The organism is Streptomyces sp. NPDC127197, from assembly GCF_042672405.1.
GTDB lineage: Bacteria > Actinomycetota > Actinomycetes > Streptomycetales > Streptomycetaceae > Streptomyces > Streptomyces flavusporus.
Map to the genome: position 1 here is coordinate 1 of NZ_JBHXVG010000035.1, position 57333 is coordinate 57333.

Genomic DNA, 57333 nt, shown 5'->3' on the forward strand with positions numbered 1-57333 from the left:
TCTTCGACGAGCAACGTGCCTTCAACTCGCCTCTCGCTTCATCAACGGCAGCTGCGGCTTGACTTCTTCAGGTCCCGAGATGTCTATCGGGACACACCCCGCCAGCCCGGCACCGACAACGCACCATCCCCGGCCAACGGCCGACACTGTGACACCAGGACACCTCGGTCAGAGAAATCATAAGTCAGACCCCACGACCCGGGACAGCACCCGCCTATCCTCCCGCCCCTCACAACACATCGGCCCCTGTGTTCAAACCCGATCGTCAGTGGGGACTATTCGACAACCGACGCCCGGCGCCGACAGCACGTTCGCGAAACAAGGAGATCTCCCGGTAGGTCGAGGTTTCCGTGGCTCGCTCATGGCCGCGTACTGCGGTGGCAGCGCCCGCTGTTCGAGCGGGACGGACGTCACGAATGGCAGGCCGAGCTGGACTTCGCCTTCGACATGGTCGACCGTCAGTCCACTGGCAGCCTCGCTGCGTTCATCGCCGAGCCGATCCTCAGCACCGGCGGCATCATCGAGCCGCCCCCGGGCTACCTGGCCGCGCTCCAGAGCAAATGCCGGGAGCGAGGAACGCTGCTGATCCTCGACGAGGCCCAGTCCGGGCTGTGCCGGATCGGCGACTGGCACGCCTTCCAGCACGACGACGTCACCCCGTCCTCGCCCTCTCCACCCTGGGGGCAGGGCTTCCGGTGGCGGCCCTCGTCACCAGCGAAGAGATCGAGGATCGCTGCCGCGAGCTGGGCTACTACTTCGCCACCACCCACGTCTCCGACCCGCTCGCCGCGGCCGTCGGGCTCAGCGTGCTGCGCTTCTTGTCCGACCATGCCATGGACGAGACCGCCCGGCGCGCAGGGCCCGGCTGCGCGCCGGGCTTCTCGACCTCCAGAAGCGGCACGAGGCTTACGGCGATGTGCGCGGCCGGGGCCTGTTCCAGGGAGTGGAGCTCGTCACCGACCGCACCACCAAGGCGCCCGCCGCCGCGTACAGAGAGGCCGTCACCGCCGCCTGCTTCGAACGCGGCCTGCACCTCAACATCGTCCAGTTCCCCGGAAGCGGCAGCATCCTTCACCTGGCCCCGCCGCTTACCGCTACCGACCCGGAGCTCGACAGCGCTCTCAGCATCCTCGATCACGCGCTCACCATCCGCCGGGCAGAACAGGCGGGACGCATGACAGCAGGCGTTCCACGGCCGGAGCAGCGGGCGCACCTCGCCCGCTGCTCCGACGCCACAGGGGCAGGAGGCGCCCCGGCCGCCGCCCCACCTGAGTGACCAGCAGGCTGGCGCCGGCAGACCAAGGTCGATTGTGAGCCGGGTGCCGGTCGCCGCCACAACCTGCGCCACCGTGCTTTCCGGGGCGGGTTCGCGCAGGACGAGTCCGTGCTCGCGACGTCGAACACTCCGAGGTCGGTGATGATCCAGTCGACTACGGAGCAGCCCGTCAGCGGGAAGGTGCACCGCTCGCCGAGCGCATGCGGGTGTTGACACCGCGTAGCGGATCGGCTGCCCGGCGCTGTGTGCTCGATGGCGGCGTGGAAGGCGCGGGTGCGCTGTTCGCTGACGCAGGTGTCGACGAGGACGACGTGGTCATCGGTGACGACGAACCCGGAGTTGTTGATCTACCAGGAACCGTCGGCCCAGGCGTGGACGACGGGAGCGAAGTTCAGTTCTGGACGGTGCCGGGTGCGTCGGATGCGGAGGTGTGCGGTGTGGTCATCGGCGGCTCGTCCGGGGTGCTTGGTCGGGGTGCGAGGCGGCCCGCAGGTCGCCAGTGGGGCGGACAGCAGCCTTCGCCACACGGACGGTCTGACTGCCCAGGTGTTCGGCGGTCAGGGTGACGGTGTCGCCGGGGGCGAGCGGCGGATGGGGCGTCGAGCCCTTCGCGGCCCCACAGTTCAGCGAGGCAGCCACCGCCTCAGGTGCCCGAACCGAGGATGCCGGTGCGCACTTCGGTGCCGCGCGAGACGTGGGCGATCATCTGGGCGTAGCTGAAGTAGGCGTTGCCCGCGCGGTAGGGCTCCAGTTCGTCGGGGGTGACGAAGACGGGGGCCGAGGGTTCAATGGTCGTCACCATCGCCGGTTTCGGTAACCGGCGATCAGGGTCTATATTCCGCTCGCCACTGCCGAGATCCGGCCTCACCAGCCCCAATGCGACCACGATCGGGAGCCCAACCCGACGGGTCGAAGGACGGGGGTCGAACCATCAGTGGCTCAATGGCGGTCACAAATCGCACAACTAACTCAGCTGAGCAGCCCGCGAAAGCGCAACCCGAATGAAACTCCCTCCGGCGCAACTGCCATCGACCAGGGCGCCGCGCTCATCACTGCGCACTCCGACAAGGCCGGTTCGGCTGCGCGATGCCATTGCCTTTTCATCAGCGACCTCGATGGCGCCTGCATGGGGGCGCGGTGAGTACCCGCCGTCCAGGCAACCACCCACGGTCCCCCCGTGCGCCGCCGTACGGGCCCGCTCTTCGGGGGGTCTGCCAGTACCCCTTTCAGGGCTCCGGCGGGCGAAACGCCGTCCTACGGTGGTCCCATGGACCGCAGCAGCGAGATCCGGGAGTTCCTGCGCACCCGCCGGGCCCGGATCACCCCCGAACAGGCCGGCCTCGCCCCACACCCGGGGCCCCGCCGCGTACCGGGGCTGCGCCGCGAGGAAGTCGCCCAGCTCGCCGGGGTCAGCGTCGACTACTACGTCCGCCTGGAGCGAGGACGCACCCAGGGCGTCTCCGAAACCGTCCTGGAGGCCATCGCCCGCGCCCTACACCTCGACGAGATCGAACGCGCCCACCTCTTCAACCTCACCCAGCCCACCCCCGCCCGGACCCGCCGCAAACGGCCGCTCGCCCCCCAAAGGGTCCACCCGGTCCTGTACCGGACCCTGGACTCACTCAGCGTCCCTGCGGTGATCGAGGGGCGACGTCTAGACGTCCTGGCCGCCAACAAGCTCGCCTGCGTCCTCTACACGGACTTCGAAGCCCGGCCCCGCCGCGAGCGCAACTTCGCCCGCTACGTCTTCCTCGACGAGGCCGCCTTCACGCTGTACACCGACTGGGACCAGGTCGCCGAGACCTGCGTGGCCAGGCTCCGCCTGTATGCCGGCCGTCACCCCGACGACCCGCAGCTCACCGAGCTGATCGGCGAGCTGTCGCTGCACAGCGACACCTTCCGCAGCATGTGGGCCGACCACGACGTCCGCGCCCACACCTCCGGCATCAAACGCCTGCACCACCCGCTCGTCGGCGACCTCACCCTCGAATACGTCGTCCTCGCCGTCGAAGGCGACCCCGAACAATCCCTCGTTATCTACACTCCCGAACCCGCCTCCCCCACCGCCGAAGCCCTGGGCATCCTCGCCAGCTGGACCACCACGCCCACCACGAACCCCCACACCACCGGACAGCCACACAACCCAGCCGGCTGACACCCGCGACGCAAGCGCCGGGTCGCATCCGGAGCACAGCGGCACCGACGGTCCGCGCCTGATGGGTGCAGCGGACCTGCCGACGCAGGCCCTCATGCGCCGACGCAGCCTCCGTCATCGCAGGTGACGGGGCAGGCCAGCCGGTTACCACGCCTTGGAGACGACGCCAGTTCTCCTGCAAGTGCGCCGATGAGCAAGGCCGTTGACCTTCCACCGAGTCGAAAGCGTACGCATGTCTACTGAAGTCACTGATTCAGCTGTTCCTCCGCCGGCCACGCCCCCGTCGGAACCGTCCCGGCGCACGTTTGTCGCCACGACCGCCGCTGTCGGTGGTGCTGTGGTGGCGGGCGGCCTGGTCGTGGGACCGTTTGGCCTCGGCGCCGAGGAGGCGGCCGCCGCTGACGCGCCGCCCAGCGGCCGTGTCTCCCTGACCGTCAACGGCAAGCGGCACACCGTCACCGTCGACAACCGGACCTCGCTGCTGGATCTGCTGCGCGAGCGTCTGGAGCTGACCGGCAGCAAGAAGGGCTGCAACGCCGGTGCTTGCGGGGCCTGTACGGTCCTGGTCGACGGACGGCGGGTCAACTCCTGCCTGACGCTGGCGGTCCGGCTGGAGGGCGCCGAGGTCACCACCATCGAGGGCCTGGCCGACGGCGACGAACTGCACCCGCTGCAGCAGGCGTTCATCGAACAGGACGCCTTCCAATGCGGCTACTGCACCCCCGGTCAGATCATGTCCGGTGTCGGCTGCATCCAGGAGGGTCACACCGGCTCCAAGGAGGAGATCCGGGAGTGGATGAGCGGCAACATCTGCCGCTGCGGCTGCTACGTCAAGATCGTGCGGGCGGTCGAGCAGACCGCGCACGGGAAGTGAGTGCCATGTACCCCTTCTCGTACACCACGGCGGACACCACCCGCGAGGCCCTGGACGCGGGCCGGCGCGGCGGGCGGTACATCGCCGGCGGCACAACCCTGGTCGACCTGATGCGCGAGACCGTCGAACGCCCCAGAACCCTGGTCGACATCAGCGCACTGCCGCTGCGCGAGATCACGGTCACCCGGAGCGGGGGCCTGCGCATCGGGGCACTGGTCCGGATGGCCGAGGCCGCCGCCCACTCCGGGGTGCGCGCCTTGTATCCGGTGGTTTCACAGGCACTGGAGCTGAGCGCTTCCGCCCAGCTGCGCAACATGGCCACCATCGGCGGGAACATCATGCAGCGCACCCGGTGCACGTACTTCCGTGACGTCACCGCGAACTGCAACAAGCGCGAACCCGGCTCGGGCTGCGCGGCGCTGGAGGGCTTCAACCGCACCCACGCGATCCTAGGCACCTCCGAGGACTGCGTGGCCACCCACCCCTCCGACGTGGCCGTCGCCTTCGCCGCGCTGGAGGCGACCGTCCACCTGCTCGGTCCGGGCGGGGAACGCAGCGTCCCCTTCGACGACTTCTTGCTGCGGCCGGGCAGTACTCCCCACCGCGAACAGGCCCTTCGACAGGGCGAGTTGATCACCGCCGTGGAGATCCCGGCCCACCCCCGCCCCCTGAAGTCCGGCTATCTGAAGGTCCGCGACCGCCAGTCGTACGAGTTCGCCCTGACGTCCGCGGCTGTCGCCCTGCACGTACGCGGCGGGCGGATCCAGGAGGCGAAGGTCGCCGCCGGAGGCGTCGGCACCGTGCCGTGGAAGCTGCCCGCCGTCGAGCGTCACCTCATCGGCGAACGGCCGTCCGCAAGCCTGTGGGCCGCGGCGGCCGAACGCGCGGCCGACGGGGCCCGCCCCCTGGAGCACAACCGCTTCAAGGTCGAGTTGCTGAAGCGGACCGTCGAACGCCAGCTGCGCGTCGTAGGAGGTACCAAGTGAGCCCCCAGCCGCAGGCAGCCGTCGGAGCGCCGCTGTCCCGCGTGGACGGCCGGCTGAAGGTGACCGGGAAGGCGACGTACGCCGCCGAGCACGACATCAAGGGCGTGGTTCACGCGGTCGTCGTCGACAGCACCGTCGCCCGCGGCCGGATCACCGGCATCGACACTCGCGCCGCCCTCGCCCAGCCCGGCGTCCTGAAGGTGATCAGCCACCTCAACGCGCCGAAGCTGGCCTACCGCGACAACCCCGCCTCGATCGACCCGCTGGAGGGCGATCGACTGCACGTCTTCCAGGACGACCAGGTCCTCTTCCACGGGCAGCCGGTCGCCGTCGTCGTCGCCACCGCGCTGGAGACGGCGCAGCACGCGGCGAGCCTGGTGAAGGTCTCCTACGACGCCCGGCAGCCGTCGGCCGACATGGCCGACCCGGCCGACCGCCCGGACTGGAAGCCCATCACCTATGCGCGCGGTGACGCGGACAGGGCGCTCGGCTCCGCCGCGGTACGGCTGGACGTGACGTACCGGCTGGGCCGTAACCACCACAACCCGATGGAGCCGCACGCCACCATCGCCCGCTGGGACGGGGACAAGCTGACCCTGTGGGACAAGACCCAGTGGGTGCCCGGCACGCAGGTCGAGCTGGCCGCCGTGTTCGGTATCCCGCCGGAGTCGATCCGGGTCATCTCGCCGTTCGTCGGCGGCGGGTTCGGCGGCGCGATCCGCTCCTGGCCGCACGTCACGATCGCGGCCGTCGCCGCCCGTGAGACGGGCCGCCCGGTCAAGCTCGTGCTTTCGCGCAAGCAGCTCTACTTCGGGGTCGGTTACCGGCCCACGTACGAGTTCCGGCTGGGCCTGGGCAGTGACCGGCGCGGACGCCTGACCGCCATGGTCAACGACGTCACGGCCGAGACCTCGACGTACGAGAACTTCGTGGAAGAGGGCATCCTGGCCCCGGGCAACATGTTCTACAGCACGCCCCACGTCCGCCAGGAATACCGGACGGTGTCGCTCGACGTGAACACGCCGTGCTGGATGCGCGGGCCCGGCTACGCCACCGGTTCCTTCGCCGTCGAGTCGGCGATGGACGAACTCGCCCACGAACTGGGCATCGACCCGATCGAGCTGCGCCGGCGCAACGAGCCGGCCGAGGATGAGTCGAACGGACTGCCGTTCTCCACCCGGCGGCTGCGCGAGTGCTACACCACCGGCGCCCGCGAGTTCGGCTGGAACCGCCGCAACCCCAAGCCCCGCTCGATGCGCGACGGCGACTGGCTGATCGGCACCGGCATGGCCGCCTGCGTCTACCACCACCTCTACTGGGCAGCCCAGGCGTCGGTCCGGCTCAACGCCGACGGCACGGCCCTGGTCGAGGCCGCGACCAGCGACATGGGCCCCGGCACCTACACCTCCCAGAACCAGCTCGCCGCCGACGCCCTCGGCCTGACGATGCGCAACGTGACCTTCCGGCTCGGCGACTCCCGCATGCCGCTGACCCCGCCGCACGGCGGCTCCATGACCATGGCCATGGTCGGCTCCGCCGTCCAGGACGGCTGCGACAAGCTGCGCAAACAGGCCATCGAACTCGCCGTCGAGGATGAGGACTCGCCGCTGTACGGCGCCGACGCCGACACCATCGTCGTACGCGGCGGCCGACTGTACGTGAAGGACAACCCCGCGCGCGGGGAGACCTACCAGCGGCTGCTGTCCCGCAACAACCGCACCCACCTCGAGGTGCTCGGCACCTACACTCCCGAAGCGTCCCACCGGGCCTCGGTGCACTCCTACGGCGCGGTGTTCGCCGAGGTCGCCGTCGACGCCCGCCTCGGTCTCGTCCGGGTGCGGCGGATGCTCGGCGTGTACGACGTGGGCCGCATCATCAGCCCCAAGCTCGCCGACAGCCAGGCCCTCGGAGGCATGGTCGGCGGCATCGGGCAGGCCCTGCTGGAGCACACGGTCATGGACCAGCGCGACGGCCGGATCGTCAACGCCGACCTCGCCAACTACCTCGTCCCCGTCAACGCCGACATCCCCGACCTCAAGGCCATCTACCTCGACGGCGAGGACCACGAGGCCGACCCCATCGGCGTCAAGGGCATCGGCGAAGTCGTCCAGCTCGGAGTGGCCGCCGCCCTCGCCAACGCGGTCTTCCACGCCACCGGCCGCCGCATCCGCGAACTGCCCATCACGGCCGAAGCCCTGCTCTGAACAACCGGGCTCGCCACGACCGCCCTGCGGGCACCCCCCCCGGCCACGCAGGGCACACCCAGGGCCGCCGCCGCGAACTCCGTTCCCCCGCGGCGCGGCGGCGGCCCGTTCACCACATCCCTTGAGGAAGACCCGTCCATGCTGAACATCGCGGAAACGCTGTACGCCTGGTGCCGGGAAGGCCGTCCCTTCGCCCTCGCCACCGTCGTCGACGTCAGCGGCAGCGCGCCCCTGCCGCCCGGCACCGCGCTCGCCGTGAGCGCGGACGGCGACGTGATCGGCAGCGTCTCCGGCGGTTGCGTGGAGGGAGCGGTCTACGAACTGTGCCGGGAGACGCTCGAATCCGGCGGTGCTCCGGTACTGACGCGCTTCGGCTACTCGGATTCCGACGCCTTCGCCGTGGGCCTGACCTGCGGTGGCGAGATCGAGATCCTGGTACAGCGGGTGGATCCCGCGGTGCAGCCCCATCTCACCGCAGCCCTCGCCGAGATGGTCGCGAGCCGGCCCGCCGCGCTGGCCCAGGTCGTGGACGGCCCGGAAGAACTCCTCGGCGGCACCCTTTACGTTCCTGCCGAGGGCCCGTACGACGGAATCCTGGGCGGACAACGCGAGGACGAGGCCGTGGCGGCGCGGGCACGTGCGCTGCTGCGGGCAGGCCGCACCGGCCGGATCGAGGTCGGCGGGGACGCCGACACCTGCCCCGAGCGGTTGTCCGTCCTCGTCCACACCAGTGCCCAACCTCCCCGGATGCTGATCTTCGGCGCCGTCGACTTCGCCGACGCGCTGAGCGAGGCGGGGCGCTTTCTGGGCTACCGGGTCACGGTGTGCGACGCCCGCCCCGTCTTCGCCACCCGCGCACGCTTCCCGCACGCGGACGAGCTCGTGACCGACTGGCCGCACCGGTACCTGGCCGCCACCGAAGTGGACGCCCGCACCGCCATCTGCGTCCTCACCCACGACGCCAAATTCGACATCCCCCTCCTGCGCCTCGCGCTGAGCCTTCCGGTCGGCTACATCGGGGCCATGGGCTCGCGGCGCACCCACGAACAGCGCCTGGAACTGTTGCGGGAGGCCGGCGTACCGGAGGCGGACCTCGCGCGCCTCCACTCCCCCATCGGACTCGACCTGGGTGCCCACACACCCCAGGAAACGGCCGTCTCCATCACCGCCGAGATCATCGCCCACACCCACGACGGCACGGGCCTGCCCCTGTCCCGCCGTACCGGCCCGATCCATGCCCCGAGGTCGGCGTCATGGAGGGGGCACTGGCGGACCCCCCGAAAAGCAGTACCCCATACGCGGGCCCAACGCTGCCCGACGGATGGTTGCCTGGATGAGGAAACCGAAGAACGGAGTTATCTGATGCAGCACGTCTCACTCGGTGGGCTGAACGTCTCCCGGATCGGCCTGGGCGCCATGGGGATGTCCGCCTTCTACTCCGGCGCGAGCACCGACGACGCCGAGTCGATCCGCGCCATCCACCGGGCACTGGACCTGGGCGTCACCCATCTCGACACGGCCGAGATCTACGGGCCGTTCATCAATGAGGAACTGGTCGGCCAGGCTCTCCGAGGCCGCCGCGACCAGGTCGTGCTGGCGACGAAGTTCGGCATGTTCTCGCACTCCGACGGCGAACCCTACGTCCTCGACAGCAGCCCGGCGAACATCCGCACCGCCGTCGAAGGCTCCCTGAAGCGGCTCGGCACCGACCACATCGACCTGTACTACCAGCACCGGCTCGACCCCAACACCCCGATCGAGGAGACCGTCGGCGCCCTGGCCGAGCTGGTCGCCGAGGGCAAGGTCCGCCACATCGGCCTGTCCGAGGCCGGGGTCGAGACGATCCGCCGCGCCCACGCCGTCCACCCGGTGGCCGCGCTGCAGACCGAGTACTCCCTGTGGACGCGCGACGTGGAGGCCGAACTGCTGCCGCTGCTGCGCGAACTCGGCATCGGCCTGGTGCCCTACTCGCCGCTCGGCCACGGCTTCCTCACCGGCACGTTCCGCTCCACCGACGACATCGCCGACGACGACTGGCGCAAGACCAACCCGCGCTTCACCGGCGAGAACCTCCAGCTCAACCTGCGCATCGTCGACGAGGTCCAGGCCATCGCCACCGAGGCCGGCGCCACAACGGCCCAGATCGCCCTGGCCTGGCTCCTCGCTCAGGGCGACGACATCGCCCCGATCCCAGGCACCAAGCGAGCCGCCCGCGTCGAGGAGAACACCGCCGCCGACCGCATCCAGCTCAGCACCGGGCAGCTCGAACGGCTGAACAACCTCACCCCGCCCGCCGGTGAGCGCCACGACGAGAGCAACATGGCCTCCATCGAGCGCTGACCGCCGTCCAGCTCTGTGCTCTGCCCTGAGAGCCGGTCTGTCACCGGCCGCGGACCCGGCGACCGCTCGGGCCAGGGCGGCAGCAGCGGCTCGATCAGCGCCCACGAGTCGTCATCCACGATCCACGGCCGAGTACTCACAGCAGCACGAACGGCCGAATCGCCAGACCAGTCACGCCCGACCAGGGCAACCGAACAAGATCGTGTTACGAGCTCCAAGGGGGTACTGACAGACCCCTGGACGAAGGAGACCCCCTTCAGCCGGCCGACACCGGGCCTGCGGATGCTTAACTGAATTCGAGCAGGGGGACGGCTTGGCGAGGAGAAAGCATAGCCTCGCGAAATCAGTTCCATTGCATGGTCACCAATCGTCTGACTGTGACTTGAAAGCGGCCAAGCCAACCAATACGGCGATTCAGGAATTACACAATCGCCTCAGCCGAGCAGAAGGTCGCCGCCCCTGCAGGCTCAGTTCCACACCTACCGCGACCTGCCGGCATCTCTCGCGCTCAACGATCAGCCGCCTTCAGCAAACCCAAGTTGAAGTTAAAGAACGAAGGGGAGAAGAACCGTCGTGAACCGCCGTAAATTCGTGGCCGCCGGCCTTGGAGTAGGCGCAGCATCTTTCCTGCCTCTTTCAGCGGCGCAGGCAAAAACACCAAAACCTTCCGCGCCGAGTTCACGCCCGTCGAGCCCGCAACGCCGCATGCTCGGCTCGCTGGAAGTCTCTGCCCTGGGGATGGGCTGCCAGAACTTCGCCGGGATGTATGGCCCACCGATTGACATGGAGGAGTCGATCCGGGTAATCCGGGCGGCCTATGACCGGGGCGTTACGTTTTTCGATACCGCCGAAGTCTACGGGCCGTTCCTTGGCGAGGAGATAGTCGGCAAGGCACTGAAGCCGATACGCGACCGGGTGGTTATCGCCACCAAGTTCGGGTTCGACATCACGCGGAAGGGCGAGGTTCGGGGACTCAACAGCCGTCCCGACCACATCAAGCGGGTGACCGAAGAGTCGCTCCGGCGCCTGAAGACTGATTACATCGATCTTATGTATCAACATCGCGTTGATCCCAAGGTGCCCATCGAGGAGGTGGCCGGGACGGTCCAGGAGTTGATCTCCGAGGGCAAAATCCGCCACTTCGGCCTGTCTGCTGCGGGCGGAGCGACCATTCGCCGCGCGCACAAAGTGCAGCCGGTCACGGCGGTGCAGAACGAATACTCCATCTGGACACGTGATCCGGAGATAGAAGTTCTCCGGGCCTGCGAAGAGCTGGGCATCGGATTCGTACCGTGGAGTCCGCTCGGAATGGGTTATCTGACCGGCACCGTCACCCCGATGATGGTGCATGGCCCCGCGGATTTGAGGGCTACACTACCCCGCTTCACCCCGGAGGCGCGCCGCGCAAACTGGCCCGTCGTCGAACTGCTGCAGCGCGTGGGGGCACGCAAACAAGCGACGCCTGGCCAAATAGCACTCGCCTGGCTGCTCGCTCGCAAGCCGTGGATCGTGCCCATTCCGGGGCCGACCACACAGGGGCACATGGAAGAAAACATGGACGCACTTCAGGTCCAGCTGACCGCCGCCGACATCGAAGAAATTGAGAACGGCTTCGCTCAAATCCAGGTGCAGGGCGCGCGATTGAGCGAACCGATGCTTGCGATCATCGACGTCGGGGCCAAGCTGGGGACGAGCTCAGACGGTGGGCACGGCAATTCGCCCCTGCCGTAGAAGCCTTCCGCTGACCGTTCGACAGTCTGGATCAGTCGAACACGGTTCCTGTTTGGGTGATCTCTCGGCAGCCGTGGCATAACGGCAGGGCCTCCTGGTGGCTCGGGGTTGCGATCCCGACCGAGCAGCACCAGGAGGCCCTGTTCCGCAGTCTTTCGTGCTCGCCGTCCGCAGGGTCCAACGCGACGTCACCGGAGTGTGACCGCCTCGCGCACAGGTTCGGCAACGCGGCGGACGGGTCCGGGCCGCGTGCGGTGTTACGGCTCCGGCCTGACGGAGGCGGAGTGGCACGTCGTCAGGCCGTTGCTGCCGATTCCCGCATGGCTTCAGGACAGGAGCGGGCGGCCGGAGGGCTATTGCCACCGCGTGATGCTGGAGGCGGTCCGCTATGTCGTCGACAACGGCGTCAAGTGGGTCAACCTGCCCCGTGACTTCCCGCCGTACCGGCGTGTGCACGCGTTCACCCGCCGCTGACGGGCGACGGGTCTACTCGCCGAACTCCACGACCGGCGCGCGACAAGGTCCGTCAGCAGGAGGCCGCCCACCGGACCCGACGACTGCCATCGTGGACTCGCAGTCGGTGCGGGCGGCGGCGGACATCCCGCGCTCAACGTCCTGCGGGGACGGCGGGAAGAAGGTGGCAGGCCGCAAGCGGCACCTGGTCGTGGACTGTCTCGGCCTGGTGCTGGCGGTGGTGGTGACCGCGGCGAGCGTGCAGGACCGCGACGCGGGAATGCCGCTGCTTGAGCGATTGCGCACCTTGTATTTCTCCATCCACCTGGTCTGGGCGGACGGCGGCTATGCGGGCCGGCTGGTGGACTGGGCGGCCGAGAAGTGCGGGCTCACCCTTCAGATCGTCAAATCCTCCTAGGACACGGCGGGGTTCGTGGTGCTGCGCGCAGGTGGGTGGTAGAGAGAACGCTGAGCTGGTTGATGCGTCCGTGTCTCTGGTGCGTGACTACGAGACGCTTCCCTCCATGCACGAGACCATGGCGCTGTGGCCCATGATCATGCTCATGACGCGTTCGTCGTCGCCGACCTGGCGGTCGCGCAGACCCGGGACGACCCTGCCGGACGCCGCGACGAACGCGTGGCAGGCGGTGACCAGGTCCAGGAACTCCACCGACCGGTCGATCGCGCGGATCGCCGGGGCGCCGGGGCTGTTGCGCTCGAAGTCCTCGCGGGCCTGCTGGCCGCGTTCGACCTGGGCGGTTGACCTGGTGGCGGGCGGTGTCGTCGCCCATCGCCTTGAACGCGACTTCCGGCCGACGCAGCAGACCCGTGGTCACCTCGGTAGCGACGCTCTCGTCCCTGGTCAGTTCCTCGACGACCTTCACCTTGTCGGCCGGGGTGACCTTCGCGACGACCGTGGGACGGCGCAGGATGTCCTGGGGCGAGCGCGGCGGCGACGTCGTCCTCGCGGGACAGCTCCGCCGCTGCCCTCACCTTGTCCTCGGGCTTGACCTGGGCGACCACGGCCGACCGCCGCAGCAGGTCACCGTCGCGGCGACCTCCTCGTCCTTGGCGAGGGTGTGGATGGCGCTGCGAGGGTGTGGATGGCGCTGATCTTCTCCAGCGGCGTGACCGGCTTGGCGACCTGACGGCCCGTGCGGCGTTTGGCCTCGTCCAGCGTCCACCGGGACCTGCCCGGCGGCGGCGTGAGGATCGTCGCGAATCGTTCCTCCTCGTCGGCGATCGACGCGAGGACGTTGTGGACGGCGAAGGACACCTCCGCAACCTGGCGGGCTACGCCACCATGGGCGGCCTCGGCCTGGCTCCCCCGCTCGTCCTCACCGCCGTACATGCCACACGGACCGACATGCCCCGGGGACGCCGCAGTGAGCCGCCTCCGCTCCGGTGGCCCCAAGCCCCTACTGGCCGGTTCGGAGCGGGCCTGCCCGGCCACGTCGGGTGCCCGTTCCGGCTGGCTCAGCAGTGCGGCGGCCTGCAGTCGCGACAGAGCCGGTTGCGACCGGGCGTGCGGCGGTGACACGGACGGCGCGGGGTGTGCACACCGGTCATGAAGCCGGCACCGACCACGGCGACTCGCAGAGCACTCATGAATTCCTCGCTCCGGCAGCGGTGGTGACCGGACGGCTGCGGTAGCGGTGGACGAGCTCCCGGGCCGCCACCTGCATGCGCACCGGCGGCAGTCCCGCCCGTATCTGCAGGAGGTCGTCGAGGACCATCTCCCCGATCTTCTCGAAAGCCGCGGGGATGCCGCCGGCCCGGTGCGCGGACAGGACGAGCCCCTCCACCGCACGGGCGGGGTGATCGGCCGGCACCGGCTCCTCGGGCCACACATCCAGTGCCGCGACGAAGCGGCCCTCGCTCACGAGCTCGACCAGGGCAGTGAAGTCAGCGACTGCGGCCCGGCTGACCAGAACCAGGCGAGTGCCGGGGCGCAGTCGGCGCAGGCGTGCCTTGCTGAGAAGCTGCTCGCTCTCCTCGGTGATCGTGGCCAGGACGAACAGGACCTGGCTGGTCTCCAGTACCTCGTCGAGCGAGGCCGGGATCACTCCGTGCTCCTCCAGGTAGCTGTCCGGCAGCCACGGGTCATAGACCCGGACAACGGCCCTGAACGGCACCAGCAGTTCGTGCAGCGCGCGGCCGAGGTTGCCGAAGCCGATGAAGCCGATCTCGGCGCCGCGCAGCAGGATGGAGTCGGCGTTGGACGCGAAGGTGTAACCCTCGGTGCCGGCCCGGAAGGCGCGGTCCTCCCGCGTGATGCCCCGCGCCAGGTCGAGCGCCAGACCGAGGGAGTACTCGGCCACGGCCTGTGCGTAGGCGGGTCCGCAGCCGAGCACGCGGACGCCGCGGTCCGCGCAGGCCGCGTAGTCGACATTGGGGAAGAAGTTGCCCTCGATGTTGCACAGGGCGCGCAGGCGCACGGCACGCTCGACGCGTTCGGCGGGCAGGTCGGGCTGGCCGACCACGGCGAAGGCCCGGGGAAGCGCGAGGTCCAGCTGCCGTTCGGCGTCGGAGTGGCCATCGAGGTCGAGGACCTCGAACTCCTCATGCAGCCGGCGCAGGGTCTCCTGGCTGAAGATCTGCTCGGTGGACTGGGGCGCCGGGTGCAGGACGACGAGTTCCTGGTGATCGGTCATCAGACGGCTTTCTGTGGGCGGAGAAAAGGCGGGCCGGAGGCGGTATGGCGTTCAGGAAGTGACACCGCAGGTGAGCGCGGGCGCGGCGAAGCCTTCGCTCGGAGGTGAAGCCGAGCATGCGGCGGCGAGGGAGTCCAACTCTGCGCGTCACCACCGGGCTTCGGGCTCCCTCGCCTGCGCGCAGCCGAGGCAATGGGAACTGCTCACGGAACACCTCAACGGAACACCAGCGACCACGACCGGAATCGTCTCGCCAGTGTTCCGTTGTTTGAGGTCAGTTCGCGGAGTGCTTGAGCTGCTTTCCGAAGAACTCAACCAGCTTGGGCACCGCCCTGTTCACGTCCTTGTCGTACATGCTCATGTGAGTACCACCCGGGACGACGAAAAGTTCCTTTTCGCTCGTCGCCTCCTTGTACGCCCGATCGCTGTGCCACTTGGAGCCCGCCTCGCTACCAGCGATCAAGAGCAGCGGCTGCGTCAGCAAGGTGTCGATACCGTCGAAGGCGTCGAACGCGTAGATCTTGTCCATGCTGCTCTTCAGGAAACGGTTCGGCGAGTTTTCATGCTTCCACCGGTCCGCCTGCCGGTAGTACTCGCTGGCTTCCACCATATCGGGCTCGGTGACACCCTCAACCGAGTCGGGTACGTACGGAAGCATCGTGGGCTGAGCGCCGTTGGCCACTGCTGTGCGCTCCTGAGCGACATCCTCAAGACCGGCGCGCAGCTCCTCGGCAGTTCCCGTTCCCCTCCAGCCCTGACGGACACCGTCACCGTAATTGAACGAGGCCACGCCGGCGACCGCCTTGATGCGGTGGTCAGTCATCGTGGCGTTGATCGCGTATCCGCCGCCGGCGCAAATGCCGAGAGCCGCAATCCGCTCACGATCAACGGTGCGAAGCGTAGTGAGGTAGTCGACCGCGCTGCGTACGTCTTCCACCCGCTGCGCAGGGTCTTCGATCAGACGCGGCTGCCCCTCGCTCTCCCCCTGATGGGACGCGTCATAGGCCAGCGCGATGTAGCCCTGCTGCGCCATGCGGTAGGCGTAAAGGCTTGCGGTCTGCTCCTTGATACCGCCGGCCGGATGCACGACGACGATCGCCGGGTACTTCTTGCCCGGCTTCATCTTGGCCGGCGCGAACTGCACGCCGGCCATGTCGAGTTCCCCGTTCTTGAACGTGACCTGCTTGCGCGTGACAGTGCGGTCTCCGCGGACCGTCTTTTCGAAGTCCGCCAAGCTGGTGATCGTAGCCTGGTTTGTAGTAGCGCCCGCATTGGCAACCGTAGCGCCCGAATTGGAACTCTTGCTGCTGGCGAATGCAATGGGGGTTGCAAGGCTCATCAGGGCGACGCCAAGGACCAAGACCCTCCTGGCCGCCAACGTCCGTGTGGTGCGGGTCAGCCTGTTTGTCATCGTGTAACTCCTGGATCGCTGGTTTGGTTGTCTGGCCACTTCCAGGTCGCAGGCCGACGCTGGATGACCATGTAAGGGGACTGCTTTCGCGGGGCTGTGTTCTTCTCCTCGCAGGCCGTGGCCGGCGTGGACGCCACGCTCAGGCGTCGGTGTCGTCGTGGCCGAGGTTGCCGCCCAGCTCACGGGAGGCTTCGGCCTGGGCGAGGAGTTCCCTGGCCTTGGCCGAGACGCCCTCGATGGCGTCGGCGCCGGCGACGAAGCGCAGCGGCGGCTGGGCCTGGCCGGCGAGGGTCAGCAGGGCGTGGGCGAGCTTGGCGGGGTCGCCGGGCTGCTGTCCGTTGATGCTCTTCCAGGCTTCGACCGTGGCGGTGGTGCGCTCGGCGTAGTCGTCGATGGTCGGCTCGGGCCAGGTGGTGGAGGCGTCCACGAGCAACTCGGTACGGAAGTAGCCGGGCTCCACGATCGTGGTACGGATGCCGTACGGCTTGATGTCGTGGTGCAGGGCTTCCATCCAGCCCTCGACGGCGAACTTGGAGGCCGCGTAGGCGGAGGTGAACTCCGTGCCGACCTGACCGGCGAGCGAGGAAATCGTGATGACGTGGCCGTCGCGCTGCCTGCGCATGACGGGCAGGACGGCACGCGTGACGTTCATCGGGCCGAAGAGGTTGGTCTCGATCTGCTGGCGCATGTGCTCCGGGGAGATCTCCTCGAAGTAGCCGGCGAAGAAATTCCCGGCATTGTTGATTAGGACGTCGATGCGGCCGAACCGGTCGACCGCGGCCTGCGCGGCCGCCTGCGCGTCCTCCAGGCTGGTCACATCCAGCTTGGTGACCAGGAGGTTGTCCTGCGGTCCGCCCAGGGTCTTCTCGACCTCCTCGGGGCGGCGGCCGGTGGCGACGACCTGGTGACCGGCCGCGAGTGCCTCGCGGACGATGTCCGTGCCGAGACCGCGTCCGGCACCGGTGACGAAGATGACCTTGCTCATGAGAGTTCCTTGCTTCGGGCTGCGCATACGGCGCCCGATGTTGGGGGGTGGGGTGGTTGACGGGTTGCGTCGGCGGGGGCCGGGCTGTGGCGGCCAGGCGCTGGAGGGGATCAGCCCTGTTCGGTGGGCATGATCCACAGCTCGCCGATGGCGGTGTGCCGGGGGCGGGTGACCATGTAAGCGACGCCGTCGGCGATGTCCTCGGCGGCGAGGATCTCGATCGACTCGATGACGGGGTCGACCAGCTCGCTGCGGACCTCGGGCGTGTTGTGGCCGACCAGCTCGGTTTCCACGGCACCCGGCTCCAGGACACCGACGCGCACGTGGCGCTGGGCGAGTTCCTGGCGCAGGGACTCGGTGAATCCGTTCACGCCGAACTTGGTGAGGTTGTAGACGCCATAGCCCTTGCTGGCCACGCGGCCCGCCTGCGAGCTGATGTTGACGATGTCGGCGACCTGGCGCGGGCCCTGTTCGGCGGCCCGCAGCAGATGCGGCAGCGCGGCACGGGTCGTGTAGAGCAGGCCCTGCAGGTTGACGGCGATCATGCGGTCCCACTCCTCGGCGTCCGCGCCGACAACGGGGCCCAGGAGCATCAGTCCGGCGTTGTTGACCAGCGTGTCCAGCCGTCCGAACCGCTCGACGACCTGCTCCACGGCCCCTTCGGCCTGGTTACGGTCAGCGATGTCCGCTTCCACCACCAGCGCGGTGCCGCCCGCCTTCTCGATCTCGGCGGCGAGGTCTTCCAGGCGGTCCTTGCGGCGGGCCACGAGCGCGACGGATGCACCGTGCTCGGCGAGCCCGCGGGCGGTAGCGGCGCCGATCCCGCTGCTCGCGCCGGTGACGAGAGCGACGGTGCCGGTCAGTTTCGATGCCACGAGGCTTGTCCTCTTCTCCAGACGTATGGGCGCGGGGGCAGGCAGAGGGCATTACCGAGTCCCTATGCGCTCCGTCTCGCACGCACTGCGCACATCGGCATCGTCGTGCGGATGCCGTGGGCAGTGTCGTGAGCCCGCTATCCAGGCAACCACCCGCGAACGCCCCGTGGGCCGCCGTAAAGGGCACCGCTCTTCCGGGGGTCTGCCAGTACCCCCTTCCAGGGCGCCGGCCTGCCAGTCCCCGCCGTACGGTGGTCCCATGGACCGCAGCAGCGAGATCCGTGAGTTCCTGCGCACCCGCCGGGCCCGGATCACCCCCGACCAGGCCGGCCTCGTCCCGCACGGCGGCGCCCGCCGCGTACCGGGGCTGCGCCGTGAGGAGGTCGCGCAGCTCGCCGGGGTCAGCGTCGACTACTACGTCCGCCTGGAGCGAGGACGCACCCAGGGCGTCTCCGAAACTGTCCTGGAGGCCATCGCCCGCGCCCTACAGCTGGACGACACCGAACGCGCCCACCTCTTCGACCTCACCCAGCCCAAGCCCACCGCCCGGACCCGCCGCAAGCGGCCGCTCGCCCCCCAGCGAGTCCACCCGGTCCTGTACCGGACCCTGGACTCCCTCAGCGTCCCCGCGGTGATCGAGGGGCGACGTCTAGACGTCCTGGCCGCCAACAAGCTCGCCTGCGTCCTCTACACGGACTTCGAAGCCCGGCCCCGCCGCGAGCGCAACTTCGCCCGCTACGTCTTCCTCGACGAGGCCGCCTTCACGCTGTACGCCGACTGGGAGCAGGTCGCCGGCGACTGCCTGGCCATGCTGCGCCTGTATGCCGGACGCCACCCCGACGACCCGCAGCTCACCGAGCTGATCGGCGAGCTGTCCCTGCACAGCGACACCTTCCGCAGCATGTGGGCCGATCACAACGTCATCGCCCACAACAGCGGCACCAAACGCCTCCACCACCCGCTCGTCGGCGACCTCACCCTCGACTACGTGGTTCTGGCAGTAGAAGGCGACCCCGAACAGACCCTGGTCATCTACACCCCGGAGCCCGCGTCCCCCTCTGCCGAAGCCCTCAACATCCTCGCCAGCTGGACCAGCACGTCCACCACCCGCCCCCACACCTCCGGACAGACGCACAACCCAGCCGGCTGACACCCACGGACATGCTCAGGGCGGCCCCGGTCTGTGTGCCCCGGCTCAGTGAGCCGGGGCCTGCGGTGGCTGACGCCGCCGCGCGCTGCCCGCCTCGGTGGTCACCAGGCGACCGACAGTTCGCGGACGCCCCCGCCGTGCAACTGCATGGCCACCATGTCCAGGATCTCCTCGCTTGAAGTCCGCGAGGAGCAGGGGAGCGCCTGGGCCGATACGGCGGGCGACAGCTTGGCTCCTACATCCCATGCCGGTGATTACTGCCACGTTCCGCGACATGTTCACTTCCTTTCTCACACGCAGCCGCTGGCCGCGACCGGTACCTGACGGTGACGAGATCTCGCACCGCTCCGGCCGAGTCGGGCACGGCACGCGCCGGGCCAACAGCAACTCGGCGCTTTCCCGAAGAGCGCGCTGTGGCCGCGGCACATCGCAGACCGCATAGCGAGCTGCCGCCGCGCCCAGACTAGGCAGACTCATTCGATCTTGCCAAGATGGAAAACTTGCCAAGATGGAAAAGATCCTGGATGGTTGTCGGCATGACAAGAGAACCGAGTCTGCGTGAACGGAAGAAGCTGGCGACACGCGCGGCGTTGAGCCGTGCAGCCTGGTCCCTGATGGTCAAGCGGGGGCTGGAGGCGGCGACACCGGAAGCGATCGCCGCGGCGGCGGATGTATCACCGCGCACGTTTCGCAACTACTTCGCAAGCCGTGAGGAGGCGATCCTCGACAGCTTGGTACGGAGCGGCCCATCCCTGCTCGACGCCATGCGGGCCAGGCCCATGGAGGAGCCGCCGTGGGACTCCCTGACACAGGTGCTTCCGTCCTTCGCCGCGCAATTCGTCGGTCAACGGGACAACATCGCGGTGCTGATGCGCGTGATCGGCGAGCAACCGTCGATGCAGGCGCAGCACCTTGTCACGTACAAGCAGGCCGATCAGCAGCTCGCGGAACTCATCGCCGAACGCACCGGCACCGACGCCGAGCGGGACATGACTGCCCGCCTGTTGGCCGCCGCGGCAGCTGCCGTGCTGCGGACGTCCATGGAGATGTGGGCAAAGGGCGACACCGACGTCGCACTACCCGATCTTGTCCGAGAGGGCCTCCTGCGGGTGCGCGCGGGCCTTCCCACCGGTGCGCCGGTGGCGGCCTCCCAGCCGTCGCCGGCTGTGTAGCTGTGCACGCGCCAGTGAGTCGCGTGGTCTCGCACGACCTCGATGAGGAGGAGCGCCTCATGGCCCCGTTCCCGTGCAGGCTGAACCGATCCGCGTTCCCTCGGCAATGCCCTGCCGCCGCACCGGCCGGGCGCCACCGCGCCATCTCACACCGGTCGGCCGGTGCAGCACCAGGGAGCCCGAGAAACCAATGAGTGCCTTCCACCCCGATCTCACGCTCGCACGCTTCCTCCCCAAGATGTCCTACGGACCCTTGATCTCGCGCATCATGCGGAGTCTGAAGCCGCGCCCGGCCGCCCCTGGGACCGACCTCACCGTTCAGGAAATAGTCGTGCCCGGGCCGAAGGGCGCACCGTCCGTCTCGCTCCGCGTCTTCCAGCCGACCGGATTGGAGGCGGCTGCTCCGGTTCTGCTCTGGATACACGGCGGCGGCCTCGTCTTCGGAGACCCGGAGCAGGACGACCGGACCAGCATCGCCTTCGCCCGCGAACTCGGCATCACCGTCGCCGCGGTCCGCTATCGACTGGCGTCGAACAGTCCCGCGCCCGCCGCCGTCGAGGACGCCTACGCCGCGCTGCGCGGCCTGACAGCGCGGGCGAGCGAACTCCACATCGACGTCGACCGCATCGCGATCGGGGGGGCCAGCGCGGGCGGTGGAATCGCCGCAGCCCTCGCGCTGCTCGCCCATGACCGCGCCGAGATCCGGCCTGTGTTCCAACTGCTGGTCTACCCGATGCTCGACGACCGCACGACGACGAGAACGGACCTGGACGCGCGGAACATTCGTCTTTGGACTCCCAAGAGCAACCAGCACGGCTGGTCGTCCTACCTCGGCGACGCCGTAGCGGGCCCGGACGTCTCCCCCTAGGCGGCCGCAGCCCGCCGCGAGGACCTCACCGGGCTCCCCCCTGCCTGGATCGGCGTCGGCACCCTCGATCTCTTCCATGACGAAGACGTCGAGTACGCGCGCCGCCTGGGCGACAGCAAAGTCCCCTGCGAACTCCACATCGTCCCCGGCGCGTTCCACGGGTTCGACGCAGTATTCCCCAAAGCCGACGTCTCACAGCAGTTCTGGCGCCGACAGGCGCGGGCGCTGGATGCCGCACTGTCCGGCTGACACACACCGGAGCGCCACTCCGCGCCATGAGCGGGACTAGCCCCTCGCCCCGCACCCGCATCGCCATCGAAGTCCTTCAGACCCCCTACGGCTGCATCGGCGCAAGAGCGCTGCCAGTTCGGGCTGAACGCCACACCCATCCCCAGCGCGGAGAAGGCGCCTGCGCCTTGCGCCCCAGCACATCCACCAGGAGCACATCATGGAAACACCGACCCCCGTCCGCGAGGCGAGCGGGCGCGAGCCGGGCTCGCCCGAGGCGGGTACATCCGACGCGGACCGGAAGATGAAGATCGTCAAGTACGTCTTCGTCTTCCTCGTGCCCTTCCTCATGGTCACGATGATGTACGCGACGTACATGGGCACCATGCACTCGCCGAAGACCCGGGACATGCCGGTCGCCGTCGTCGGCTCGGGGGCCGTGGCCCAGTCCGTCGTCGACGAGCTGGCCTCCGCCAAGGACGGAGCCGCCGAGCCCCGGCTGGTCGCCGACCGCACGGATGCACTCGACCTGCTCAAGGACCGTGACATCGCCGGCGTCCTGCAGATCCCCGCGGACGGCGCCACCGAGGCGACCCTCTACACGGCCCAGGGAGCCGGCGCCGCGCAGGCGGGAACGGTCCAGCAGCTCCTGGCCCCGGTGGCGGCGGGCCACAACTGGACGACCAAGACCGAGGACATCGCGCCGCTGCCCGCCGGTGACAGCGCGGGCATCGCGTTGCTGCTCGCCGCGATCGGCATGATGATGGTCGGGTACTCCCCGCTGAGCGGGATGACGGCGGCGGTGCCTCATCTGCTCGCCGTGCGCAGGTTCCTGCCGCTGCTGGCCAGCTGGGCGGTGGCTACCAGCTCGCTGATCTGGCTGATCCTGGGGCCGATCGTGGGCGCCATCGACGGCCATTATCTGGAGTTCGTCGGAGTCGGCCTGCTCGCGACGGGCGCGGTGGCCCTCAGCCAGCTGCTGTTCGTGAAACTCATGGGCGGACTGGCGGTGCTGCCCGGCATGCTGCTGTGGATGGTCTTCGGGGTGACCTCGTCCAACCTCGCCATACCGATCCACTCGATGCCCGGCTTCTTCGGCTTCCTGCACAACGTGCTGCCGCTGCCGGCCGCGGGTGAGGCGCTGCGCTCCATCGTCTACTTCGACGGCCGCGGCGTCGGCACCCACCTGCTCACCCTCGCCGTCTGGCTCGTCGCCGCCCTCGCGCTCGCCCTGCTGGTGGAGCGCCGCAAGGGGCTCGCCATTCCGACCACCGAGGCGGCCGAGGACCCCCACTTCCCCCGGCCCGCGATGTCCGGTGGCCCGGTGCGCTCCAAGCGGCTCCGGTACTTCGCGGTGGCCGCCTTCCCGCTGGGCATCCTCACCGTCGTCGTCGGCCTGATGAGCGCCTCCCTGCACCAGCCGCAGGTCCGCGACATGCCCGTCGTGGTCGTCGGCGCCTCCCAGGAGCAGGCCACGCAGGCGGCCCGCAGTCTTCAGGACGGCATGGGCGACCTGCTCTCCCTGACCACGAGCACCTCCCTCGACGCGGCGACGGACCAGATCCGCGAGGGCAAGACCGTCGGCGTGTACGTCCTGCCCACCTCAAGGGGCGGCGAGGCAACGCTGTACACCTCCTCGGCCGCGGGCGCCAGCCAGCACAACGCGCTGCAGGCGATGTTCCAGCAGATCTCGGCGAGCCAGAAAGCCCCGCTGGAACTGACCGACGTCCAGCCGCTGAACGCCTCCGACTCCAACGGCAGCAACAGCATGTACGCGGCCATGGCCTGGATCATGGCCGGCTTCCTGATCATGGCGGTGCTGCGAGGCGGCGCGCCCGAGATCAACCGGCTGCGACAGCTGCTGCCGATGCTGGCCGGATGGGCGGTCGGCATGGCCGTATGGCTGTGGTTCCTCTTCGACGTCCTGATCGGCGCGATCAACGGCCACGCCTGGGCGATGATCGGCTTCGGAGCACTGACCATCTTCTGCATCTCGATGTTCACCGGAGTCTTCACCCGCACCCTCGGCATCGCCGGCGTCATCCCCGTGGTGGTGATCGCTATGTTGGTCGGGGTCCCCGCCTCCGGCGGAGGGATCTCGCTCTACATGGTCCCCGAACTCTTCCGCGACCTGAACGACGTCCTGCCCCTGCCCGCTGCGGTCGACATCGTCCGCGCCACGGTCTACTTCGACCGCACCGGCGTCGCCGGCCACCTCGCGACCATCGCCGCCTGGGGCGCCGTGTGCCTGCTGATCCACATCGGCATCGACTGGGCCATCGCCCGCCGCGACCGCAACCGCGGCACCGACGGGTCGGACGGGGCAGACAGGTCGGACTGGTCGGACGGCGGCCCCGGCATCCGCGCACTCGGTCGGGAAGACGAGCAGCCCGTACCGGCCGTGGCGACAGAACCGGCGCCTGAGGGAGCACCGCGAGCTGTCGCCCTGAGCAGCAGGCGGCGGACCCTGCGCCGACGTTCCTGATCCGTGGGGTCTCCGTCCGACCGGACGGGGACCCCACACGACGCACCCATACGGCAGAGGCGGCCCCGACGCGGATGCTCCGGGCCCCAGGAGGTCGAGGCGGTGGTCACGGCCGCGCCGCGGCCACCGCGCGCTGCCGACCCGACGCAAGCCCTGCCCCATCCCGGCCGGTCCGGCCCGAGAGCCCATAGCCACAGTCGAGTACCCGTCACGGCCGGCAGCCCGCGAGTGAGAAGCGAGACGAAACAAGATGAGCAGCAGCCGTACGGAAGACCCTCCAAGAGGACCTCATGGCGGGGCAGCCCGGCCCTCGGGAAGAGCCGACACACCGAACGCGTCCGGCGATACGCAGCACCGGCATACCGACGGGAAGGCCGGTGCGGGACGACCGCACCCGGGCTGCGTCCGTCAGAGCCCGCTGCCGGAACCCGCTCGGCGCCTCGCCGCCGGGAGCGCCCTGGTGCTCCTCCTGAGCGGCGTAATCTCTCTCATAGTCTGGATCTGCGTCACGTTCCAGGCCGTCGTCACACCGGTTCTGCTGGCGCTGCTCGGCGCGGCCCTGCTCGGCCCCCTCTACCGGCGGCTGGTCGCGATGAAGGTCAACAAATCCCTTGCCGCTGGGCTTACTTGCGCCGCCGTACTCCTGGTCATGGGCGGGGCCGCGTACATCGTGGTGACCGCCCTGATCGACACCGGCGACCAGATCATCTCCTCGCTCCGGGACGCGGCACATTCGCTCAGCGACAGGTTCGAAGCGGCCGGGACCTCACTGGACGAGATCGCCACCAACGCGAAGGACCTGGCGTCCCAGTTCGGCGGCACCGCGGTCGCCGGCGTGGTGAGCGGCGTCAGCCTGCTCACGGAGATGATCGCGACGGCGGTGCTCGCGATACTGATGCTGTTCTTCTTCCTGCGCGACTCCGACAAGGCCGTCGTCTCACTGCATTCGCTCGCGCCCCGCGGCTCCGGGGACACCGCCGTTGCCATGGCCCGCCGCGCCTTTCAGGCGATCGAGGGCTTCATGCGCGGCACCACGGTCATCGCCTTCATCGACGCCGTCTGCATGACCGTCGTTCTGCTGATCCTCCAGGTGCCGAACGCCGTCGGACTCGGGGCACTTGTGTTCATCGGTGCCTACATCCCCTACCTCGGTGCGCTCCTGTCGGGTGCGGTCGCGGTCCTCGTCGCGTTCGCGGACGGCGGTCTCACGAAGGCGCTGTGGGTACTCGGTTTGCTTCTCGCCGTCCAGGCGATCGAGGGGAACGTGCTCCAGCCGATGATCCACAGCCGCACGGTGCAGATGCACCCGGCGGTGGTCCTGGTGGCACTCACAGCCGGTGCCTCGGTCGCCGGGATCCTCGGCATGCTCCTCTCTGTACCGCTGACCGCAGCAGCGTTCGGAGTGATTGCAGAGCTCCGGGGGCGACACGCGGAAGCGGCGAGCGGGAGCCGGCAGGGGTCCACATCAGTCACAGCGGTCACAGACGCCCCTGTAATGAGGGGGCACTGGACACCATCCTAACCAGGTTAAACACTTCTCGGGCGGCATATCGCTTGAGGCATCGGATGATCTCACGTCGGGTCTTGCCCTCCTGGGTGCGGTGTTCGTAGTACGCCTGGGTGCGGGGATCGAAGCGCAGCCGGGTGAACACAATGCGGTGCAGAGCGGCGTTCGCCAACACCATGCACACCGCCCTCCCCGGTCCCGAACTGACCCACCTCGGCCAGCAGCAAGCCGCTGCTCTTCTCACCGCCCTCGCCGACGAGAAGATCGACGCCCTCTATGCCTGCGCCCACCAGCGCACCGCACTCACCGCGGCCCCGCTCGCAGCAGACCGCGGGCGGCGGGTATTCGTCCGTGACGGGATCCGGGAAGTCTCCGCCGGCCGCTGGGAAGGTGCGAGCGACCACGCCTCCCACACCGCATTCCTGGAGCTCGCCTTTGGCTGGCCCGTCGATCCCACGACGCGCGTGCCCGACGGCGAGAGTGGCCTGGAGGTGCTGGAACGGTTCGACGGCGTCGTCGACGAGGCTGTACGAGGCGGCGTTGAGACAGTGGCGATGGTCAGCCACGGCGTGGCGATCCGGGTTGGCTCGCCGCCCGCGCAGTCGACCTCACCGTCCAGCACGTGAAGGAACGCGAGTGGGACACCACCGGCGTCGTGATAGCCGTGCGCGATGCCGAAGACATCTGGCGAGTCCTGCTCTGGGCCGGCCTGCCGGTCGGGCCTGCTGGGATCGAGCCGTTGGACAGCGGCCCGGCAGGCCAACCGCTGTAGTAGGGCCAGCCCCCCGGTTCGGCCAGTCTGAAGCTGCCAGTGGGGCCGAGAAGTCTTCCAGCCTACTGAGAGGCGCCGCCATCAAACATCACCGCACCAGCTTCATGCCGTGCATCCCGCGAAACCCAGTCTCAAGCGGCGGCAGCCGCTGCACAATCAGGTTCATAGGGTTGCGCCGTTCGGACATCGTCCAGATCGAAGCACCCGGAGAGCGGCTCCCGCGCGGAAGGTGTAGATGACGAGTGGCCCACAACGACGCCTACCACTGGCCGCCTGAGCTTTTGGACCTGCTGATTGAACTGGTGCCCCGGCTCAACCGGAGCAAAGAAGGGGTCCTTGGATTCTTGCGGGGCGCCGGCGTCAGTGAAGACCTGCTCGCGCCCCATCGACACCAGCTCGCCGCGGACAAGTCAGCAGTCAGCAAGTACAAGATCGTTCGTGCCGTGCTCAGCCATATCAATGAACAGGGCGACGCAGGCTTGGGTGTTCGCAGGGAAATCATCAAACGAACGATCGAATTCGAGGACTTCTCCACACTATGGCCGGACGACCGTCTCCCGGCCCAGGGGCTGCAGGCAAACGTGCGACAACTCGTGAACGTCAAGGACTCATTCACGCGGATGAGCCAGGCACATGATGAAGAGCGGGCCGCTCGTATCAAAGCACGCACAAGCGAGCTTGAGCGCCTTGCTCGACGGAAGGCAAGGTTTCAAGCACTCCGAGACCGACTCAGCGACCTGTTCGACGAAGACGACCCGAGAAAGCGAGGCACCGCCCTGGAAGGCGTGCTCAACGACCTGTTCGCGACCGAAGGCATCTTGATCAGGGAATCCTTTACGCTGCGTAGCGAGGAGGGGCATCCCGTTGAACAGATCGACGGCGCCCTAGAAGTCGACGGATCCACGTACCTCGTGGAGATCAAGTGGTGGGGTGAGCCTGTCGAGATCAACGCGATGAGCCGCCACCTGGTGCGGGTGTACGGGCGCTCGGAAGTCCGCGCCCTATTCATCTCTGCATCTGGCTTCACCGGGCCGGCCATCGAAGAAAGCGAACGCGCACTGAACCAGCGAGTGATCGTCCTGGGCGAACTCCGGGAACTCGTTCTCCTGCTCGAACGGCAAGGTGATGTTGCGGCCTGGCTGTGCGAAAAGGTCCGTTTCGCGCAGCTCGAACGTCGTCCTCTCGCCCTGCTGGGCTCCGACTTCTGAGCACCCTACGCACCATCAGGTTGCCCAAGCGCAGCGTCCAGCCGGTCGGTCATTCGCCCAGATACCGATGGCGCAGCGCTCCCCCAAAACCGCCGCCGCACGCAGGTGCTCCGCTGCGCATCTTCTGTCACGTCCGTGTCACGAGCCCCGTAGACGCTCGCACGTCACAGGGCTCCGACCTGGACTTACGCGCCCGCCCTGGACCAGCTGGACGCCCAGAGACGGTTTCTACGACATGTGCCATGTAGTACCGCAGGAAGCTCCTCCGCCGCCCAGTGCCGCGGACTCAATGCCTCCCGAGCCCGCCGGGCGCTGGCTGACACGCGCGCCCGGAGAGGTCGACGTACGTTTCGACAGCCGCACCACACAACAACGCCTACGAACCAGACTCCGGGGCCCGTGAGTTCCTTCGCAGTCGTGCCGATGCCTCGCAGCAAGCGGACTCAGACGTGTAGCAGGCGCCGCCAAGCTCAATGCCCGTAGCGTCCTGACGCGCCATGTGGCGGAGTGGTCCGCATGTACGGAGAACCGGTCGAGTTTGACGACGAGGCGCGTCCGGGTACCGCACCCAACGGCTCAGCGAACGACGCTTGTCCTTTGAACACCGAAGGCGCGATGATTGGCACTTAGTGACCCTATGCCACGGTTCGACTGACCCTGTTCGCCCTTCCACGAGTTGGCGAAGGAGAAACCGATGAGCGCGGCCGGAGAAACCTCTCTCGGGGATGTGAGCGAGCCTGTGACGCCGACCACACAATCCCCGCTTCTCACCACACGTGTCCTGGACTGCACCGCTACACCTCTGGAAGACCTGGCCGCATACGACTTCCCGGTGCTGAATCGCCTGCTGCCGTCCCGGCAGACCCTTGCCCCGACCTTCAACTCCGGCCTCTGAACGGGTCGCACCCCATCCGCCGATGACAGTTCGGTCGAGGGCCTTTCGCCAGTTCGTTCTCAAGATGCACAGCAGGTGCGACCTCGCGTGCGACCACTGCTACGTCTACCAGCACGCCGACCAGAGCTGGCGGCGGCGTCCTCCGGTCATGCCGGATGACGTGGCGGCGGCGACGGTGTCACGGATCGCCGAGCACGCCCGAGGTCACCCCGAACTTCACCGCGTGCACGTCGTTCTGCACGGCGGTGAGCCCCTGCTCGCGGGCCGGGAACGGCTGGCTCGGATCGTCTCCGGACTGCGCCGCGCACTGGACGGGGTGTGCGATCTCGACGTGCGCATGCAGACCAACGGGCTGCGCCTGGACGGCGATTTCTGCGACATGCTGGCCCGGGAGGGGATCCACACCGGAATCTCTCTGGACGGGGACCGTGCCTCCCACGACCGGCATCGCAGACGGGCCGACGGAACGGGGTCGTACGACGCGGTGGTTCATGCCGTGCGGCTCATCGGGTCGCCTGCGTACCGCCGGATGTTCGCGGGCCTGCTATGCACGGTTGACGTGGAGAACGATCCGGTGGACGTGTACCGGGCTCTCGAGACGCTCGATCCGCCACAGGTGGACTTCCTCCTGCCGCATGCGACCTGGGATCGCCCTCCCCCGCGGCCGAACGGACGCGCCCATGCGTACGCCCGGTGGCTGACTGCCGTGTACGACCTGTGGACCGCCGAGGGACGTCCCTTCGCTGTTCGCCTGTTCGACTCGATTGAAGCTGTCCGGGACGGAAGGTACTCCCTGACAGAGGCGCTCGGACTCGGCAGCCCCGACCTCGTGGTCGTCGAGACGGACGGCGAGATCGAGCAGGCCGACTGGCTCAAGACAGCAGGGCAGGACGCGCCACGGACAGGATTTCACGTGCTGCGGCATTCGTTCGACGAGGCGGCGGGCCACCCCGGCTTCCTCGTCCGGCAGACCGGCGTCGCGGGTCTGTCCCGGACGTGTCGGGAATGCCGGGTGGTGCGGATCTGCGGGGGCGGGCTGTACGCCCACCGGTACCGCTCGGACAACGGCTTCGACAACCCATCGGTGTACTGCGGCGATCTCATCCGACTCATCGACCACTGCCTGCGAGGCGCCCGCCCGCGGCCGCTCCGCCACGCGCACACGCTCACGTCCCACGGCTTCGACTCGCTCGCAGCGGGGGACGGCGACGCCGACGTGCTGCGCGATCTCGTCAGAGCGGAGTCCAGTATCCGCAGGGTGCTCCTCGCCACGCTTTGCGCGCGCTACCGGGGTCCGGAGGCGGACGCGGTGACCCGCATGGACCGGCAATGGCCCGGTGAAACGGCAGAGGTTCTTCGGCACCCGTACCTCCGCCACTGGTCGGTGCGCGCCCTCGAGGGGCACCTGGCCCGTGACGCGGTCCGGCAGCGGCTCGCGGAGATCGCTGTGGCGGTAGCACTGCGGACCGGTGCCGATCTCACGGTCGGACTACCTGGGACCGTACAGGACGTCCATGTCCCGGGCCACGGCCGACTTGTCCTGCCGCCCCGCCCTGCAAAGGGCGAGTTGGTCGTCCGCCGCGGCACCCTCCTGCGGTGCGTCCACGATCGTTCGCTGCCGATTCCGGTGACCGAGACCTCGCACGACGGACCGTGTTGGGAACCGGTGCGCAGCATTGTCACGGACGGGTTCCGCATCCTCGTGGAGGACGGCGATCCGCACCGGGACGCTTTCGGGGTCACTCCGGCACCACGGTTGAACGACGAGGAGTACGGCAGGTGGCAGCGGCTGTTCGCAGAATCCGCGGTCCATCTCCGAGGCCGACACGGTGACCGCGCGGCGGGCGTCCGCGCCTTGCTCACCGTCTGCACGCCCTTGAACCGGGCGGAAGAACAAGGCGTGGTGACCACCGGCGCGGATGCCTTCGGTGCCTTGGGACTGTCCCTGCCAGGCACTGCCGACATGCTGGCCGCGCTGCTCGTGGATGGAGTGCAGCAGATGAAGTTCAACGCCTTGTCGGACCTGTTCGACCTGGCCGAGAACCACGAGGCGAAGGACAGGCTGCGATTGGCCTATCTGGGCCGGACACCGCCGGGGGCACTACCGACCGAGGACCTGACCAACTACGGGCGCCGTATGGCTGCCAGGCTGCGGAGGTGATCGCCGATGTTCGGTGAGGCCTCCCTCAAAGCCGACCTGCGGAGTCTGGAGTGCGGGCGGACGTCGACACTCCTCGTACACGCGTCGCTGCGGTCCGTCGGGCCAGTGCGGGGCGGTGCCAGCGCCGTGGTGCGCGCCTTACGAAGCACGCTTGACAGTGACGGCACGCTGGTCGTCCCCCCTTCACACCGGGCAACTCACGGACGTCCCGCACATACCTCGCCCGAACCCAAGGGATGCCGGAATGCCAACTAGCCGATTTCCACGACGACATGGAACCCTTCGAGGCGGCGTCCACGCCTTCGGAGGGAATGGGTGCGATCGCCGAGCACGTACGTACCGCCGAGGGCGCCGCACGCAGCGTCCACCCCCAGACGTCCTTCGCCGCCCTCGGCCCAGGGGCCACGCGGATCACCGCGCACCATGCACGGGACTGCCTGCTGGGTGAGCGTTCACCTCTGGGCCGCCTGTACGACTGTGGTGCGGACATCCTGCTGCTAGGTGTCGGTTTCGGGGTCTGTTCCGCCTTCCATTTGGCGGAGTACCGCCTGCCCGCCCCGACCCGCCGGTACGACTGCAAGGTCATGGACCAAGGTGCCCCGTGCTGGAGGAGCTTCGTCGACGTGGATCTCGATGACACAGACTTCGGCGAGCTGGGCCGGTGGCTGGAGACGCCGGCATGTCACGGCTCCAGTCCCATCAGGCGCGGCCGTGTCGGGGCCGCCGACAGCCGCCTGATCCCTCTGCGTTGGGCCGTCGACGCCGCCGTCACGTGGATGGCCTCCGGTCGCAATGGGCCCGGCATCGCAGCAAGGAAGGCTGACCATGCCTAACGCCCGCGACCACCCTCGACCGCCCGGCGGCACCAACAGCCCTACGCGTTCCTCAGCCACGGCGGCACGCCCCATGGGCCGGGCGGCCACCACCCAACGGACAGCTGGCTCCTGCGCTTCCACCAGAAGGTTGGCGAGGACGTGATCGCGCTGACCGACCTGGACGCCATGATCCCCGCGGTCTACCTCGGCCTGGGGACCTTGGGCACCAGATGGCAGGACGAGCTCAAGGACCACCTCGCGCGGTGCCAGGTCCTCGTGCCGCTCCTCTCGCCGCGGTTCTTCGCCAGCCACCAGTGCCTCGTGGAGTGGCGGTGCTTCGAACGGCGGCAGCAACTGCAGCGCGAGACGGGTACGTTCGCCCGTAGCGCTGTCGTACCCGTCGTGTGGACCCCGCTCGGGCGCGACGTCCTCCCGGCACCCTACGCGGACCTACGCAACGCCTGTTACGACCTGGAGAGCCACTACGCGGACGCCGGCCTCATGGGTCTTCTCCTCCACGGACGCCCAAGGGTCTTCGACCGAGTCGTCTACCAACTCGCCCGGAAAATTGTCGAGGTGGTGTTCACCGCGCGTCTCATGCCGTGTGATCCGGCCCTCTTCGACGATCTCCTCGACTCTCTGAACGGCGCCCGGGCGGAGGAACACTGATGCACGACAGCCGCTTCGCAGGAGACGATCACCAAGAGGCCCCGTACTTCTTCCTCAGCTACGCGCCCGTAAAGGCCTGCGGCGACTCAGGAGGACACAACCGGGCGCGGACCGACAAGCACGTGACCGAGTTCCTCACCGACCTCAATAAGGAGGTTGCGCGTGCGGCCGGACACCCCGTGTCCACGGCCGTCGTACACCACACCCCCGACGGGGAGCGGACGGCACGCGCCCTGCACCGCTGTCACAGCTTCGTGCCGCTGATCTCACGCCGCTACTTCACCGACGCGTACTGCGGGAGGCAGTGGTACGCCTTCACCCACCGCGCCCGGCGCGGTGTCCTGGTACCAGTTGTGTGGACGCCCGTCGCGGTCCCTGCCCCTCCGGTCGCCGTCAACCTGGATCTGCCCCTGCCGGAGGGAACCGTGACCCCACTGCCCGTCGATGCGATGGCCCGGGATCGCTACGCCAGGGACGGCCTGTACGGCCTGCTGCAGGACCTCGATAACCGGGAGTCGTACGGCCAGTGCGCGCGCCGGATCGCCCAGTGCGTCGTTCAGGCCGCGCGGACAACCCCCGATCCGGGCCCGGACGACACTACGTGCCCAGATCTGGCCGACCTCCCCGACTCGTTCGCCACCTCGTCCCGGCACTCACTGGGTATCACCGTGCTCGCCCCCGACATTCACCATCTGCCGCCCGGCTGCCGGGACACCCACTACGGCCCCGAGCCTCGCGACTGGCAGCCCTTCGACGAGCGCCTCGGTACTCCGCTGGCCGAGCACGCGGCCATGCTGGCCCACGCCCTCGGATACGCCCCCGAGATCCGTACCTTCGACCAGGCCGAGCCCGTCTTCCTCGGACGGCAGGAGGCCGCGAACGCGTGGGTACTGCTCCTCGACCCGTGGGTGCTCCATGACCGCAGAGCCGTCGAGCGCCTGAAGGCCTTCGACGCGCTCGACCTCCCCTGGGTGACCGTCCTGATCCCAGTGAGTGACGACCCGCAAACCGCCCGGGCGCGGTCCGAACTGAACGGCCTGCTGCGCACGTCGCTGCCGCGTCGGCTCATCAGCGGACGGGCCATGCGGCATGCCGCCGTCGCCGGCGTCGAGAGGCTCGAGGCGTTCGACTCCCGCTTTGTGGAGCTCGTCGACAGCGCCGCCCAGCAGTACCTGAACCGAGTACCGTCACCGTCCGCGACCGGGTGTTCTTCCGGACCCCAGCCGGCCGATTCCGCGGGAGACCAGGAGGCCCGACCGTGACCGGCGCACTCGCCCGCCCCGAAGCCGGCAAGATCGTCACGTTCTACAGCTACAAGGGCGGCACGGGTCGCACCATGGCACTTGCCAACACCGCCTGGATCATGGCCTCGCAGGGTCGGCGAGTCCTGGTGGTCGACTGGGACCTGGAGGCGCCGGGACTGGACCGCTTCCTGCGCCCGTTCCTGGAACCGAACGCACTGCGCGACCGCCCCGGAGTGCTGGACCTCATCAACGACTACATGCTGCGGGTCGACTCCCTGCGCGGCGGCCGGCGCCCCAGGGCCGAGGAGGCCACCCAGCTCGGCACGTGGATCACCGGCCAGGCCGACATCACCAAGGCGGTCTCCCCGCTGCAGTGGGCCTTCCCGGCCGGCGGCCGGATGGACTACATCTCGGCGGGCCTACAGGACCGCAACTACTCCTCCATCTTCTCCCAGTTCAACTGGAACCGCTTCTACGAGGAGCAGTACGGCGGCCAGTTCCTGGACGCCCTGTGCGCCCAGTTCCGGCGCGGGTACGACTACGTCCTCGTCGACAGCCGCACCGGCCTCAGCGACATCTCCGACATCTGCACCATCCACTTCCCCGACGTGCTGGTGAACTGCTTCACCCACAACGACCAAAGCATCGAGGGCGCGGCGGCCGTCGCCCGCCGGGTGGAGGACACCTACGGGGACCGCCGCATCCGGATCCTGCCGGTGCCCATGCGGGTGGAGGACTCCGAGGCGGACCGGCTGGAGGCGGCGCGGGCCAAGGTCCGCCTCGCCTTCGACCAGTTACTGGTGCGCACCCCGCACGTCGACCCGCGCCGCTACTGGGGCAACGTGGAGGTGCCGTACAAACCCACGTACGCCTACGAGGAAATCCTCGCGACCTTCCGCGACGAGCCGGGCACCCCCGCCTCCCTGCTGGCGGCCTGCGAACGGCTCACGGCGGTCATCACCGAGGGCGACGTGAGCTGCCTGGCCCCGATGACCGACGAGCAGCGTCAGAGCTACCTCAAGGCCGTCGTGCGGCGCCGGCCGCCGGACCCCACCCACGTGTTCCTGAGCTATGTGCCCGAGGACCAGATGTGGGCCGACTGGATCAGACGGGTCCTCAGCGACGCCGGGTTCACCGTGGGCGACGCCCGTTCCGAGGACGGCAGCGGCGCCGGCGTCCCGCTGCGCGACGACACCCACAGCCCTCAGCGAACTCCAGCCGGGCAGCGACGGCACGGCACTGGTGTCCCGGGCCATCCAGCAGCTGCACCGCTACGCCCTGGCCAAGGCCGACCGCAAGAGCCGCAGCATCCAGGTGCACCGGCTGGTCCAGGCGGCGGTGCGCTCCTCGATGTCCGAGGAGGAGCAGGAGGACGCCCTGCGCGTCGTGCGAAACGTGCTCATCGGCGCGCGCCCCTCCGAGGGCAATGTGGAACGCCCCGAGAACTGGTCGCGCTACAACACCATCTGGCCCCACCTCGAGACACCGTGGACCAAGTACTCGCTCGACGACCGGATCCGCCGGCTGATGACCGAGTGGCTGCGCCACCTGCGGGCGCGCGGCGAGTACGCCGACGCCCTGTCGCTCGGTGAGGAGCTGCTGACCATTTGGCAGAAAGAGGCGGGGGCGAGCGACCGCTGGACCCTGCACCTGCGGTTCGAGATCGCCAACGTGCTGCGGGCGCAGGGCTGGTACAACCGGGCGCTGGAGATCGACCAGGACGTCTACGAGCGGCAGCGCGAGGTCCTGGGCGACGACGACGCGCACACCCTGGTGACGGCGGGCGGCCTCACGGCGGACCTGCGGGCCATCGGCCGGGTGCGCAGGGCGCTGGAGATCGACCGCGAGACCTACGAGCGGTCCGTGGACCTCCTCGGCGAGGACCACCCTCGGTCCCTGTTTGCGGCGAGCAATCTCGCCATGTCGATGCGCATGGCCGGGGACTGCTTCGAGGCGCAGACCGTCGACAAGGAGAACTACGACCACCGCGCGCTGACGCTGGGCAGCAAGCACCCCTACACCCTGTTCTCGATGATCAACCTCGGCCGTGACCTGCGCTCCTGCGGGGAGTATGAGGCGTCGGCCGAGAGGCTGCGCAGCGTCCACGAGACGGCCGTGGAACTCGGTGCGGAGTCACCGCCCGCCCTGGAAGCGGCGAAGGCGCTCGCCATCACGCTGCGCCGGCTCGACAAACTGCCGGAGGCGATCGAACTCAGCCAGGGCGTGCTGGACATCTGCCGGCGGCGCCTGGGCGAGGCCTCGCCCGAGACGCTCGTGGTGCGCCTCGGCCTCGCGGGCCATCTCGCGGCGGCGGAGCGTCACGAGGAGGCATGTGCGGAGACCGCCGACCTGCTCGACCGGTTCCGCGCCGCCCTCGGGGAGGCCCACCCCAATACGCTGGCGTGCGCGGTCAACCACGGCATCAACCTGCTGGCAACCGGCCGGCTCGCCCAGGCCCAGGCGGTGTGCGAACAGGCCCGCGCCGCGTTGAAGAACACACTCGGGGCGGAGCACCCGTTCAGCATGAACTGCCAGGTGAACCTGGCGAACAGCGAGGCGGCGCTCGGGGAGACCGCCAAGGCCGAACGCAATTACCACCAGGCCTACCGGCAGCTGTGCGACCGCCTCGGCGCGGACCACCCCGCAGCGCTCGTCTGCCTGGGCAACCTCTCGGTCCTGCTCGGCGAGGCCGGCCGCACGGCCGAAGCCGGGCGAGTGGCCGGCGAGAGTCTCGACGTCCTGAGCGCCAGGCTCGGGAGCAAGCATTCGAAGGTGGTCCGGATGCGCAGCGGCCAACGGGTGGGCCTGGAACTCGACCCCCACCCGGTCTGAGTCCACCGGGTGTCAGGCCGTCGTGGTCGCGGCGGCGTCGTCCTGTGCCTGTTCCCGGAGCCAGACGAGCACCCTCGGCAGCACCGGAACGGCGGCGAAATGAGCCGCTGCCGGCTGCAGGACGGCGGTGGCCCCGGAAACCCGGCGGGCCAGCCATCTGAAGTGGTCCACGGGGGAGAACACATCCTGCTCACCGTGCCACAGCAGTGTGGGTACGGTGATGGCGGCCGGGTCGAAGCCCCACGGCGTGCAGAACGACAGGACATCGTCGATCCAACCGAACGAGCTGTACTGAACCGCTGTCAGGAAGTTGTGTCCCAGCATGTGGCGTATACCGGCGTCCGCGACCACCTGCCGATCCGCGTACGGCATCTCGTCGTCGAGACCGGAAAACAGCGCGAGCGGATCGACACGCATCTCATCCGCGTTGTCGACCAGCGTCGCATGCAACTTCAACCGGTTCTCCAGGGCATTGTGGTAGTCGTGGACGTTGCTCTCGGTCATGCCGGAGAACCAGTCCAACTCCTCCGCGTCCGGAGGCACGAGGCTCACCAGTGCGGCGGCGCTGCGCACCCGCCCGGGACAGAGAGCCGCGCAGGCGAGTGCGTGCGGTCCGCCTCCCGACCGGCCGACGACCGAGAACTCCCGTAGCCCGAGGTGGTCGGCGATGTGCATGACGTCGTGCGCGGCATGAGCGACACGCCGGTCCGGCAGGCGCGTGGAACCGCCGTAGCCCGGGCGGTCGTACGAGATGAGGTGGATGCCGAGCTGATAGAGGACCAGCGACCGCGGGCGGGGGCCGTTTCGGCTGCCGGGAGTGCCGTGCAGCAGAAACACCGGGTGCCCGTCGGGGTCACCCCAGGTCTCGAAGACGATCTCACGACCGTCTTCGCAGGGCGTTGTGCGCTCCACCACGCGCCTCCGGTCGGTCTTGTCACCCTCCGTCGAGCAGGCTACGCACCTGATCGGCCTGTGGCTCACCAAGCGCGGTGTAGAGGTCCTGGGCCCTTTCAAGGTACTGCCTCGCTGCCGCCTGTTGTCCCCGGGCCAACTTGAGTCTGCCCAGCTCCAGGTGGGCACGGGCTTCGCCCGAGGGGTCACCGATCTCCACATAGATCGTTCGCGCTTCCTCGAGCCGTCTTTCCGCGGCAGGGAAGTCGCCCTCTGCGACATCGAGTGCGCCCAGCTCGGCCTTGGTCCACGCGCTGCCTCGGCTGTTACCCATGCGCTCGTACCTCTGGCGCGCGCTGTCACCGTACTGACGTGCTGTGCCGAGTTCCCCCAACGCGCGGTGCAAGGAGCAGAGTTCGACTTCCGCGTCCGCGATGTTGCGCTCACTGTCCAGGGCGGTGAACTCGTCCCACGCCTCATGCAGCAGGGTGCGTGCCTCGTCGTAGAGACCGAGGATCCTCTTCAGGATGCCTATTTCCCGTTGGGCCCAGGCACAGCCGCTGCGGTCCTTCACCCTGGTGTTGATGGTCAGCGCGGCGGTGAACCGCTCTCCAGCGCTGTGCAGTTCTCCGGTCAGCCGGTCGATGGTGCCGAGTTCGATGAGAATCCACGCCTCGTTACGGGCGTTCCCTATCCCCCGGTAAATGTCCAGCGCCTCTGTGAGGTGTCCCCGTGCTTCTTGGTAGTCGCCCGTCGCCCTGCTGATCATGCCAAGAACTCCGAGCGCGTTGGCCTTCCCGCGCTGTTGGCCCTCGATCTCGTGGAGTTCGCGGGCATGATCCATCGTGCGGCGTGCGCAGGTGTAGTCGGCCAAGTGGTAGCGGTTCACTCCTACTTCGCTGGCGGCATACGCCTCGTTGCGTCGATCACCCAGCTGACGGAAGGTGTTCGTCGCTGCCCCGGCCATGTCGAGAGCTTCCCGGTACCGGCCCGAGACACGATGCAGGGCCCCCAACTGCGCCTGGCAGTGCGCCCTGCCGGCATCATCCGACGCCTGTGCGATCCCCAACGCGGCTTCGTTGAGCGCTATCGCCTGAGCGATATTCCTCTTCCGCACGCGCATGAAGTAGGCAAGCCCCGCCGTGACTTTCCAACTCTCCAGCCATCGGTGGGCGTTCGCCAGGCGCGCCACCGACCGCAGGTCCTCGAAGTGGTGATGCAACCACTCCAATACCTGTTCTTCGGTCATGGCCGCCTCGGGTTCGCCGGTGTCGAGGTCGGGCAGCTCGAGGAAGAGCGGAGCGTGGATAGCCGTGTTGGCCCATGCCAGCCGCCGTGCCGCCCACTTGAACAGCCGCACCCGGGCCTGCTCCCACGTTCCGGAGGCGTCCCGGCGTGAGCCGTCCCGGTGCGCCAACGATCTCACAAGGTCGTGTAGACCATATCCATGCGGATCGGGCTTGATGATCAGTCCCTGCTCATGCAGCAGGGCTAGAGCGCTTTCCGCTTCCCGGACGGGCACATCGGCCAGCTCTGCGGCGATCTCGTCGGTCACGTGTGGCCCCGGGTGCAGTGCCATCCGCCGGAAGACCAGATGGCCCATCGGCGTCAGCGCTTCGATCGCCGCCAGTATGGGTGCGGTTCCTTCACCGCGCGCGGGGACGTCCGGCTCGGCACACAGGGCGAGCGGCGTCTGCTGCGCAACGAGCCGATCGGCGATGTGCCGGATGGTCAGGGGCAGGCGGTACAGGGCCACCGCCGCGTCGATCACGGTGTCGTCGACGGTGCGTGAGCCTCGGCGCAGGATGGCGGTGACGACAGACCTGGCGGCTTCTTCGCTCAGGGCGTCGAGCTCGACGTGCACATCCGCGTCGAGGCCGGTCAGCATGGTCAGACTGGTGACGATGACCATCGAGCGGGGGGATGACGGAAGAAGGGGCCCCACCTGGTCGGCTTGGTCCACGTCGTCGAGGACCATGAGGAACAGCCTGTTGCTGGCGGTGGACAACCATTGCCTGGTCATGGCGTCCGCATCGAAATGCGTTGTCCCCGCGGCGACGCCGACGGCCGCCAGCACGGCGGCCAGGGCGTCCTCCGCGAAGAGCCGACCTGCCGACCCAGCATTGCTGCGATACCCGACGAACAGCTGACCGCTCGGATAGCGCACGGCGAGACGGTGGGCCGCCTGCACGGCGAGCTCTGTCTTGCCGCTCCCTTTAGGACCTGTGACGAGGCAGACCAGGGGCCGTGGCCCCGCTGCGGGCGGCTCGGCGTTCAGGATCCGGTCAAGCTCGCTCTCGCGGCCGGCGAACACCGCGGTCCCCGCAGGCAGGGTGCTCGGGCCACCACTGTGGCCGTCGGACGCCTCGACCTGGGCGGAGTCCTCTGCGACAGGACTGCTGCCCGGCACCAGGGCGGCACCCACGGCCGCGAGGGAGACCAGGACGAGCAGCGCGCCGAAGAGCCACCAGTTCCAGGTGGAGGTGACCAGGTTGGTCACCGCGCCCACACCGGCCCCGAGGACGGGCCCGGAAGCCAGTATCAGAACCTCACGTCGTCGCCTGGCGAGACTTATGGTCATCGACCCCCCACTGTCGCCGAGCGAACAGCACATGCCCGTTGGGACACCATTCCACTCCTCCGACCACTCGCGACAATGCACGCCGAAGACGGCTTGGGAAGTGCGGCACGAACAGGAGGGCCAACTCAACTCCTCCTGATTGGCCGGCCAAGAGACGAGTCGGCACGCGAACGGGGCGCGCACACCCGCCGCACCCGCAGACCCACAGCACGCCGAGGGAGGCAGATGGAGACCCATAAGCCGAAGGCGCACCAACTCAGTTGGGACGAGCCCGGGGGCCGTAAGCGAACACTCCCTGCCATCATCCGCCGAGCCGAAACAGGGGCAGGAGCCTGGGGCAGGGTTCTGGCACTCCTCTGGGGGTCCGCTGCGTCACCGGGCACGAACGCGAAATACCCGAAAGGCCATTCATGCTGGCTCAGCGCCCGACGACCGCCTATCGGAGCAGGTCACAGAGATGAGAGCAATCAAGCAACCCGACGCACCATCAGAAGCTGCGTCAAGTGGGCGTGAGGAGCATCACTTTAGCGTCAAGATATTCGCCCCGGCGGCCATCACCGCCCCCTGGCGCCTGGAACACCTGCCCGGTCTCGACGTCCGCCCCGCCCTGAGCACTGCATCAGGGCTTCGCGACCCACGAAGGAAGGCAACTCCAAGATCTGGACCATATCCGGACCAGCGGCCCGGTCACCGTCTGGACGGGGACTATTTGTGCTGGTCAGCAACCTGCTAGCCGTGTACCACCGGCAGACGAAGAATCTGCTGGTGAGCTACTCGCCGAAGAAGCTGGGCTTCTTCTAGACGCACGAAAAAGGGCGCCTGACCTGGCCTTTTACCCGTCAGGCGCCTGTCGCCCCGCCGATTCACGGCTGGGCTCGGTTTGCATACTAACTCCCAATTCCTCCCACGGCTGTACCGTCCCTGACCAGTACTTCCGGACCAGTCACGGACCAGAATCCTTGAATCAGCCCTCAGATGCCGCGCCCTGGCTGACGCGCCCCCACTCCTGCATGGACTGCTCGATGAGGCGGTTCGCCTGTTCTCGCACCCCGCCGAGGAACTTGGCGTAGTGACGGAAGAGAACCTCGATGCTCTGGCCGGCGCGGCGAGCGCATTCGGCTGGATCCACACCGGAGTAGAGCCAGAACGAGATCCCGGCATGCCGGAGGTCGTACGGCCGTTTGGCCAGGCCCGATGTGCGCTCCGTCCGAGTCAGAGCGTGTTCCCGCGCCCGCGCCCGCGCCCACGTCGTACCGTACGCCGCAGCGTCCACGTAGTTGCCAGCTTCGTTACGGAACACTCGGCCGTCAGGTGCCACGCCGAAGCGGTCAAGATGAGCCCGCAACATGCGTACGAACTGCGGCGGGATCGGGACAGGACGCGTCGCGGTTGCCGCACGGCGCTTGAGCGAATGCACCTCGTGCACCTTCCCGTCGTCAGTCCACTCCTTGCCAGACGTGACGACCCCGCCCGAGAGGTTGAGCATCCCCCACCCGGTCCTCGGCAAGTGGCATTGCTCGATACGGAGGTGGATAACTTCTGCAGGCCGCATAGCCGCGTAATAAATGCAGCCGAAGAAAGCCCCGAGATGAGGACCCCTCCCCCGCTGGCCGGCAACAGCTGCGAGTGGCCGAAGCACCTGGTCCGGATTGGGAACAGCGGCTGGATCCACCTCCTCATTGACGGCTGGCGCATTCCACCGGAGCCCGTTGAGGGGATTCTCCGTGAAGTATCCCTTCTCAACGGCGGTGTTGAGAGCTTCGTTGAACGCAGCTCTTTTGCGACGTGCTGTCTTGGCCGCAGCCGCCTTGCCGTCCAGTTTACGGCACATGGCATCGAGAGCTCGCCGGAGAACGTCGGCTTCCGCGAGAGTGCTGACCGGCAGAGAATTCCGCTTCATCCAGTCCAAGGCTTGGCGCCACTCCTCGACGGGCTCACGCTGCCAAGCGTTCTTGTTGAACGCCCACGAGTACAGGACACGCCTCAGTACCCGCGGTTCGGAATACGTTGCGCCAGGGTGCACCAGGGCGGGCGTGATGGTGGCGAAGGCATCAGCCAGGGTACGGCGGGTATTCCCAGGCGTGCGCTCCCACCTTTGCTCGATGTAGTCGTGTGCCAGGTCATACCATGTGGTCCGCTGCTTGATGGCCCGCAACTCGGATGCCGGCAGACCAGTCTGCTCATCAAACGGCTCCCCTTCACGCGCAGCTGTCATCAGCTTCGCGCGCCTGCTTTCAGCAAGCGCGCCTGTCATGAAGGACTCGGACTTCTCGCGCCCGCTGACCGTCCACCGGACCTGGAAAGGCTTGCGCCGGTCGGGGCGCTCGCGTATGTCTCAGAAGCGGACGTTATAACTCATCGCCATCCAGGCGTATCCCTTTCACACGCTTCCCACCACGCATCCAGATCGGCACGGCGGCAGCGCAATTCACCATTGGGCAGCTTGATCATTCGGGGTGCCAGACCGCGAGCGCGTAGACGGTAGAAGGCCGATGGGCTCATCCGGATCTCCGCTAGGACCTCGGCGAGCTTGAGCGCAGGTGGACGAGCCATTGATGTTTCCTCGGGGATTCTGGATTTGTCGGCTGCCCAAACGGCAGCGCGCAACTTGCACCCATTCCGTCATGGCTGATGGACAGGCGCTGTCAATTGCAGGGCTTCAGCAGGGCGTCGGCATGAAGGGCCGTGGTGTCCGAACGGCTCCACCGCCAAGCACAGCCGCCGCGAACTCCCTCAATGGTCGTCACGATCGCCGGTTTGGCTAACCGGCGATCGTGATCTATGTTGGGCGCCCAACGCAGGGAAGTTCACGGACCATTGCTAACCTCGGCATTTCATGACGGTCCGTCGGATCCTCCAGCGGGTCGTTTCGGCTCTTTGGGCTGACTGTGAGCAGGACTGGGGTCCGGCTTTCGCGCCGGGTGGGCGCCGGGTTCCACGGCTCCGGTGGGGATGGTGCGGGGTCGTCGGGGCAGGGAGCGTTGCTGGTCAGCCGGGGTTCGGCAGTGCCTGCAGCCGGTTGAGGGCGTCTGTGATTACGTCGGTCCAGGGCCAGTGCTTTGCAAGGCGGAGGATCTGGCGTCGTCCGGTGGTGACGAGCTGGGCGGCAGCGGAGAACAGTCGCAGCCGCAGGCGGCGAGGCTCCCAGAGCCGGGCTTTGCCGGTGAGGGCAAGCATCGGCATCCAGGCCAGCAGTTCCAGGGCGATCTGGACGATCTCCAGCCAGATCTGGTTCTGCGCGGCGTCGTGCAAGGGCAGGTTGCGCAGGCCGGTCGAGCGTGCGGCGCGGATGCGGTCCTCGGCGCGGGCCCGCTGGCGGTGACGCAGCTCCAGCGCGGCGATCGAGGCGTGCTTGGTGTTGGTGGCGAACGCCGTGAGCCGCATCCCGTCGGCGTCGGTGAAGCGCAACTGGGCGCCGGGGTGGGGCCGTTCCTTACGGACGATCAGCCGCATCCCCTTTGGCCAGCCGTCCAGCACGTCGCCGTCCAATTCGGCCACCCAGGCGCCGTCACGGATCTCGCCGTCGGGTTCGACGGCCACCGTCCAGGCCGAGGCAGGCATCTTCAGGACGGCAGCGTGGATAGCTTTGGTGATGGTCATGCCGACCGAGTACGACAGCCAGCGGCCCCGTGCGGATAGCCAGTCGACGAACTCATGCGTGCCGCCGCCGGAGTCGCACCGGATCAGTGTCCGACTGCCACGGCGGTACTTCTTCGGCAGCTGCGCGAGGGCCAGGCGGGTAGCGGTGATGTGGTCGGCGGCGGTGTTGGAGCCCGCGTTGCCGGGCCGCAGCAGCCCCGCGACCGGCTCCCCGGCTCCGCCCCTGCCGTGGTCGATGAAGCCCATCAAAGGGTGGTGGCCGAAGGTCTTCTTCCAGGTCGCGGCTGCGTCCTGTTTCTCGGAGTGTGCGATCACTAGGATGCCGTCGATGTCCACGGTCACCTGCCCGTCGGCGTTCGGCGCCCGATGGTCGGCCAACTGCCAGGTGCGCTTGCGTACTTCGGCCCGGGCGGTGCGGATCGCGGCCAGGGCCCGCTTCCCGCCCGCGGCGAGCGTGTCGATCAGCCGGGAGACGGTCGGGTCGGAGGCCACCGGCCCGAACACGGCCGGCTCGGCCCGCAGCATGCCCACATCGGCCAAGCAGTCCCCGCCCAACGCCACCGCCAGAACCACATCCAGCAGGATCTTGCCCGGATCGTGCACCGCCCGCGGCTTGCGCCAGGGCGCCAGTGCCGCCGATATAACGGCATCCAGGCCGGTCTTGCGGACCGTCTCCACCAAGAGCACGGCCCCGGCCTGCGTCACCACCCCACGACCGCTGCCCTCGACACGGACACGCGGGTAGGAACCGATACGCTGCTTCACCTGGAAAGTGCCTCCGAACCACGCGCGAACAAGGATCGCGACAATCCTCATTCTCACTAGTCAGAGGCATTTTCCGTGTTTGCGATCACGATCCGGACAGCTCGCCACGCGAAAGTACGATGGTGGAGCCCGGTGTCGGGATTAGTCAGTCGTCGCGGGGTTTGCCGAACTCTTCGATCAGCACGGGATACTGCTCTCCACCGTGTCCGGCGGCGATCGAGCGGTCGGCCATCGCCTTGATCAGCTTCGGCAGTTCGGCGTTGACGCCCACCGCCTCGCTCTCCTCGATCAAGTGAGCCATCGCCCGCGCGTCGGTCTCCAGGGCCGACACCTCGGCCGGGAAGGAGCCATTGTCGACTTGCTCGGCATACCCAGGCAGCCATTCGGCCACCCCGGCAGCGATCTGCTGGGCGAACGGCGCATACGTTGCGGCGTCAACACCGGCCGTCCTGAGCAGGGCGGTGCCCTGGAGCCAGGCGTTCAGGACGCTCCACATCATGGCCAGTCCGGCCACGTCGTACAGGGACGCCAGCCCATGGTCCGCACCGAGGTAGGTGACGGTGCCGAGCGCGTCGAGTGTCGACTTGTGTGCCTCGAAGTCCGACTGCGGCCCGCTGTGCAGAATCACCGCCTCGGCGGTCCCGATCGCCGGCGGGATGGCCATGATGGCGCCGTCCAGGTAATGGGCGCCGCGCTGCTCGGCCCATCGGGCGGCTTCCCGGGCCTGGGCCGAGTCGCCCGAGGTCAGGTTGATCAATGTCCTGCCGTCCAGCTCGATATCGCTCGCGCCGAGCAGCTCTCGCATGGCCGGGTAGTCCGTGACACAGATGATCGTCAGAGAACCTGCCTTGAGTGCGTCGTCAACCGTCGGCGCCAGCCGCGCCCCCTCGGCCACCAGCTGGTCGGCTTTGGAGGACGTACGGTTCCACACGATTGTGGGATGCCCGGCCTTCAGGAACGCGCCGGCGAGTGCCTGGCCCATCAGTCCGAGTCCGATGACTGTCACGGGTGTATCGGGGCTGTTGTTCATGGCAGCATCGTCAACGTTGATACCGGTGTGAAGGTCAAGCGGGGGTTCGATGCGGATCGGGGAACTGAGCCGTCGGACGGGCGTCAACGCCCATCAGCTGCGCTACTACGAGGCCCAGGGCCTGCTGGAGGCAGACCGCGGCGCGAACGGTTATCGCGAGTACGGCGAGAACGCCGTGCTGCGGGTGAAGCAGATCCGGCACCTGCTTGGTGCCGGTTTGTCCTCCGAGGACATCGCGTACCTGCTGCCCTGTGCGGTCGGAGAGGCCCCGGAGCTGCTCGGGTGTCCCGAGTTGCTGGCCGCGATGCGGTCACGGCTGCAGCGACTGGACGATCAGATGGACAGGCTGGCTCAATCCCGCGACGCGCTTGCCGACTACATCGATGCGGCCGAGCGAATGGGCAACGAGAGCTACCCACCCTTTGACGACGCCAGCCTGGCGCCCGCCCCCGCCTGAGCAGCCGGGGCGCCCTGTCTTGCGGACAGCCTCGACCAGCAGCACCCCGCCGGCCTGCGAGGCCACCGCCGACGCCTCGGCCTGGACACGATCACGCGGAGACAGAGCAGCACGCTTCACCTGGTGAGCGACTTCTCTCCCGCAGCGGACAGGGCCTTCGGCAAGTCCAGCTTCCCAGGTCAGGAGCACTCTACTCATTTGATCAGCATCCAGGACGCCCTGCACCGTGAAAGCCCCAGGCTAACGGACGAAGCTCATGGGGCCAGTCGGCGCGACCGGAAACCGGGGCTCGCTCCGTCCGTCACGAGCACCACGAGCCCGTCGTCGGTGAGCCGGTCGAGATTGCGTGCAACGACGCGCTCGTGAGCGCCGACGGCTCGGGCGACCTCTCTTGGCTCCAGGGTGTGTCGCGATGTGCGCGAGGACCACTTGGTCCCGGCGGTAGCTACGGTGCAGCAAGTCCTCGCCGAACAACCCGGCCGCACGGACACAGAGACACAGCACCATGGAGGGGCGCCGTAGTCCTCTCGGCCCTGTGCGGTCCATGCGTTCAGGCGCGAAGTACCGAGAGGATGGGGGCGGTGAAGCGAGTGGATCGGAGAGCCGTATTCGACAGGTGGTGCTCCTTGGGTCGGAGCCTCTGCGAGGAGGCCGAGCAGCATGAGGTACCGGCCGCCGCCATGGCCGACCTGTCCGCAGGTCGGCCATGAAGCCTGAATCCACTCACTGACCTGGTGTTTCCCGGGACGTTGTACGTTGACATGGTCTCGGAGCAGGTTCCAGTCCTTCGGGGCTCTTTCTCGTCTGCCGTGGGCGAATGCCGGGCCGAGGGGAGCCTCCGGTACGGGAGGCCTGTTCCTCCAGGTACCGTGCGCAGCCGGTCTGCGAGCACTCCTCCAACGCACTGACGAGCCGTGCCTGCGCGGCCATGCCCCAGTCAGCGGCGACCGCCCTGAGTACCTTGTTGGACAGGGTGTTGGCCGCGGCCTTTTCGAGGCTGTCCACCAGGGCGGCCACCTGGTGGACGAGGCGTTCAGTGATACTCGGCAGCAGTTCCGTTTTGTACGGAAGAGAGCGTTCCAGCGCCACGGCAAGCCGGGCGACCAACCGACGCTAGGACGAGTGTCGGACAGCGAGATGCCGCTCAGCTGCTGTCGCGCTCAGCTCCACGGCGTCCAGAAGGTCACACTCCAGCTGGTGCGGTATGGCTCCGCGCCCCAGGCCAGCGGAGGCTACCGCCTCGGTCAGTCTGGAGTGTTCTTCTGCGGTCATCTCTCTTGAGCACGCTCGATGCGCGATGATGTCCCGTGCAACGTATCCGTCGGCGAGGTGCACCGCATCATTCACGAGGCGACGGGCGACCTCGGCTTGACTCGAACGCGGGGAGAGATCGAGGACAGTCAGCCCAACACGGGTACGGAAGACGGCCAGTTCTGTTCCAGCCTGGAGATTCAGGTACTCCACTGCCATCTTCTCTGCCGCACCTTCCGCTGCTCTGCCGTCGGCGGTGAGGCAGAGAACAGTGAGACATGCTGCAACGGGGTGTTCCCAGGCTTCCGTTAGCGTGCTCTCGTCCAGGATCCGGGTCACGTCCGCTGGAGTGGTGTATCAACGGCCACTCGGTGATCTCTTCTTTGAGGCTATGCGGTGAGTTCGGTGGGCAGGACGGTCTCGTCGGTTTCTGACTCGATCGGGTGGAGCCTGGCCTTGGCCAGTAGTTCAAGCCCCATGTAGCGGCGGGCTTCGGTCCATTCGTCGTTCTGTCCGGCCAGGACCGCGCCGACCAGGCGGATCAGGGCGGTGCGGTCGGGGAAGATGCCGACCACGTCGGTGCGGCGGCGGATCTCCTTGTTCAGCCGTTCCTGCGGGTTGTTGGACCAGATCTGCCGCCAGAGCTCGCGCGGGAAGGCGGTGAAGGCCAGCAGGTCTGCCTGTGCGGCGGTGGCGTCTTCCCACAGAAGATCGGCAACCGCGAACGTATCCTGCTCGCCCTCCTCTATCTCAGGAAGCTGTGCACCCTGGACGTCCTCGCGGACGCGCTCGGCGACGTCAGCCGCTCCCTGATCGGAAACGTCGTCCGTGAGATCCGTCCCCTGCTCGAACAGGACGGCTGGATTCCAGGCCAGGCAACCACCCGATATCGCACCGCAGACGACCTCTTGGCGGCCGCCGAGACACACGACGCGACACACCGACAAGTTGAATCTTGACGGCTCCAGTGGGTGCGGCAGCGCTGCCAGGAGGCACCGGGCAGGACGGCGCCGATCGCGTCGACCAGGCCGGCGTGGGCGTCGGAGACGACGAGCTGGACGCCGGCCTGGCCGCGGGCGATGAGCGAGCGCAGGAAGGCCAGCCAGCCGGCGCCGTCCTCGGCGGTGGCCACGTCGAGGCCGAGGATCTCGCGGTGCCCGTCGGCGTTGACGCCGACCGCGATCAGGGCATGCACGTTGATGATCCGGCCCTCCTCGCGGACCTTCTGGGTCAGCGCGTCGACCCAGACGAACGTGTAAGGCCCGGCGTCCAGGGGCCGGTTGCGGAACGCGGTGACCTGCTCGTCCAGGTGCCGGGCCATCGCGGACACCTGGGACTTCGACAGCTGGGTGACGCCGAGGGACTCGGCGAGTTTCTCGACCCGGCGGGTGCTGACACCGAGCAGGTAGGCGGTGGCGACCACGCTGATGAGGGCCTGCTCGGCCCGGCGGCGGCGTTCCAGCAGCCAGTGCGGGAAGTAACTGCCCTGGCGCAGCTTGGGGATGGCCAGTTCGATGGTGCCGGCCCTCGTGTCCCACTCGCGCGTGCGGTAGCCGTTGCGGTGGTTGACTCTCTCCTCGCTGACCTGGCCGTATTCGGCGTTGCAGAGGGCGTCGGCCTCGGCGGACATGAGCGCGTCGGCGAACGTCTTGACCATCGCGCGCAGCAGATCGGGACTCGCCGCGGTGAGGTTGTCTTCCGCGAGGGCGTGCAGGGGCAGACTGTCGGGTGCGGTCATCGTGCTGATCTCCTTCGGGCTTCGACACCTCGAAGATCAGCCGGTGGCCGTTCGTCTATGCGGGCCTCACCCCGATGCCGGAGCAAACCCCCGGATCAGGTCGAACCCGTACACCATCTCCATGGACGCAACCCTCCAGCGACGGGCACGGCATTGGAAAGGCATCACCGCGTGCGTCACACCGCGGGTCGCTTCCTTAAGCTCATGTCATGCAATGGCGCATCCGGCGAGAACGTACGACGTCGGTGTCCGCGCGCGCTCCGGGCGACATGGGAACAGCGGAGGAGACGGCACTCGACAAGCGATGGTGCGCCGACATGTGGACCACGTCTCTTGCCACGGTGGCCTTCCTCGGGATGCTGATCGCCCTCGACACGTTCGCCGGGACGCTGAACGCGGCGCGAAGCGTGCTGTGGATCGGGCTGGCTGTTCTGATGTTCCTGCTCCTGACCCCGGCCCGGGTAGTGGCCGGCCGTGGGTGGCTGGAGTCTCGCTGGCTGTGGCGTGAGCGCCTCGTACACACTGATCGATTGGTTTCGGCACGCTGGTCGCCGGAGGGCGCGCCGCGGCTGATCCTGCGTGATGCGGACGGAGGCCGAGTCGAGGTGAATCCTGACGTGCTCGCAGCCAATCCCCCGCTCTGGCGTCTGGTGGACGCCGGAATCCGTGCGTCGCTGAAGCAAGGAAGACTGCGGCGTGGGGAGTCGGTGTTGCGGCAGCTCTCCCTACAGGTCGAGAAGGACATGGCGCTGGCCATCTTCAAGGTCTCAGGCCTTCAGGAGGGCGAGCAGCCGTAAGCCCGGGGCGGAAGAGCTCCGCCGGCTTGTCTCCGTCCCCAGGGTCACGTCGGCGCGATGGGAAACGCCTCACGGCACGTCGCCGTGCCACGAGGGTGCACGGGTATCCACAGAGGCATCACGCCGGTCGAACCAGTCGCTCAGAGCGGCGCCGCCCTGCAGTCCCAAGGCCAGAAACAACAGGGCCGGTGTGAAGGAGGACAGCAGGAGGTCGGCGTCTTCTCGGGGCATGTCCGACAGCCGTAGCACCGCCGGCACCAGCGACCCGACGTACAGCACCAGCGCAGCGACGCCCTGAACCCTGGTCCGTGCCGAGGACCAGTGCCAGCGCGCCCTGCGGGGAGCCCAGCCGCGCAGCAAGGCGACGCCGAACGGCAGCAGCAGCGCCGTGGACACGCCGATCCAGCACCAGAAGAAGACCCTCACGTCGCTCACCTTTCGTTGGCGCGAGAGTACGCGCGCAATGCACCGCGGTCGATGCCGGAACCCGGCAGTCATTTCCTCGCCGAACCGCATCATTGACTCCGACTCCGCGATGGTCCGCTCACCCGGCCGACCCCGCGGGTAGGGTGTGCGGCCGGGATCTTGACGAGGCCTTGACGTAGGCCAATGAGGGCTACGACTGTCGAGGCAGACCGGGGGAAAGAGGCAACGGGTGGCAGGATTGGTGACACGGTTGCGGTCGCTGTCATTGGTGCTGGCCGCACACCCCGCTCGCGCGGTCGTCCTGGCCTTCGCCGCCGTGGTCCTCGCCGGTGCGGTGCTGCTTGTGCTGCCGATCGCCACCGAGGAACGGGCGGGGGCCAGTTTCCTGACGGCGCTGTTCACTTCTACATCCGCCGTGTGCGTCACCGGACTCGCCGTCGTCGACACGGGCACGTACTGGAGCGGCTTCGGCGAGGGTGTCATCCTCGTGCTGATCCAGGTCGGCGGCTTCGGGATCATGACGATGGCATCGCTGTTGGCGCTGCTGGTCTCGGGTCGGCTTCGGCTGCGCATGCAGCTGACCGCGCAGGCGGAGACCAAGAGCCTGGGCATCGGGGATGTCCGCCGCGTGCTGCTCGGGGTCGCCGGGACCACGCTGCTCGTGGAGCTCGCGGTGGGGGCCGTACTGGCGCTGCGGTTCCGGTACGGGTACGGCGAGAGCATCGGCAGCGCCGTGTACCTCGGTTTCTTCCACGCGGTGTCGGCGTTCAACAACGCCGGGTTCGGGCTGCACGCCGACAGCATCACCCGCTACGCCGGAGACACGTGGGTGATGCTGCCGGTCGCCGTCGCCGTGATCCTGGGCGGCCTCGGCTTCCCCGTCCTGCTGGAGCTGCTGCGCCACCGCAACCGGCGGCGTACGACCGGGCGCCGCAACTGGACCCTGCACACCAAGCTGACGCTGATCACCACAGCCGTCCTCCTGATCGCCGGCACCGTGCTGACCGGCCTGCTGGAGTGGACCAACGCCGGCACCCTGGGCCCGCACTCGACGGCGGACAAGATCCTCAACAGCTTCTTCCACTCCGCCATGGCGCGCACCGCCGGCTTCAACGCGGTCGACATCGGGGCGATGGAGTCCTCCACGCTGCTGATGACGTGCGTGCTGATGTTCATCGGCGGTGGCAGCGCCGGGACCGCGGGCGGCATCAAGGTGACCACGTTCGCGGTCCTGCTCGTCGCGATCATCGCGGAGGTGCGCGGCGAGCCCACCTCGGGGGTACTGGGACGCCGTCTCGCCCCGCACGTACTGCGCCAGGCCCTGACCGTGGCGCTGCTGGGCGTCGGCCTGGTCATCGCCTCCACTCTGCTTCTGCTTACGCTGGTCGAGGAGCGGCTGGAGGCTGTGCTGTTCGAGGTCGTCTCCGCCTTCGCGACGGTGGGACTGTCCACCGGCATCACCGCGGACATGCCGGGGGCCGGCCAGCTTCTGCTGATCGGCCTGATGTTCGTCGGCCGTATCGGCCCCATCACCCTTGTCTCTGCGCTCGCCCTGCGGGAGCGCAGGCGCCGCTACGAACTGCCCGAGGAGCGACCCGTCATTGGCTGACTACCTGCACAAGCTGCGCATGCGCCGCCGCAAGCGCCTCGCCGAGACTCGCGCCCATGGGGCGACGGACCAGCGCGTGGCCGTGATCGGCCTGGGCCGCTTCGGCTCGTCCCTCGCCAGCGAGCTGATGCGCCGCGGCTGGGACGTCCTCGGCATCGACACGGACGCCCGCCTGGTCCAGAAGTACAGCGACGGGCTGACACATTCGGCGGTCGCCGACTGCACCGACCCGGAGGTGCTGCGCCAGCTCGGCGTCCACGAGTTCACCAGCGCCGTGGTCGGCATCGGGACCGACATCGAGGCGAGCATCCTGGTCAGCGCCAACCTGCTGGAAGCCGAAGTGCCCAACGTCTGGGCCAAGGCCATCAGCCGCCAGCACGGCCAGATCCTCGAACGCCTCGGCGTCCACCACGTCGTCCTTCCCGAGCACGAAATGGGCGAACGCGTCGCCCACCTCGTCACCGGCCGGATGCTGGACTTCATCGAGTTCGACGACGACTACGCCCTCGTGAAGACCGTCGCCCCGGACATCGCCACCGGCGTCCCGCTCGGTCAGAGCCAGGTCCGCAGCCGGTACGGCGTCACGGTCGTCGGCATCAAACGCCATGGCGAGGACTTTACGTACGCCACCGCCGAGACCGTCATCCAGAAGGGCGATGTCATCGTCGTCACCGGCAAAACGCACGCGGTGGAGGCGTTCGCCGAGCTCAGCTGATCACCGGCCTGGTCAGGGCCGGTGATCACAGAGGTTATCGGGCGCTTGGCTTCGGCAGACCCGCCGGTCAGCCGTTGAGGTCGCGGTGGTTGAAGCGGTACGTCCCCGCTGCCACCAGCACCGCGGAGGCCCCGGCAAGGATGCCCGCGTCGGCCCACTGCATGCCGTGCTTCAGCGGCTCGCCGCCGGTGTAGTAGTGGAAGGGCGAGAGGTACCCGGCCCAGTCCGCGCCGAGTTGCCCGGCGAAGGTGTGGGCGGCATAGGTGAGGATTCCGATGCCGGCGGCGTCCCGTGCCGGCTCGACGCCGTCCTCTCGCGCCCGGCGACTCTGAGCCGCGCAGATCAGCCGGCATACGGGATGCGTCAATGTGTCGTACATGGTTCGTCAAGAACGTCGGCGCGCGTCTCGACGTGCGGTCTCATCCGCGTTGCATGGAAGAAGCCGCACTCGCGGGTACGCGCTGTTGAAGGAGGGATCGGCCCATGGTGGAGTGGCGCCCTTTGCGTACCGCCGCCCTCCGGCCCGTGCCCGAGCCTACGGCCACGCCGTTCGTCTGGGCGGCGGCTTGCGCGGGAGCGTTCGTCCTTGCGGTCGTACTCAGTACGCTCAGCGGCCCGTCTGCTCCATCCGTCGCCCTTGCGGTTCTCTGCGGGTTCGCGGCGCTGCTGGGCCTGCCTGCCCGCTTCACCGCGGCACCCGGAACCGCCCTCGTGTGCTGGCTGTTCCTCAACGGCTTCCTGATCACGCCACGCGGTGAACTCACCTGGCAGGGGCATCCGGACGCAGCCCGGATGGGCCTCCTCCTCGCCGCCGCAGTCCTCGGCACGCTTGTCGCGCGGATCATCAATGCGGTTGGCGCACATCACCGCACCACACCCGGTGACGGCCCACCCTGAGAGCGCGCACGGTCAGTTGCACCGGAATGCCACAAGGACCACCTCGCCGTGGCTGGTAGGGGACCACATCCGCGTGATGCTGCCTTGTAGGACGACAAAGAACGGAACGGAAGCCGACCGTGCGGGCACGTGACCTGGCAGTGGAGTACGAGACGGTCGGCGTCGACACCGACGCCATGAAGGCAGCACGCCTGATGGCCGGGACAAGCTTCCCGCCCTGCTGGTGATCGACGAGAACGGTGCGCCCAAGGCCATCCTGCCCGCGTCCCAGACGATCAAGATTCTCGTGCCGGAGTACGTCATCGAAGACCCGACACTGGCCGCCGTGGTCGACGAGCGGCACGCCAACCGGTTGTGCCGGGCGATGGAGGGCCGCACCGTTCGCGACTGCCTGTCCAAGAGGGTGACTGAGCTGCCGGTCGCCGCGCCGGACGACACTGCCCTTGACGCCGCGCAGAGGGCGCGGGTACGTAGCCCGCTGGTGGCGGTCGTCGAGAAGGACAAGGCCGGCATACGGCTCCTGGGCGTCATCACCGCCGCCCATCTGCTGGATCGACTCCTCGCCGCGGTCTGAGAAGGGGAATCACGGAGCTTCCGAGCCGTCCTCGCCATACACCTCGAGCACCCGGCCCAGGCTCAGCTGATGCAGCACGCCGCGCGACTGGTGCCCCGTGTGGGTGACGATCACACGCGTACTGTGCGCGCTCGCTGCCCGCACTGTCATGAAGAACGCCGTTCCTCCATCACTGCTGAGGTGGCTCAGCCGGCGAAGGTCGAGCTCGAGGACGTCGGGATGCGAGCGCAGAACGTCCTGCAGCTGCACACCGATGCGCGCGGCGTTCTCAGAAGTGATCTCTCCGGAGAGCCGGACCACGATGTGACCGGGAGCGGACTCGCCGACCTGGTGCTCCTGACGGCGGAACGGATGGAGCAGGCGGTTTCCGACCCTGCGTAGTCCGTGGTCCCGGTGGAACTCCTCGGTGGGGGAAGCGTCTGGCATCCGCGGCTCCAGGACAGGATGGACCGACTGCCGACCAGACTTCCCGGCGCGCCTGCCGCTGAGCCTAATCGCCGCGCGATCCGTGTGCCGCTTGTGCCGTTCTGCGACTCGGCTGATCGGATGGCGGGGGCAGCAGGGCGTGCCCGCCCTGAGTATTGCCGGATTCCGGCAACGTCATGCCCTTCGAAGTGCGCGTTAGTGATCTGTCAAAGACGCATCAAGAACGGGTAAGGTTCCCAGCGGTGTGCCGGGAAGCCTGGTCGGCGAGCAGAGGACGAATCTCTCTTCCGATCGGGGGTGGCCCGTCATGGTGCTCGTGGCGGTGTTCGGTACCGCGCTGCTGGTGGCGGTTTTGTTGTCGGGCCTGGCGGCGCGGACGGTGCTCTCCACGTCCTTTCTCTTCCTGGTGGGCGGAGCGCTCGTCAGCGATGGCTTCCTCGGTCTGATCCACATCACGCCGGACAGCGAGATGGTGTCCGTGACGGCCGATCTGGCACTGTTCGCGGTGCTGTTCACCGACGGCATGCACGTCTCCCTGCCCAAGCTGCGCGCCAACTGGAGGAACCCGGCGCGTGCCCTGGGCCTGGGCATGCCCCTCGCGTTCGTGTTCATGGCACTGGTCACGCACTTCCTGGTGGGCCTGGACTGGACGACGTCGTTCCTCGTCGGGGCCGTCCTCGCGCCGACCGACCCGGTGTTCGCCTCGGCGATCGTGGGCCGGAGGGAAGTCCCGGCGAAGCTGCGGCAGTTGCTGAATGTGGAGAGCGGTATCAACGACGGGCTCGCGCTACCGATCGTCCTCATCCTGATCGCCGCCGCGGGCCCGACCGCCGACAGCGCGGAAGCCTCCGGCTCCAAGATCGCCCTGGAGCTGGTGCTCGGCCTCGTCTTCGGTTTCGCGCTGCCGCTGCTGGTGAACTGGCTCGTACGTTTCCGGCTGCTGGGCGCGGAGCCGAAGCTGCAGCCCCTGCTGCCGCTGGCGACCGGGATCATCCTGTACGCAGCCTGCCACCTCACCCACGCCAACCCGTACCTCGCCGCCTTCTCGGCCGGCGCGGTCATCGCACACGTGTCGCCGGAGGCGAAGGAGTCCTTCGAGCCGCTCGGCGAGGCGCTGGCGGAGCTCGCGAAGTTCGCGGCCCTGCTGCTCTTCGGCGCCCTGCTGACACCGCAGCTGTTCGGTGACTTGTCGTTCGGCGGTTATGTGGCGGTCGTCCTGGCGATCGTCCTGATCCGTCCGGCCTCGCTGCTGATCTCGCTGATCGGCACGAGTCTGTCCCGCAAGGAGAAGGTGGTGGCTGCCTGGTTCGGGCCGAAGGGCTTCGCCTCGGTGGTGTACGGGCTGCTTGTACTTCAGGCCGGGATCCCGCAGGGCGAGGAGGCGTTCACCCTCATCGCCGTGTGCATCGCCTTCTCGATCATCGCGCACAGCTCCACCGACGTGCCGATAGCCCGCCTCTTCCACGTCGAGGACATCGCCGGTGTCACCGGAGGCACCCCTGCTCCCCGTACCGCCAAGGAGTCCGACCATGTCGGCACGTGAACTCGCCGAGCCCTACCCGCAGGTGTCCACCGACGACGACGCCACCGCAGCCGCCCGGCTGCTGGCCGAACACAAGCTGCCCGCACTCCTGGTCGTCGACCGCGACGGACAGCCGTACGCCATCGTGCCCGGCTCCCAGCTCATCGGACAGCTCGTCCCCGAGTACGCCCTGGAGGATCCGCTGCTCCCGGCCGTCATCGACGACCGGGACCTCGACGAGGTGCCCGACAAGCTCGCCGGGCTCAGCGTGGCCGAATGGCTGCCGCGCCGCAGGTTCCAGCCACCGACGGTCGGCCCGGACGCTAACGTCATGCACATCGCGGCCTTGATGGCCCGCACCCACACGCCACTGGTCGCCGTCGTCGAACGCGACGGCGACCAGGTCCGCCTGGCAGGGGCCATCACGGCCGCCCGCCTGATGGAACGACTCATCGGAGGATCGTGAACGACTGGCACAAATACCAGCTCTCGGCCTGACCGGCGATCTCACTCAAGAAGAGCCGCACCCAAATCCTTTGACCACATCGCGTTCTAGAGAAGACCGGACTGGTCACCTGCGATCAGCTGGTGGTGCTCCGAGTTCTGTACGCGCAGACTGGTGGGTTCGTCGCCGCTTACTGATCAGCATGGCAACGACGAGCAGTGCCGCGCAGAGGGCGGCGATCCCAGCCGGGCCGGCACCGTCCAGCGTGTCGGCGATGGCCCGCTGGGCCGCGCCCGCCCCATTGATGACCGGGTCGGTGGTGGCTGGGTCGTGCTGGACGCGGATCTCGTACCAGCCGTAGTACGCCACGTACGCCCCGACGAGGAGCAGCAGGCCGCCGCCGAGACGGGGTGCGAGGGCGCCAAAGCGGCGCAGCCGGGTCACCGCGGTGATGCGGGTCAGGGCGATAGTCAGGGAGGCGGCGCCGACGATCAGGCCCATTCCGGCGGCGTAGGCGGCGAACAGGGCGATGCCCTCGCCGGTGGATCCGCTGCGGAAGGCGGAGACGACGATGGCCAGGAACGGGGCGATGGTGCAGCCGAGGGAGGCGGTGGCGTATGCCACGCCGAACAGCGCCATAGAAGGGATGGAGCGGGTGACCGTGGGGGCGCGGCGCACTTTCGGGGCCAGGGCGGGGAGTTGGCGGCCGGCCAGCAGCCAGGCGCCGGCCACGGCCATGAGCAGCCCGAACGCGATGGTGAACCAGGGCAGATGCCGCTGCACCTGCCCGGCGACGGGCTGGACGGCCAGGCCGAAGACGCCGAAGAGCGCGGCGAATCCGACGGTCATCGCGGCAGTGGCGGCCAGGGCCCGGCCGACCGCGACCGTCCGGCTGGGCGAGTCGTCGCCGAGGACCAGCAGCGACAGGTAGGCCGGGAGCAGGGCGAAGCCGCACGGGTTGACGGCAGCAAGCATCCCCGCGGTGAGCGCGAGGGCGAGGGGCAGGTCGGCCATGGTGCTCAGCCGGTGAGCCCGGCGACCTTCTCAGCCAGTCCCTGCCCACCGGGCAGGACGCCCTCGTAGACGGTCGTGCCGTTCTTGTCGAGGATGACGTAGTGGCTCTGCTCGGTGATCTCGAACCGCTTCCACACGTCGCCCGCCTCGTCGGACAGGTGGGGGAAGCTGTCGGTTTCGGTCTCGGCGACGAAGTCCTTCATGGCGGCGCTGGTGTCGAGCCCGGCAACGCCCAGGACGTTGGCCTTGCCCTGGTAGTCGGCGGCGACCTTCGCGGTCTCTGTGGCCTGGGCGCGGCACTTGGGGCACCAGGGCGCCCAGAACCAGAGCACGGTCGGCTTGCCCGCGAGGGTCTTCGCGTCGAACGGCTTGCCGTCCACGGTGGTGCCGGTGAACTGCAGCGCCTCGGGCACAGCGGCCCCGGCGTCACCGGCGTCCGAGGTGGTGGGCGACTGGGCGGGCGAGGACGTTTTCGACGGCGAGGCGCCCGCGTCGCCATCGGTGTCGGAGCCGCCTTCGGTTCCGCACCCGGCGACGGTGAGCAACGTGGCGGCCAGAGCGGCAGGAAGCAGGGTGCGAACGCGCATGGACGACTCCGAGTGACTCCTGTGTGCGGGGACCGGGTGTGAGCGTAGAGCCGCCGGG

General features: G+C 68.3%; 48 protein-coding genes and 9 pseudogenes. 34 read left to right on the plus strand and 23 right to left on the minus strand.

Annotated features, from left to right (window positions below):
* Positions 1-447: 447 nt before the first annotated feature.
* Positions 448-600 (plus strand): annotated as a pseudogene (locus tag ACFVJQ_RS35870) (aminotransferase class III-fold pyridoxal phosphate-dependent enzyme); the annotation flags it as partial.
* A 151-nt stretch (positions 601-751) separates the two neighbouring features.
* Here ACFVJQ_RS35870 and ACFVJQ_RS35875 read toward each other — a convergent pair.
* Positions 752-901: a hypothetical protein gene (locus ACFVJQ_RS35875; protein WP_385789820.1), complete on the minus strand. Its 150-nt coding sequence runs from the start codon at positions 899-901 to the stop codon at positions 752-754.
* Positions 902-916: 15 nt separating this feature from the next.
* Here ACFVJQ_RS35875 and ACFVJQ_RS35880 point away from each other — a divergent pair, with 15 nt between their 5' ends.
* A complete protein-coding gene (locus ACFVJQ_RS35880) occupies positions 917-1276 on the plus strand; it encodes a hypothetical protein (protein WP_385789822.1) in 360 nt (119 codons plus the stop codon).
* Between the two features lie 441 nt (positions 1277-1717).
* Here the strand turns inward: ACFVJQ_RS35880 and ACFVJQ_RS35885 are convergent, their stop codons facing one another.
* Both ACFVJQ_RS35885 and ACFVJQ_RS35890 read right to left on the minus strand, forming a co-directional pair.
* Complete coding sequence (locus ACFVJQ_RS35885) at positions 1718-1915, minus strand: hypothetical protein (RefSeq protein ID WP_385789824.1); 198 nt, start codon at positions 1913-1915, stop codon at positions 1718-1720.
* Positions 1916-1919: 4 nt separating this feature from the next.
* Positions 1920-2078 (minus strand): hypothetical protein, encoded by a 159-nt coding sequence (locus ACFVJQ_RS35890; RefSeq protein ID WP_385789826.1) that lies wholly within the window; start codon positions 2076-2078, stop codon positions 1920-1922.
* A 465-nt stretch (positions 2079-2543) separates the two neighbouring features.
* Between ACFVJQ_RS35890 and ACFVJQ_RS35895 the strand changes: the two genes are divergently transcribed.
* The 9 genes and pseudogenes from ACFVJQ_RS35895 to ACFVJQ_RS35935 all read left to right on the plus strand — a co-directional run bounded on the left by ACFVJQ_RS35895 (position 2544) and on the right by ACFVJQ_RS35935 (position 12437).
* Positions 2544-3431, plus strand: coding sequence for a helix-turn-helix transcriptional regulator (locus ACFVJQ_RS35895; protein ID WP_385789828.1), 888 nt, complete (start codon positions 2544-2546; stop codon positions 3429-3431).
* Between the two features lie 232 nt (positions 3432-3663).
* The gene (locus ACFVJQ_RS35900) at positions 3664-4305 is read left to right on the plus strand and encodes a (2Fe-2S)-binding protein (RefSeq protein WP_385789830.1); all 642 of its coding nucleotides are present in this window, start codon (positions 3664-3666) and stop codon (positions 4303-4305) included.
* Between the two features lie 5 nt (positions 4306-4310).
* On the plus strand, positions 4311-5291 hold the full coding sequence (locus ACFVJQ_RS35905) for an FAD binding domain-containing protein (RefSeq protein WP_385789832.1): 981 nt from the start codon (positions 4311-4313) through the stop codon (positions 5289-5291).
* Positions 5288-7495: a xanthine dehydrogenase family protein molybdopterin-binding subunit gene (locus ACFVJQ_RS35910; protein WP_385789834.1), complete on the plus strand. Its 2208-nt coding sequence runs from the start codon at positions 5288-5290 to the stop codon at positions 7493-7495. Before ACFVJQ_RS35905 ends, ACFVJQ_RS35910 begins: the two co-directional genes overlap by 4 nt.
* A 138-nt stretch (positions 7496-7633) precedes the next feature.
* Positions 7634-8731 (plus strand): annotated as a pseudogene (locus ACFVJQ_RS35915) (XdhC family protein); the annotation flags it as partial.
* Positions 8732-8857: 126 nt separating this feature from the next.
* On the plus strand, positions 8858-9835 hold the full coding sequence (locus ACFVJQ_RS35920; protein WP_385789932.1) for an aldo/keto reductase: 978 nt from the start codon (positions 8858-8860) through the stop codon (positions 9833-9835).
* 573 nt (positions 9836-10408) lie between these two features.
* Positions 10409-11566 (plus strand): aldo/keto reductase, encoded by a 1158-nt coding sequence (locus ACFVJQ_RS35925; RefSeq protein WP_385789835.1) that lies wholly within the window; start codon positions 10409-10411, stop codon positions 11564-11566.
* A gap of 249 nt (positions 11567-11815) precedes the next feature.
* A complete protein-coding gene (locus tag ACFVJQ_RS35930; protein WP_385789837.1) occupies positions 11816-12040 on the plus strand; it encodes a transposase in 225 nt (74 codons plus the stop codon).
* 91 nt (positions 12041-12131) lie between these two features.
* Entirely contained in the window at positions 12132-12437 is a 306-nt protein-coding gene (locus ACFVJQ_RS35935) for a transposase (protein WP_385789839.1), read from the plus strand.
* Positions 12438-12524: 87 nt separating this feature from the next.
* Here the strand turns inward: ACFVJQ_RS35935 and ACFVJQ_RS35940 are convergent.
* The 6 genes and pseudogenes from ACFVJQ_RS35940 to ACFVJQ_RS35965 form a co-directional block, all read right to left on the minus strand.
* Positions 12525-12903: pseudogene (locus tag ACFVJQ_RS35940) on the minus strand (DUF6192 family protein).
* A 158-nt stretch (positions 12904-13061) separates the two neighbouring features.
* On the minus strand, positions 13062-13370 hold the full coding sequence (locus ACFVJQ_RS35945; protein ID WP_385789841.1) for a DUF6192 family protein: 309 nt from the start codon (positions 13368-13370) through the stop codon (positions 13062-13064).
* A 253-nt stretch (positions 13371-13623) separates the two neighbouring features.
* Positions 13624-14673, minus strand: a complete 1050-nt coding sequence (locus ACFVJQ_RS35950) for an NAD(P)-dependent oxidoreductase (RefSeq protein ID WP_385789843.1) — start codon at positions 14671-14673, stop codon at positions 13624-13626.
* 274 nt (positions 14674-14947) lie between these two features.
* Positions 14948-15907, minus strand: a complete 960-nt coding sequence (locus tag ACFVJQ_RS35955; protein WP_385789845.1) for an alpha/beta hydrolase — start codon at positions 15905-15907, stop codon at positions 14948-14950.
* Positions 15908-16223: 316 nt separating this feature from the next.
* Positions 16224-17069 (minus strand): SDR family oxidoreductase, encoded by an 846-nt coding sequence (locus tag ACFVJQ_RS35960; protein ID WP_385789847.1) that lies wholly within the window; start codon positions 17067-17069, stop codon positions 16224-16226.
* 110 nt (positions 17070-17179) lie between these two features.
* The gene (locus ACFVJQ_RS35965) at positions 17180-17944 is read right to left on the minus strand and encodes an SDR family NAD(P)-dependent oxidoreductase (protein WP_385789849.1); all 765 of its coding nucleotides are present in this window, start codon (positions 17942-17944) and stop codon (positions 17180-17182) included.
* 259 nt (positions 17945-18203) lie between these two features.
* On the opposite strand from ACFVJQ_RS35965, the gene ACFVJQ_RS35970 reads away from it, so the two are divergent.
* The 5 genes and pseudogenes from ACFVJQ_RS35970 (at position 18204) to ACFVJQ_RS35990 (ending at position 25369) form a co-directional block, all read left to right on the plus strand.
* Positions 18204-19094: a helix-turn-helix transcriptional regulator gene (locus ACFVJQ_RS35970; protein ID WP_385789851.1), complete on the plus strand. Its 891-nt coding sequence runs from the start codon at positions 18204-18206 to the stop codon at positions 19092-19094.
* 536 nt (positions 19095-19630) lie between these two features.
* A complete protein-coding gene (locus tag ACFVJQ_RS35975; protein WP_385789853.1) occupies positions 19631-20266 on the plus strand; it encodes a TetR/AcrR family transcriptional regulator in 636 nt (211 codons plus the stop codon).
* A gap of 268 nt (positions 20267-20534) precedes the next feature.
* Positions 20535-21383: pseudogene (locus ACFVJQ_RS35980) on the plus strand (alpha/beta hydrolase).
* Positions 21384-21582: 199 nt separating this feature from the next.
* Positions 21583-23847 (plus strand): ABC transporter permease, encoded by a 2265-nt coding sequence (locus ACFVJQ_RS35985; protein WP_385789855.1) that lies wholly within the window; start codon positions 21583-21585, stop codon positions 23845-23847.
* Between the two features lie 460 nt (positions 23848-24307).
* Positions 24308-25369 carry an AI-2E family transporter gene (locus tag ACFVJQ_RS35990; protein WP_385789857.1) on the plus strand — a complete coding sequence of 354 codons (1062 nt, stop codon included), beginning with the start codon at positions 24308-24310 and terminating at the stop codon, positions 25367-25369.
* On the opposite strand, the pseudogene ACFVJQ_RS35995 reads toward ACFVJQ_RS35990, so the two are convergent.
* A pseudogene (locus tag ACFVJQ_RS35995) lies at positions 25326-25523 on the minus strand (IS110 family transposase); the annotation flags it as partial. The gene ACFVJQ_RS35990 and the pseudogene ACFVJQ_RS35995 sit on opposite strands and share 44 nt — an antisense overlap.
* Positions 25524-25530: 7 nt before the next feature.
* On the opposite strand from ACFVJQ_RS35995, the gene ACFVJQ_RS36000 reads away from it, so the two are divergent.
* The 10 genes and pseudogenes from ACFVJQ_RS36000 (at position 25531) to fxsT (ending at position 35950) form a co-directional block, all read left to right on the plus strand.
* Positions 25531-25980 carry a histidine phosphatase family protein gene (locus ACFVJQ_RS36000; RefSeq protein WP_385789859.1) on the plus strand — a complete coding sequence of 150 codons (450 nt, stop codon included), beginning with the start codon at positions 25531-25533 and terminating at the stop codon, positions 25978-25980.
* Positions 25977-26126 carry a hypothetical protein gene (locus ACFVJQ_RS36005; protein ID WP_385789861.1) on the plus strand — a complete coding sequence of 50 codons (150 nt, stop codon included), beginning with the start codon at positions 25977-25979 and terminating at the stop codon, positions 26124-26126. Before ACFVJQ_RS36000 ends, ACFVJQ_RS36005 begins: the two co-directional genes overlap by 4 nt.
* 242 nt (positions 26127-26368) lie before the next feature.
* Positions 26369-27334 (plus strand): restriction endonuclease, encoded by a 966-nt coding sequence (locus ACFVJQ_RS36010; RefSeq protein ID WP_385789863.1) that lies wholly within the window; start codon positions 26369-26371, stop codon positions 27332-27334.
* A 694-nt stretch (positions 27335-28028) separates the two neighbouring features.
* Positions 28029-28229, plus strand: coding sequence for a hypothetical protein (locus ACFVJQ_RS36015; RefSeq protein ID WP_385789865.1), 201 nt, complete (start codon positions 28029-28031; stop codon positions 28227-28229).
* 22 nt (positions 28230-28251) lie between these two features.
* Positions 28252-30390: an FxsB family cyclophane-forming radical SAM/SPASM peptide maturase gene (locus tag ACFVJQ_RS36020; RefSeq protein ID WP_385789867.1), complete on the plus strand. Its 2139-nt coding sequence runs from the start codon at positions 28252-28254 to the stop codon at positions 30388-30390.
* Positions 30391-30396: 6 nt separating this feature from the next.
* A pseudogene (locus ACFVJQ_RS36025) lies at positions 30397-31223 on the plus strand (aminoglycoside N(3)-acetyltransferase).
* Positions 31224-31364: 141 nt separating this feature from the next.
* Positions 31365-31874 carry a hypothetical protein gene (locus tag ACFVJQ_RS36030; protein WP_385789869.1) on the plus strand — a complete coding sequence of 170 codons (510 nt, stop codon included), beginning with the start codon at positions 31365-31367 and terminating at the stop codon, positions 31872-31874.
* Positions 31874-33136, plus strand: a complete 1263-nt coding sequence (gene fsxC / locus ACFVJQ_RS36035; RefSeq protein ID WP_385789871.1) for an FxsC protein — start codon at positions 31874-31876, stop codon at positions 33134-33136. The genes ACFVJQ_RS36030 and fsxC overlap by 1 nt, the downstream gene beginning before the upstream one ends.
* Positions 33133-33783 (plus strand): annotated as a pseudogene (locus ACFVJQ_RS36040) (KGGVGR-motif variant AAA ATPase); the annotation flags it as partial. The gene fsxC and the pseudogene ACFVJQ_RS36040, both read left to right, overlap by 4 nt.
* 577 nt (positions 33784-34360) lie before the next feature.
* Positions 34361-35950, plus strand: coding sequence for an FxSxx-COOH system tetratricopeptide repeat protein (gene fxsT, locus ACFVJQ_RS36045; protein WP_385789873.1), 1590 nt, complete (start codon positions 34361-34363; stop codon positions 35948-35950).
* A gap of 12 nt (positions 35951-35962) precedes the next feature.
* On the opposite strand, the gene ACFVJQ_RS36050 is transcribed toward fxsT, so the two are convergent.
* The 6 genes from ACFVJQ_RS36050 to ACFVJQ_RS36075 all read right to left on the minus strand — a co-directional run bounded on the left by ACFVJQ_RS36050 (position 35963) and on the right by ACFVJQ_RS36075 (position 44817).
* On the minus strand, positions 35963-36862 hold the full coding sequence (locus tag ACFVJQ_RS36050; RefSeq protein ID WP_385789934.1) for an alpha/beta fold hydrolase: 900 nt from the start codon (positions 36860-36862) through the stop codon (positions 35963-35965).
* 22 nt (positions 36863-36884) lie between these two features.
* A complete protein-coding gene (locus ACFVJQ_RS36055; RefSeq protein ID WP_385789875.1) occupies positions 36885-39341 on the minus strand; it encodes a tetratricopeptide repeat protein in 2457 nt (818 codons plus the stop codon).
* 1045 nt (positions 39342-40386) lie between these two features.
* Positions 40387-41676, minus strand: coding sequence for an integrase (locus tag ACFVJQ_RS36060; protein ID WP_385789877.1), 1290 nt, complete (start codon positions 41674-41676; stop codon positions 40387-40389).
* A 101-nt stretch (positions 41677-41777) separates the two neighbouring features.
* Positions 41778-41975, minus strand: a complete 198-nt coding sequence (locus ACFVJQ_RS36065) for a helix-turn-helix transcriptional regulator (protein ID WP_385271551.1) — start codon at positions 41973-41975, stop codon at positions 41778-41780.
* A gap of 435 nt (positions 41976-42410) precedes the next feature.
* Positions 42411-43787, minus strand: a complete 1377-nt coding sequence (locus ACFVJQ_RS36070) for an IS1380 family transposase (protein ID WP_385789879.1) — start codon at positions 43785-43787, stop codon at positions 42411-42413.
* Positions 43788-43932: 145 nt separating this feature from the next.
* Positions 43933-44817, minus strand: a complete 885-nt coding sequence (locus ACFVJQ_RS36075) for an NAD(P)-dependent oxidoreductase (protein ID WP_385789881.1) — start codon at positions 44815-44817, stop codon at positions 43933-43935.
* 49 nt (positions 44818-44866) lie between these two features.
* On the opposite strand from ACFVJQ_RS36075, the gene ACFVJQ_RS36080 reads away from it, so the two are divergent.
* On the plus strand, positions 44867-45274 hold the full coding sequence (locus ACFVJQ_RS36080) for a MerR family transcriptional regulator (protein WP_385789883.1): 408 nt from the start codon (positions 44867-44869) through the stop codon (positions 45272-45274).
* Between the two features lie 1113 nt (positions 45275-46387).
* Here ACFVJQ_RS36080 and ACFVJQ_RS36085 read toward each other — a convergent pair.
* The gene (locus ACFVJQ_RS36085) at positions 46388-46864 is read right to left on the minus strand and encodes a hypothetical protein (RefSeq protein WP_385789885.1); all 477 of its coding nucleotides are present in this window, start codon (positions 46862-46864) and stop codon (positions 46388-46390) included.
* Between the two features lie 50 nt (positions 46865-46914).
* Positions 46915-48263: pseudogene (locus ACFVJQ_RS36090) on the minus strand (IS256 family transposase).
* 209 nt (positions 48264-48472) lie between these two features.
* Here ACFVJQ_RS36090 and ACFVJQ_RS36095 point away from each other — a divergent pair.
* Entirely contained in the window at positions 48473-49060 is a 588-nt protein-coding gene (locus tag ACFVJQ_RS36095; RefSeq protein ID WP_385789887.1) for a hypothetical protein, read from the plus strand.
* A 69-nt stretch (positions 49061-49129) separates the two neighbouring features.
* Here the strand turns inward: ACFVJQ_RS36095 and ACFVJQ_RS36100 are convergent, their stop codons facing one another.
* Entirely contained in the window at positions 49130-49486 is a 357-nt protein-coding gene (locus ACFVJQ_RS36100) for a hypothetical protein (protein WP_385789889.1), read from the minus strand.
* Between the two features lie 229 nt (positions 49487-49715).
* On the opposite strand from ACFVJQ_RS36100, the gene ACFVJQ_RS36105 reads away from it, so the two are divergent.
* Positions 49716-51095 (plus strand): TrkH family potassium uptake protein, encoded by a 1380-nt coding sequence (locus ACFVJQ_RS36105; protein ID WP_385789891.1) that lies wholly within the window; start codon positions 49716-49718, stop codon positions 51093-51095.
* A complete protein-coding gene (locus ACFVJQ_RS36110; protein WP_385274251.1) occupies positions 51088-51810 on the plus strand; it encodes a potassium channel family protein in 723 nt (240 codons plus the stop codon). The genes ACFVJQ_RS36105 and ACFVJQ_RS36110 overlap by 8 nt, the downstream gene beginning before the upstream one ends.
* A gap of 67 nt (positions 51811-51877) precedes the next feature.
* Here ACFVJQ_RS36110 and ACFVJQ_RS36115 read toward each other — a convergent pair whose 3' ends face one another.
* The gene (locus tag ACFVJQ_RS36115) at positions 51878-52189 is read right to left on the minus strand and encodes a hypothetical protein (protein ID WP_385789893.1); all 312 of its coding nucleotides are present in this window, start codon (positions 52187-52189) and stop codon (positions 51878-51880) included.
* A 104-nt stretch (positions 52190-52293) separates the two neighbouring features.
* Here ACFVJQ_RS36115 and ACFVJQ_RS36120 point away from each other — a divergent pair, with 104 nt between their 5' ends.
* The gene (locus tag ACFVJQ_RS36120) at positions 52294-52707 is read left to right on the plus strand and encodes a hypothetical protein (RefSeq protein ID WP_385789895.1); all 414 of its coding nucleotides are present in this window, start codon (positions 52294-52296) and stop codon (positions 52705-52707) included.
* Between the two features lie 119 nt (positions 52708-52826).
* Positions 52827-53281: pseudogene (locus ACFVJQ_RS36125) on the plus strand (CBS domain-containing protein).
* A 9-nt stretch (positions 53282-53290) separates the two neighbouring features.
* On the opposite strand, the gene ACFVJQ_RS36130 reads toward ACFVJQ_RS36125, so the two are convergent.
* Complete coding sequence (locus ACFVJQ_RS36130) at positions 53291-53707, minus strand: STAS domain-containing protein (RefSeq protein WP_385789897.1); 417 nt, start codon at positions 53705-53707, stop codon at positions 53291-53293.
* A gap of 307 nt (positions 53708-54014) precedes the next feature.
* On the opposite strand from ACFVJQ_RS36130, the gene ACFVJQ_RS36135 reads away from it, so the two are divergent.
* Both ACFVJQ_RS36135 and ACFVJQ_RS36140 read left to right on the plus strand, forming a co-directional pair.
* On the plus strand, positions 54015-55250 hold the full coding sequence (locus ACFVJQ_RS36135) for a cation:proton antiporter (RefSeq protein WP_385789899.1): 1236 nt from the start codon (positions 54015-54017) through the stop codon (positions 55248-55250).
* Positions 55237-55695, plus strand: coding sequence for a CBS domain-containing protein (locus tag ACFVJQ_RS36140; protein WP_385515922.1), 459 nt, complete (start codon positions 55237-55239; stop codon positions 55693-55695). The genes ACFVJQ_RS36135 and ACFVJQ_RS36140 overlap by 14 nt, the downstream gene beginning before the upstream one ends.
* A 105-nt stretch (positions 55696-55800) precedes the next feature.
* On the opposite strand, the gene ACFVJQ_RS36145 is transcribed toward ACFVJQ_RS36140, so the two are convergent.
* Both ACFVJQ_RS36145 and ACFVJQ_RS36150 read right to left on the minus strand, forming a co-directional pair.
* The gene (locus tag ACFVJQ_RS36145; RefSeq protein WP_385789901.1) at positions 55801-56688 is read right to left on the minus strand and encodes a cytochrome c biogenesis CcdA family protein; all 888 of its coding nucleotides are present in this window, start codon (positions 56686-56688) and stop codon (positions 55801-55803) included.
* 5 nt (positions 56689-56693) lie between these two features.
* Positions 56694-57275, minus strand: a complete 582-nt coding sequence (locus tag ACFVJQ_RS36150) for a redoxin domain-containing protein (RefSeq protein ID WP_385789903.1) — start codon at positions 57273-57275, stop codon at positions 56694-56696.
* Positions 57276-57333: the final 58 nt, after the last annotated feature.

Coding starts and splice junctions, on each gene's coding strand:
- ACFVJQ_RS35905 (WP_385789832.1), top strand. CDS start 4,311: ATGTACCCCTTCTCGTACACCACGGCGGACACCACCCGCGAGGCCCTG.
- ACFVJQ_RS35950 (WP_385789843.1), bottom strand. CDS start 14,673: ATGACCGATCACCAGGAACTCGTCGTCCTGCACCCGGCGCCCCAGTCC.
- ACFVJQ_RS36020 (WP_385789867.1), top strand. CDS start 28,252: ATGACAGTTCGGTCGAGGGCCTTTCGCCAGTTCGTTCTCAAGATGCAC.
- ACFVJQ_RS35970 (WP_385789851.1), top strand. CDS start 18,204: ATGGACCGCAGCAGCGAGATCCGTGAGTTCCTGCGCACCCGCCGGGCC.
- ACFVJQ_RS36075 (WP_385789881.1), bottom strand. CDS start 44,817: ATGAACAACAGCCCCGATACACCCGTGACAGTCATCGGACTCGGACTG.
- ACFVJQ_RS35975 (WP_385789853.1), top strand. CDS start 19,631: ATGACAAGAGAACCGAGTCTGCGTGAACGGAAGAAGCTGGCGACACGC.
- ACFVJQ_RS35900 (WP_385789830.1), top strand. CDS start 3,664: ATGTCTACTGAAGTCACTGATTCAGCTGTTCCTCCGCCGGCCACGCCC.
- ACFVJQ_RS36015 (WP_385789865.1), top strand. CDS start 28,029: ATGAGCGCGGCCGGAGAAACCTCTCTCGGGGATGTGAGCGAGCCTGTG.
- ACFVJQ_RS35985 (WP_385789855.1), top strand. CDS start 21,583: ATGGAAACACCGACCCCCGTCCGCGAGGCGAGCGGGCGCGAGCCGGGC.
- ACFVJQ_RS36115 (WP_385789893.1), bottom strand. CDS start 52,189: ATGTACGACACATTGACGCATCCCGTATGCCGGCTGATCTGCGCGGCT.
- ACFVJQ_RS36140 (WP_385515922.1), top strand. CDS start 55,237: ATGTCGGCACGTGAACTCGCCGAGCCCTACCCGCAGGTGTCCACCGAC.
- ACFVJQ_RS36120 (WP_385789895.1), top strand. CDS start 52,294: ATGGTGGAGTGGCGCCCTTTGCGTACCGCCGCCCTCCGGCCCGTGCCC.
- ACFVJQ_RS36135 (WP_385789899.1), top strand. CDS start 54,015: ATGGTGCTCGTGGCGGTGTTCGGTACCGCGCTGCTGGTGGCGGTTTTG.
- ACFVJQ_RS36150 (WP_385789903.1), bottom strand. CDS start 57,275: ATGCGCGTTCGCACCCTGCTTCCTGCCGCTCTGGCCGCCACGTTGCTC.
- ACFVJQ_RS36080 (WP_385789883.1), top strand. CDS start 44,867: ATGCGGATCGGGGAACTGAGCCGTCGGACGGGCGTCAACGCCCATCAG.
- ACFVJQ_RS36065 (WP_385271551.1), bottom strand. CDS start 41,975: ATGGCTCGTCCACCTGCGCTCAAGCTCGCCGAGGTCCTAGCGGAGATC.
- ACFVJQ_RS35895 (WP_385789828.1), top strand. CDS start 2,544: ATGGACCGCAGCAGCGAGATCCGGGAGTTCCTGCGCACCCGCCGGGCC.
- ACFVJQ_RS35920 (WP_385789932.1), top strand. CDS start 8,858: ATGCAGCACGTCTCACTCGGTGGGCTGAACGTCTCCCGGATCGGCCTG.
- ACFVJQ_RS36145 (WP_385789901.1), bottom strand. CDS start 56,688: ATGGCCGACCTGCCCCTCGCCCTCGCGCTCACCGCGGGGATGCTTGCT.
- ACFVJQ_RS36060 (WP_385789877.1), bottom strand. CDS start 41,676: ATGACAGGCGCGCTTGCTGAAAGCAGGCGCGCGAAGCTGATGACAGCT.
- ACFVJQ_RS36130 (WP_385789897.1), bottom strand. CDS start 53,707: ATGCCAGACGCTTCCCCCACCGAGGAGTTCCACCGGGACCACGGACTA.
- ACFVJQ_RS35960 (WP_385789847.1), bottom strand. CDS start 17,069: ATGAGCAAGGTCATCTTCGTCACCGGTGCCGGACGCGGTCTCGGCACG.
- ACFVJQ_RS35945 (WP_385789841.1), bottom strand. CDS start 13,370: ATGTACGGCGGTGAGGACGAGCGGGGGAGCCAGGCCGAGGCCGCCCAT.
- ACFVJQ_RS35890 (WP_385789826.1), bottom strand. CDS start 2,078: ATGGTGACGACCATTGAACCCTCGGCCCCCGTCTTCGTCACCCCCGAC.
- ACFVJQ_RS36095 (WP_385789887.1), top strand. CDS start 48,473: ATGCAATGGCGCATCCGGCGAGAACGTACGACGTCGGTGTCCGCGCGC.
- ACFVJQ_RS36000 (WP_385789859.1), top strand. CDS start 25,531: ATGCACACCGCCCTCCCCGGTCCCGAACTGACCCACCTCGGCCAGCAG.
- fsxC (WP_385789871.1), top strand. CDS start 31,874: ATGCACGACAGCCGCTTCGCAGGAGACGATCACCAAGAGGCCCCGTAC.